The sequence below is a fragment of the Nocardia sp. NPDC051052 genome (assembly GCF_044456045.1).
GTDB lineage: Bacteria > Actinomycetota > Actinomycetes > Mycobacteriales > Mycobacteriaceae > Nocardia.
Window position 1 is genome coordinate 736506 of record NZ_JBITFL010000003.1, and the last position, 56046, is coordinate 792551.

Sequence of the window (56046 nt, forward strand, 5' to 3'; positions counted from 1 at the left end):
GCCTTCCGACCTGGACAAATGTCACAGCTGATCGGAAAGGTAGGTCGGCGACTCGCCGGACACGCCCAGCATGACGCACTACTGCCCGCCGCGCGCCGCAAGCAGTAGTCGGGCCGCATCCCAAGACCGGCAAAACGCGCGCGACGGCGGGCTGGCAAGGTGTGGGTATGACCAAGGTGAATCTCACGACGAATTACGGACCGATCGTCCTGGAACTTGACGACCAGAAGGCGCCGAACACGGTGCAGAACTTCGTGGATTACGTGAACGCGGGTCACTACAACGGCACCATCTTCCACCGCGTCATTCCCGGCTTCATGATTCAGGGCGGCGGCTTCGAGCGCGGCCTGCGCCAGAAGGGCGTGCAGGCGCCGATCCAGAACGAGGCCAATAACGGCCTGAAGAACGACAAGTACACGGTGGCGATGGCGCGCACCAACGACCCGCACTCGGCGACCGCGCAGTTCTTCGTCAACGTCTCCGACAACGCGTTCCTGAACCACTCCGCGCCGACCCCGTCCGGCTGGGGTTACACGGTGTTCGGCAAGGTGATCGAGGGCACCGAGGTGGTCGACAAGATCGCCGCCGTCGCCACCGGCACCACCGGCGGGCACCAGGACGTGCCGACCGACGACGTCATCATCGAATCCGCCAGCCTCGGCTGAGGTAGCCCGACTCGGGTGAATCGGGCCGCGCCCCAACGGGATGCGGCCCGATTCCGGTTTTACAGCGGCAGCAGGTGGTGCTTGCGCGGATTGCGCGCCAGCGACTTGTCCCGCAGCAGCTGCAAGGCTTTGCGCAATTCCAGCCGGGTGTTGGCGGGCTCGATGACCGCGTCGATGTAGCCGCGCTCGGCGGCCACCCACGGCGTCGCCATGGTGGCGTTGTAGAAGTCGATCATCTGCTGGCGCACCGCCGCCCGCTGCTCCTCCGGCGCGGCCTCGATCTGCTTGCCGCCGATCAGGCTCACCGCGCTCTCGGCACCCATCACCGCGATGCGCGCGGTCGGCCAGGCCAGGTTCACGTCTGCGCCGAGCTGCTTGGAGCCCATCACCGCGTAGCCGCCGCCGTACGACTTGCGAATCACGACAGTCACTTTCGGTACCGTCGCCTCCACATAGGAGAACAGGAACCGGCCCCCGCGCTTGATCACGCCGATCTTCTCCTGCTCCACTCCGGGCAGGAAGCCCGGGGTGTCGACAACGAAGACCAGCGGGATCTCGAACGCGTCGCTCAGGCGCACGAAATGCGCCGCCTTGTCCGAGGCCCGCGCGTCCAGCGCGCCCGCGTAGACCATCGGCTGATTGGCCACGACAGCGACGGGACGACCGTCGACGCGGGCGAAGCCGGTGATGATGTTGCGTCCCGCGGTAGCGCCGATCTCGTGGAAGCCGCCGTCGTCGAAGATGCGCAGCAGGATGTCGTGCATGTCGTAGGCGGCGTTATCCGAGTCCGGCACCAGGGAATTCAGTTCCCGGTCGCTGTCGGTGAGCTCCGGTTCCAGGCCGGGATTCACGATCGGCGGCAGCTCCTGGCAGCTGGTCGGCAGGAAGCTCAGATAGTCGCGCACCCACTCGAACGCCGACTTCTCGTCCGGCGCGACGTGATGGATGTTGCCGTACTCGGCCTGGCTCTGCGCGCCGCCGAGCTCCTCGAGGCTGACGTCCTCGCCGGTGACCTCGCGAATCACCTTAGGGCCGGTGACGAACATGTACGCCTCTTCGGTCGCCACCACCACGTCGGTGTTGATCGGGGCATACACCGCACCGCCCGCGCACTTGCCGAGGATCATCGAGATCTGCGGCACCAGACCGGACAGCGGCTCCTGCCGACGACCCAGCTCGGCGTACCAGGCCAGCGAGGTCACCGCCTCCTGCACGCGCGCGCCGCCGGAGTCGTTGATGCCGACCACCGGGCAGCCGACCTTCGCCGCGTATTCCATGATCCCGGCGACCTTGCGCCCGAACATCTCGCCGACCGAACCGCCGTAGACGGTCTGGTCGTGCGAGAACACCGCGACCGGTCGGCCTTCGACGAGGCCGTGCCCGGTGACCACGCCGTCGCCGTAGAGCGCGGTGGGGTCACCCGGCTTGCGCACCAGCGCACCGATTTCCACGAAGGTGCCTGGATCGAGCAGCATGTTGATCCGGTCGCGGGCACTGGGGATGCCCTTCTTCGCCCGCTTCGCCACTCCCGCTTCGCCCGCCGGTTCCTGCGCGAGATCCAGTCTTTTACGCAGGTCGGCAAGCTTCTCAGCAGTAGTGCTCACAGCTCCACCTCGCTAGCGCTCGGCTCCGCCGTGCCCACCGGCGCTGCGTAGTTGGTTCGCTCGCTGCGCTCACTCACAGCTCCACCTCGCTAGCGCTCGGCTCCGCCGTGCCCACCGGCGCTGCGTAGTTGGTTCGCGCGCTTCGCTTGCTCACGTAGCCCCTTTCGTCAGGTGCACCCCTAAGGGGCAATCACCGCAAGCTTCGCGGTGAGGTCGGCTCCGATCTTTCCGATCCGCGGTTCATCGACGATCTGCAGGTGGTCGCCCGGGATGTGGATGACCTCGAGGTTTGGAATGTATTCGTCCCAACCACCATTCGGGCGCCGATCGGCGTAACGGGGCTCCAATTCGATCATGCCGTCCTGGTAGCGATCGGCGAGATACAGCACAACATCACCGTCGTACCGGGTCGGCGTGGTCTTGGCCAGGTGCCGTCCCTCGATCCACGAGGTGCGCTGATGCTCGAGCACGCCACCGGGAATCTTGGTACCGCTGATCTTGACCAGATCGCTGATCATCTTGAACTGCTCTTCATCGGAAGCCGCGGCCAGCTCCTGCAGCTGCTCCGGCGGGAGTTCGCCCTCGACGCCATAGGTCTTCTTCGCGAACACCTGGTAGCGCTCGATCCGGCGCACCCGTTCTTCCGGGCTGTTGTCTTCGTTCTCGACCGGGATGGCCAGGTCGATCAGGCCGACGATGCGCACGTCGGCACCTTCGGCGCGCAGCAGCTGCGCGACCTGCAGTGCGAACACGGCGCCGAGTGACCAGCCGTACAGGACGTACGGGCCGTCACCCTGCATCTTGCGCAGCTCGGTCACGTACTGCTGCGAGCGCTCCAGGATGTCGCCTTCGACGCGCTCGAAGCCGTACATGGGCGTGCCCGCCGGCAGTCGCTTCAGCAGCGGCTCGTAGACCAGCGTGTTGCCGCCCGACGGGTGGAACACGAAGACGGGCACCGCATTCGAGCCCGCTTCGCGCGGCCGCAGCGGCCGGATGAAGCCGTCCACGTCGGCGCCGCTGTCCTGCAGGTTGCGCACCACATCGGCGAGCTGCTCGATGGTCTCGCAGTCGAGCACGTCGTCGACGGTGACCTCGGCCTTGACCCGCTCGGTGAGTCGGTCCGCCAGCTTCTCGGCGACCTCTTCCTCGAGGATCGGCAGGGTGTTGAAGATGCCACCCGCCGACTTGCCGGTGACGATCGCCCAGGTGGCGAAGGTCAGGCGCTCAGCGGCGTCGCGAGGCGGCACGTCGTCGTCCTCGTCGGCCGCGGACGGCGCGCCGAACACCGGCTTTGTCGTAGCCGCTTGCGTGGTGACCGCCTCGGCGGCACCCACCGCGGTGGTGTCCACGTTGTCGAGGGACTGGGTGGTCGCCGCTTCCTTCGCATCTGCCGCGTCGGCCTGCTCCTGCGAGACCGGAGCGGGTGTCGCCGTGCCGGGCGCGGCACCGGCGATGCCCGCGGCGGTCTCGGCCTCCGAGACGATCTCCGCGGCTTCGGCGGCCACGGACGTGCTCGCCACGTCCAGCGAAACACCTTCGGCGGCAGCCGCTTTCGCTACCACGGCAGCCGGGTCCGCGCCGGCTTCGACGGCGGCGCGCGCCGCGGCGACGAACCCGCCGTCGACCACGATCTCCTCGCCCGCCGCCTGCCGCTCGGCCACCGCACGCATCTCTTCGCGGTGTTCGACGGCGTAGCGCAGCACCTTGCCGACCTCGTTGAGGTTGGCGTCGCGCACGGCCTGGATCTGCAGCTGCGGGATGTCGAATTCGTATTCGACGCGGTTCTTGATGCGCATCGCCATCAGCGAGTCGAGGCCGAGCTCCATCAGCGGGATCTCCATCGGGAGGTCCTCGACCGCGTAGCCCATCGACTCGGCGACGATCAGCGCGAGCCGGTCGTCGAGCGACTGGTTGCCGGTGGGGTCCCACCGGTCACCGAAGGTCTCCACCACCTCGAGGTCGGTGCTACCGGCCGGGGCGACCGCCGTGCCGGTAGAAGAGGACTCGGCCGACGGCGTTGGATGGTCGCTCCGCAGGCTCCGCTCCGGAGATTCGGGCAGCGGCGCAGCGGAGGTGACCACCGCGTCGAACAGCAGCCGGAAGGTCGCGCCCTCCTTGGCGTGCACCTGCACCGACGCACCGCCCGGATGGGGGGTCAGCGTGGTGGTCAGCGTGCCCGCGGCGGGCACGGCGGCGTGTGCGATCGAGGCGCCGAGCGTCACGTCGCTGAGTACCTGTGCCGCAGCGGCATTCACCAGCGCGGCGAGATCGCCTGCCGATTCGGCCTGCACCTCCCACGCGTGCCTGCCGTCGGGCAGCGCCACGTGCGCGCCGGGCGCCCCGGTGTTCCCGGTCGCGGCCAGCGAGACCTTCGGCCAGAACTCCTTGCGCACGAACTTGGTTCGCGGAATGTCGGCGTAGTCGCCCGGCGTCAGCAGCGACGTGAGGTCGACCTTGTGCCCGTGCACGTACAGCTGGGCCAGCGCGCCGATCACGCCGGCGGCCTCGTCTTCCTTGCGCTTCAGCGTCGGGATGAGCTGCGCGTCGTGCAGGCCCGCCGCGAAGGTGGTGCCGAGCACCTGCATCAGCGCAACGGAATTCGGCGCGAGCTCGAGGAAGGTGGTGTGCCCGGCGTCCACCGCGAGCTTCACCGCGTTGGTGAAGTACACGCTGTGGCGCAGGTTCTTGACCCAGTAGTCCTCGGTGTGCACCGGATCGTTGCCGGGGCGGTAGAACTCGCCCTTGTGCACCGTCGAGTAGAGGCCGGTCTTCAGCTTGGTCGGCTCGATGCCTGCCAGTTCCGCGGCCAGCTCGCCGAGCAGCGGGTCCATCTGCGAGGTGTGGCCCGCGCCGCGGGTCTGCAGGATGCGGGCGAACTTGCCCGCCGCCTCGACCCGCGCGACGATCGCCTCGACCTGATCCTTCGGGCCGCCGATCACCGTGTTGGTCGGCGCCGCGTACACGCCGACCTCGACGTCGGGGTACTCGGTGAGCAGCTCTTCGATGTCCTCGGCGCTGTATTCGACGAGTGCCATATTGCGCACGTCGTCGTCGGTGATCATCTGCTCGCCCTCGTACATCAGCCGCGAGCGCGCGCAGATCACCCGCACCGCGTCCGCGAGCGGGAGGCCACCGGCGATATAGGCCTCGGCGACCTCACCCATCGAATGGCCGACCACCGCGTCAGGCTCCGCGCCGTGTGCGCGCAGCACCGCGGCAAGGCCGATCTGGATGGTGAAGATGCCGACCTGCGAGGTGCCGACGTTGTAGTCCTGGCTGTCGTCGAGGAACAGCTCGCGGATCGAGTACCCGGCCTCGTCCTCTACCAGCGCGTCGACCTCGTCGACGGCCTTGGCGAAGATCGTGTTCTCCAGGTAGAGCCGCTTGGCCATCTTGCGATGCTGCGCACCGAAACCGGAGAGCACCCAGACCGGACCCATGACCGCGGGCGCGTCGGCGGTGAACACCCCGGCGCCCGGCTTGCTCGCCGCGATAGCGCGCAGGCCGGAGACGGCCTCCTCGTGGGTGCTGGCGAGCACCACGCCGCGCGAACGCCAGTGGCTGCGCTTGGCCAGCGACCGCGCCACGTCCTCGAGCGAAACGTCGCGGCCCGCATCGGATTCCAGCCAGTCGGCCAGCTCCGCCGCGGCCCGGCGGCGGCGTGAGGGCAGGTAGCCGGAGACCGGCAGGATCACCGGCAGCGGCTCGGTGCGCTCGGCGGTCCATTCGGCAACGGGGGCAACGGTTTCCGTGACCGAAGCGGTGACTTCCGCGGCAGGCGCGACGATTTCGGCGTCTTCCTCGACAACCGCGTCCGCTTCCGCGATCACGTCGGTCGTCTCGTCGTCGAGTTCGGCATCGAGCGCGGCGGCGTCGACCGCCTCGGGTGCGGCCGGCTCGACGGCCGCGACCTCGGCCGAGGCCGGAACGTATTCCTGCACAACGACATGCGCGTTGGTGCCGCCGAAGCCGAAGCCGGAGATGCCGATGGTGGCGGTGCCGCTGTAGCGCGGGAATTCCGTCGGCTCGACGACCACCTTCAGGTGCGACTGATCCCACGGGATGTACGGGTTGGGGCCCGCGTAGTTGATGTTCGGCGGAATGACGTTGTGCTGCAGGCCCATCACCACCTTGGCCAGGCTTGCCGCACCCGCGCCGGACTCCAGGTGGCCGAAGTTGGTCTTGGCCGAACCGAGCAGCGCGGGCTTGTCCTCGTCGCGACCGCGGCCGACCACCTTGGCCAGTGCGTCGGCCTCGATCGGATCGCCGAGCGGGGTGCCGGTGCCGTGTGCCTCGATGTAGTCGACGGTGGACGGCACGATGCCCGCGTCCCGGTACGCCCGGCGCAGCACATCGGCCTGGGCGTCGGGGTTCGGCGCGTACAGGCCGTTGGAGCGGCCGTCGCTGTTGACCGCGGAACCCTTGATCACGGCCATGATTCGGTCGCCGTCACGTTCGGCGTCGGCGAGGCGCTTGAGCACGAACAGCCCCGCGCCCTCCGAGCGGACCATGCCGTCGGCGTCCGACGAGAAGGCCTTGACCCGGCCGTTCTTGGCGACGCCGCCGCCCATGTCGAAGCCGAGGGTGGCCATCGGCGCCAAGATCATGTTCACGCCACCGGCCAGCGCCACATCGGCGTCGCCCTCACGCAGCGCGCGCACCGCCTGATGCACCGCGACCAGGGTCGACGAGCAGGCGGTGTCGACGGTGACCGAGGGGCCACGGAAGTCGTAGAAGTAGGAGACGCGGTTGGCGATGATGCCGTTCGAGCTGCCGCTGATGCCGTACGCCTGCGCCGACGCAGGCACGTTCGGCCCCTGATCGGCGCCGAGTCCGAGCGCGGCGATCAGCATGAAGTCGCTGGTGGACGAGCCGATGAACATGCCGACCGGCTGGCCCTTGAGCTCGCTCGCCGGAATCCGGGCGTGCTCCAACGCTTCCCAGGTCAGCTCCATCATCAGGCGCTGCTGCGGATCGACCCGCTCGACCTCGATGGGCGACATCGCGAAGAACTCCGCGTCGAAGCCCTTGACCACGTCCTGGTCGAGATAGCCGCCGAGGGTGTTGCCGTCGGCGATGGCCTTGGCGGCCGCGGGGTTGCTGGTGAACTCCGCCCACCTACCCTCCGGCAGTTCCCGGATGGCGTCGCCGCGACCGATCAGGAAGTCCCAGGTGGACTCGGGGGTGTCGCCCGCGCCGGGCAGCCGGGTGGACAGGCCGATGATGGCGATGTCGTGCGCTTCGCCCGGGGTGAAGCCGTCGGTGTAGAAGGCATCGCCGGACGCCTCTTCGGCGGTCTCCGGCTCACCGTTGATGACCATCTCGGCCAGCGAGGCGATCGTCGGATGCTGGAAGTAGGCGGTCGCGGTGAGCACCACGCCGGTCAGATCCTCGATGTCACCGACGAGCGCGATGGCGTCGCGCGAGGCGAGCCCGAACTCCTCCATCGGCCGGTCGACGGTGATCTGCTCGACCGGCTGCCCGATCGCGTCGGCGACCCAGTTGCGCAGCCAGTCCCGCAGCTCGGCGACCGTCATGTCGGTCTGTGCGCCGCCGGCGGTGGAGGCGGCGGCCACCTGACCGGAAGCCTGGTCGGCCTCCGCGCCGGCGGGCAGGGATTCGGTCGTCGTGGTGGACGTGCCCTCGTTGTCAGCCATCAATTCCTCAAGCTACCTGTCTGCGAACCGGGCGTGCCGCGCTTGGGACATTGGACGACATGTCGGCTGTCCGAGGCCACCCCTGGGCAATTACTCTTCCGGTGCATCGGGGAACGCCTGCTGGGTGTAACCACCCCGTAGCGTTCCCTCGAGGTAGGCGGCCTTGCAGGCCCGCCGGGCGATCTTGCCGCTGGAGGTACGCGGGATGGAACCCGCGGGGACCAGCAGTACGTCTCGAACGGTGACACCGTGGCGCGACGCCACCGCGGCGCGCACCTCGTCGGCGATGGGCAGCGGATCGGCCTTGCCCGCGCCCGGGCCACGCTCGGCCACGATCACGAGCTGCTCGGAGGCGTCGTCGGCATCGAACTTCAGGCCCGAATGGCTGCCCTGGTCGAAGACGAGCGCGGGTAGCTGATTCGCGGGCACCGAGAACGCGGCGATGAATCCGGGCCGCAGCGCCTTCGAGGATTCCTGTGCGGAGAACTCGAGATCCTGCGGGTAGTGGTTGCGGCCGTCGACGATCACCAGGTCCTTCACCCGCCCGGTGATGTACAGCTCGCCGTCCAGGTACACGCCGTAGTCGCCGGTGCGCATCCAGTTGGCGTCGCGCTCGGTGCCTTCGGCGTGGCTGCCCTCGGCCAACCGGTGCGGCACCTTGTTCTGGAAGGTCGCCGACGTTTCGTCCGGCCGGCCCCAGTACCCGATGCCCATGTTGTTGCCGTGCAGCCAGATCTCGCCGACCCGGCCGTCGGGCTGCTCGGCCCCACCGTCGACCTCGACGGTCTCCGGGTCGACGATCACGGCCCACTGCGACAGCGCGACGTAACCGCAGGAGACCTGCGCGATGGCGTTCTCGGTGCCCGGCTCGACCTTGACCATGCGGCCCGCGTTGAGCTCGATGCGGTCCACGTAGGTGACCTTGGCTTCGTCCTCGGCCTTGGTCGCCGACACGAACAGCGTCGCCTCGGCCATGCCGTAGCACGGCTTGATCGCCGTCTTGGGCAGGCCGTAAGGCGCGAACGCCTCGTTGAACTTCTTCATCGAGGAGGTGGTGACCGGCTCGCTGCCGTTGATCAGGCCGATCACGTTCGATAGGTCCAGCGACTCGCCGTTCTTGGGCAGGCCACGCGCCGCGGCGTGCTCGAACGCGAAATTCGGTGCGGCGGCGAAGGTTCCGGCGCCGTCGGCCTGCGCGGCGAGTTCCTTGATCCAGCGGTACGGGCGGCGGACGAACGCGCTCGGCGACATGATGGTGATGTACTTGCCGCCGACCGCGGGCAGGATCACCGTCAGCAGACCCATGTCGTGGAACATCGGCAGCCAGGTGACCCCGCGCGAGTTCCAGTCCAGGTTGATCGCGTCGACCATCTGCAACAGGTTGGTGCCGACCGCCCGGTGCGTGATCTCCACGCCTGCCGGGGTACGGGTCGAGCCCGAGGTGTACTGCAGGTAGGCGATGTCGTCGACCGCGACGTCCGGACGCATCCAGCTTTCGCCGACCGTATCCGGGATCGCGTCCACCGCGATGATGCGCGGACGCTGCGCGAAGGGCATCGAGCGGAACAACTGCCGCACCCCGGCCGCCGACGAACTGGCCGTGAGTACGGCCGAGGGCTCGCAGTCGCCGAGCACGGCATGCAGGCGGTCGGTGTGACCCGGCTCGTCCGGATCGAACAGCGGCACCGAGATGGTGCCCGCGTAGATCGCGGCGAAGAAGGAGATCACATAATCCAGGCCCTGCGGCGCGAGGATCGCGACCCGGTCGCCCGGGTTGGTCACCTGCTGCAGTCGAGCGGCCACCGCGCGCAGCCGAATGCCGAACTCACGCCACGTCAGTTCCTGCGCCTCGCCGTCGCGCTCACGCGAGTAATCGATGTAGCGGTACGCCAGGGTGTTCGCGTCGTTCCGGGTGTGCTTCTCGACGTGGTCGACCAGGGTGTGATCCTCGGGAATTCGGATGTTCCCGGTCTCGTCCAGGTAGTCGTCGAAAGTCTCTTCCATTCCTTCTTCTCCTCCGAGGCACACGCAGCAATACGGCGACAACGCCGTTGTTACCTGTGAGGCCCCGACTCGCTTTCGCCCGCGGGTGGCTCCAAGTGCCCGAGTCAGCCTGCAGTTATTGGGCGGTCTGCGCGGTGACCGCTATCGGCTAGATGTACTCAAACCAGAGTCATGTTACAGAGAAGCCCGGCTCACTCGTCTCGCAGCAGGGGAATAACGGGGGCGAACGCGTCCATCTGGGTGGGAAACACCCCGACATACGACATCGAGGTGAGTTGGCGCACACGACGGATCTGCTCGGCGATTTCCTCGAAACTGCCGATCGCCACGTAGGGCGACTGCAGGATGTCCTCGACCGAAAGCTTCACGTCCACTTCGAGATCCGGGTGCAGACCGCGCTCGATCGCGGAAAGTGCCATCTCAGCGGTCTTCTCGCGATCGTCGGTGATGACGATGGCGGTGATGGCCCAGTTGAGCTCGATATCGGCGAACCGGTCACCCGCCGCCTCGCGGATCAGGTTCACCTTCTCGATCGTCTTCTCGAGCGTGATACCCGACAAGAGGCCTTTACCGTTCTTCGTGGTCACCGGCACGATCGAGATGATGTCGGCGTGCTTGGCGGCCAGCCGCAGCATCTTCGGACCACCGCCGCCGGTGCAGATCGGCGGGCGCGGGCCCTGCCGCGGCCGTGGCGTGCCCTTGATCCCGTGGACCTGGTAGTACTTGCCCTCGAAGGTGCACTCCTGGCCGCGCAGCAGCACGTCGAGGATGGTCAGCGTCTCGTCCAGCTTCTCGAGCCGAACACCGGGCGACTCGTAGGGCAGGCCGGCCGCGAGGAACTCGTCCTGCTTCCAGCCCGCGCCGACACCCACCTCGAGCCGGCCCTTGGACAGCACGTCGATGGTGGCCAGGTCCTTGGCCAGCACCACGGGGTGCCGGAAACCGTTGGCCAGCACCGAGGTTCCGAGGCGGATCTTCTCGGTGGCCTGCGTGAGCGCGCCGAGCGCGGCGATCGGGCCGATCTGATCACCGAGGTGATCCGGCACGAAGAAGGTGTCGAAGCCGTACTCCTCGGCCTGCTGCGCCGTCTGAACGAACTTGCGGGCGCCACCCTCTTGCTTGTTTCCCTCGCCCGCTGCCCCGAAGCGGAAGCTGCGCAGCGGCGTACCGAGCGCGGTCAACTCACCGGCTGGTGCGGCGGCTTCTGTCATGAACTCATGCTCCTGGCTGTAAGGAAGTTCGGGCGCGACGGTGCAGGACGATCCCACCCCGAACACGAAGTCGGTGTTGCCTGCGTCGCGATCACCAGCGGCACTTTACAGCGTCCTGCCCAACGGGAGTCGCGCTTGCCGGAGCAGTTCTAGGTGTACTGCGTGCCGAGCGGAACATTGACTGTGAGTTCTCACGACTCCACCGCGCCGACGCTCGGCTCCGCCGTGCGAACACACGCGGCTCACTCACGAATGCGCCGGATGCGGTGCCGCTTCGATGACCCCGTTCGCCCAGTTGACGGTCCACTGGGTGGAGGTCGCTCCGTTGTCCTCGACCACGAAACCGTTGTACAGCGCGTGCACCGGATTGCCCGCCGCACGCACCAGCGCGCCGACGCTGCCCATGATGTTGAACGGGCTCAACGCCTGTCGCGGCGCGTCGCATATCAGGTCGCCCTGCGCGCAGATGGTGAAGGTGCGCGGGGCCAGTTCGCCGAAGCCGCCGGGCCGCGGACCGGTCATCGTGATGCCGGGAACGTTGAGACCCTTCAACGCGACCTCCGCGCCGACGCCCGCGGGCACCGCGCCGACCTGAACCGCTTCGCCAGGACCGGTGTCGCCGGTGCGCCTGCCGTCCGAAATCAGCGTCACGCCGAGCACCTTGTTCGCGGGCACCGGCCCCTTACCCTGGCCGATGTCGGAGGCCACGTCGCCCGCGATCACCGCGCCCTGCGAGAACCCGGCGATCACGTAGCTGGTCAGCGGACAGTCGCGGTAGCGCGCGGCCATCGCGTCGACCATCCGCTGGGTGCCCTCGGACCGGCTGTCGTTGTACGACGCCTGACCGTCCGGCGGCAGCGCGATCGGATTGGAGAACTGCGCCACGTACGGGACGGTGTACACGTCCAGCCGTTCCTTCGGAAACTGCTGACCGACCGGGTTGGAGACGTTGAGCATCAACGAGTTCGGATTCGCCGTCGGGTTGTGCGGGTCATCGTTACTGTTGGACTCCCAGGTGCCCGGCACCGCGATCATCTGCACGTCCGGGCAATCCGCCGACTGCGAAGTCGGCTCCTTCGGCGGCTTGGGCCCCGGCTTCGGCTGCCGCAGCAAACCGGCGAGCAGATACCAGAGCAGCAACACCACGATGATGATCAGAATCGGAATTCCGATCAGCAGGAGACAACCCGCCGGCCTGGACCGGCGGGACATCGAACCGCGGCGGGGGTTCACTTGCAGTACGTCTGCTTAGCGGCGCTGATGTAAACCTGCCCGGCCTTCTCCACCGGCATCTTCGCCGGATCGAAGGACGGATCGGAACCGGCCATCGCGGTCACGAAGGTCATCAGATCCTGATCGGAAGCACCGGACGCGGTGCCCTGGCACACATAATTCGCCACGCTCAACGCGATATCAGGGGTAGACGGGGTAATACCCTGCTGCTTGAGCGCGTCGAGGTACTTCTTGTCCTTATCGGTGAGCTTCGAGGTATCCGCGGGCGGCGCGGACTCGATCGGCTGCGGACGCTCCGGCGCCACCGTCTCGGCCGGCGGCTGCTCGGGCGCAGGCGCCGGAGCGGGCGCAGGAGCCTGCTGACCGGGATCGACACTGGTGCTGGACGCGGCGGGCGGCTGCGTCGCCGCCGTGGTACGGGTCAGCGTCGGCGTGCTCGACGCGGTCGAGTCATTGCCGCCACAGGCGGCGAGCAGGCCGGTCGCGGCGATCGCCACCACAACGCCGAATACCTTGCCACGGGTCCTCTGCATGAATTCTGTCCTCGATCTGTTCGCAAACGGGGGAGGTCGCCCCCCAACATAGCTGGATTTATTTGCCGCGTGGCCGCGGCGTGTTCGTGGCCCCCGGTGTCTCACGTCCGAGCTGTCGAGACTCGCGCCTGCGGCGCATGCGCTTCGACAGCTCGGACGTGAGACGGGCCACGAACGGTCGCTCGTAAGACTCGCTCCGTTGGGGGCTGGGTTGGGCGGGTACGTCTTGGTCGGTGTCTGCCCCGGTGGTGGGACGGCCACATGGTGTTAGCCAGGGGTTGGGGCGGCCAAACTATTACAGGCCGTGTACTTCTGGTTTTCCGTCTTTGATGACGATGAAGCCGGTTTGGAAGTTCTGCTGGACGCCGCCGGGGACGGGGAACTCGTCGCTGATCGGGTAGCCGAGTTTGCCGTTCTCGTAGCCGAGTACCTGCCAGGCGTCCATGATGGGGCCGTTCTTCACGGCCCAGGTGCCGGACAGGGGGCTCCAGTAGATGTTGCCGCCCTCGAAATGGCTGTAGCGGCCGAGGTCTTTGAGTGGCTGCTCCTCGGAGAGGGGGAAGCCGAGCCAGCTGTTCTCGTAACCCATTTGGGCGTACTTGCCGAGGATCATGCCCTGGACGCGGTGCACGCCGGTTTTGGCGCTGTAGTAGAACGGGCCGTTCTCGAAGGACTGCACGGCGCCGTCGCGGTTCGGGGTCTTCACCTCGGGTGCGACCGGGTAGCCTGCCGGGCCGCCCTCGTAACCCTGCTTGCCCCATTCGTCGAGGATCGCGCCGCGCACCACCTGGGCACCGGTCTGCGGGGTCCAGTACAGCGCGCCGTTCTGGAAGGTCTGCGTGCGGCCCTTGCCGTCCGGCAGCCCGCGTTCGTCGCTGGTCGGCAGTCCGAGTGGTCCGGCGGCGCCCTGCGCGGCCTGGTACCCGCCGCCGATCATGCCGCCGACCGGATGCGCGCCGCCCGCCGGTGTGAAGTAGACCCGGCCGGACCGGAAGTCCTGCGCCACGCCACCCGCCACCGGGTACTCGGCGGACAGGCAGTCGCCGAGCCAATTGTTCGCCGCGGCCACGGTGGCGATCTGGCCACCCACGGTGCAGCCGGTCTTGCCGGGATCGACACCGAGCGCGGTGGCGGCCTGGGCCCAGGACTGCCGCATCTCGAAGTCCCAGTACGGCCACGAATGCGTGCCGGACGGGCGGTAATTCACCTGCGCGGGGATGGCCAGCCTGCCGAGCTTGGTGACGAAGTTCTGCGAGGTGAGCCGCGACAGGATCTCCAGTCCCATGCCCGCGTAGTTGGTGCTGACGCCGGGGATGCCGGACGCCTGATCGAACGGCCCGGTGGCGCCACTACCGCTGGAGACGTAGAGGGACACGCCCTTCAGCTTGTCCGCCTGCGTGTACGGGTCGTGCGCGGCCCATTCCGGACTGGTCGGCGGGCCCCACATGGCGCCGACGTCGTAGCCGCCCGCGTCGCGCATGGCGAACTGGATGGCCTGCGGCATGCCGATCGTGGTGGTGGTGAGGAAGCCCGAGTAGGACGCGGCGTACTTGGCGAAGCCGGGATTGCGCGCGGCGAGGAACATGGCCGCCGTGCCACCCATCGAAAGGCCTTCCATGCCACGGACATCCGTCGCCCGCCAGTCGCCCTCGAGCAGCGGCGGCAGCTCCTTGGTCAGGAAGGTCTCCCACTTGTAGGTTTTGCCGTTGTTCGGCTGGACCCAGTCGGAGTAGAAGCTGGCCTGGCCGCCGACGGGCAGCACCACGGTGACGTTCTTGTCGGCGAAGAAGTCGACGGCGCCCGCGTCCTTGGTCCAGCCGCTCTCGTCGTCCTCGGCGCGCAGGCCGTCGAGCAGGTACAGCACCGGGAAGCGGGCGTCGGGGCGGGTGTTCCAGTCCTTGGCGAGCAGTAGCTGCACCTGGATCGGTGTGGCCATCGACGGCGAGTTGATCCACAGCGCGACCCGGCGGTCGGTCAGCCAGACCACCTTCTGCACGGTCGCCGGAGCGACCGCCTCCGCGGCGGGGCCGGGAGCCGGGGCCAGCGCGGGCTGGGCGTAGGCGGGTGCGATGCCCGCGGCCAACGGGATCACCATGGCGGTGGCGAGCAGCACTAACCGCCCGCGAGCCGGACGAGCGCCACGACGCTCGCGTCTCCCCCATCTGCCGCGCCGAATCCCTGCCACAAGAGCTTTCTACTCCCGTGCGCGCCGTGTTCGGTGGAGGACACGCACGATAAGAAAACCCTCATGTTCGTTTTGCGGGCTCGCACAACGCATCCGGCGCCACCGCCTCCGTGCTGGAAGCCGCGGCGCCGAAGCGGTCTTACCGGGACAAATGATTTGTGAGTACATAGATACCTCACCCGGCATCGGTTGAAACCAGCTGTCCCGAAACGTAACTCAGGCCGTACCCGAGTGGGTACGGCCTGAGCGGTCGATCAGCGGGTTACCGGGAGCCGGTGGCGTCCAGGATGCCGTTGCGGGACTTGAAGAGCTCGCCCTCCCAGTACTTCCAGGAGTGCGTGCCCTGGGCCGGGAAATCGAACGAGGCCGGGATGTTGAGCGAGGCCAGGCGAGCCTGGAACGCTCGGGTGTTGACGAGCGAGAGTGCCTCGAGCGCCATCGCGTTGCCGGTGTTGAACACACCGACCGCCGAGTTCGGCGAGTCGTACTGGCCCGGCAGGCCGCTGGCCGCCGAGATGTACATCGGCAGGCCCTTGAGCTGCGGCGCGAACACGAACGGGTCCATCCGCAGCCACGCGGGGCTCCACGGTGCCGCCATCGAGTCGACGTTGTAGCGGCCCGCGTCCAGCATCGCGACGCGGATCGCCTCACGCATGCCCGGCGCGGAGATGTTCAGGTAGCCCGAGTAGGACGCGGCGTACTTGAACTGGTCGCGGTGGTAGGCGGCCAGCGCCAGTGCGGCGCTGCCACCCATGGAGAGGCCGGCGACCGCGTTGTTGGTGCGGGAGACGCCGTAGCCCTCGAGGAAGGCCGGCAGTTCCTTCGTCAGGAAGGTTTCCCACTTGTAGGTGGTCTTCTGGCCGTTCGTGTTGCTCGTGGTGTACCAGTCCGTGTAGAAGCTGGACTGACCACCGACCGGCATGACCAGGGTGATGTTGTCGTTCGCGAACTGCTGCAAGGCGTTCGTCTCGAAGCCCCAGGCGTTGCGGTCGTCGCGCGCCCGCAGTCCATCGAGCAGGTAGAGCGCCGCGTTGCCGCCGCGGGCTGCCCACTGCACCTGAACCTTGATCGGGCCCATGCTGGACGGGACCATCAGATCTTCGAATCCACCTGCGGGAGTCCGCAATACCGGTGCGTGCACCGGTGCCGCGGTGGCGATCGGGGCCGCCACACCCGCAGCGATCGGTAGCGCCAATGCAGCGGCACCGACAGCCAGAATTCGATTACGCCAACCACGAGGTGCGCCTCGCCGTCCCGATTTCGTTCTCATCGGCGCGGCCGCCCTGCCGAAACGCATGAATCCTGCTCTCTTTCTGCTTTTCTGCCTGTTGTGGTGCCGTAGGCGACCCGCGAGGGGCGCACCGCACCAGTGCTGCCAACGAGACGCACACCGCCACGCACCGGACCCCGACATTCCGGCGCAGGCGACTGCGAAACAACGATCTGGTCACACTTGCGCTCGCTGGACGATATTCGACACCCGTGGCCTTAGCAAGGCCGAGGCAACCAGGTGGCCGAAATCCGCCCGTACGCAATCTGTGATGGTGCGGTGACCCTATCGCGTTCCCCCGGTGATTGTCGTGCCGGAACACCAAATTTTCATCTGATGGCCGGAAGTGTCAGCTACCCGCGGCGGCAGCGCCGCGTATCCACGGACAACCAAGGGAGCGCCGCGATTTCAAGTCAGCCTAAATGCGCGCTGAGGTCGGGCAGCATCTGGAACACCTGATCCTGCCAGTAGTTCCAGCTGTGCACGCCCACCGGGGTGTAGACGAACACCGAGTTGCTCGGTCCGAGACTGTTAATCCGTGCTTCAAAGGCACGGGTGTTGGCGAGCGCGATCGTTTCCAGCGCCATCGCGTTGCCGAGGTGGTAGCCGTCGATCGGGCTGTTGATCACATCACGCGGTCCGTTCAGGCCATTGCCGCTGGCGATCCACAGCCGAGTTCCGTTGTCACGCAACAGCGGCGCGAACATGAACGGATCGTGGCGCAACCAGCGGGGATCCCAGGGCGGGCCCCACATGGCGTCGATGTTGAAGCCGCCCGCGTCGAGCATGGCCAGCCGCAGCCCCTCCTTCATCGCGGGGGCCGAGATGTTCAGGTAACCCGAATACGAACCGGCATAACGGAACTGGTCGGGATGGTAGGCGGCCAGCGCGAGCGCGGCGCTGCCACCCATGGACAGGCCGAACACGCCGTTGCTGCGCGGAGTGAAGCCGAGGCGGTCGCGCAACGCCCAGCGCAGATTCTCGGTGAGAAAGCTCTCCCAGGCATAGGGCTGCTGTTGGCCGTTGGTGTTACTCGGCGCAATCCAATCCGAATAGAAGCTGGACTGTCCGCCGACCGGCATCACCACATTGATGTTCCACTGCGGCAGCACGTGGGAGATGTCGGTGTCGATCTCCCAGCCGCTCAGGTCGTTGCGGGCGCGCAGGCCGTCCAGCGCGTACACCACCCGCCGGGTGTTGCCGTCGGCGGCACGGAAGATCCTGGACTTGATCGGACCCATGCTGGAGTCGACCCAGAAGTCGAAGCCGCGCGGGTCGTAGCCGGCCTGCGCGGTCGCGCCGAATCCGCCGAGCGCGGCGCCGAACGGCAGCGCGATGGCCACCACCAGACCCGCGACCGAACGCCGAAACCAGCGGTGGTGCGCCGATTCGCGTGCACTGGCAACCGTCCCGCGTACTCCGCCTGATCGCATCGATTCGACCTTTCGCCCGTGCGCTCGCCGTTGACCGCATGCAGATCGACACTCAGCATCGACGGCTTCCAGCGCGAATTCGCGCGGCGACCTTCGGAAAACGCGCTGTGATGCCGGATCGTGACGAAAACCAAAGATTTGCCGATCGTGCGCATTTCCGCGACAACCGACCACGAGAAGATCGCAATTCGTTCACCAGCGATCTACCAGCCAATCATGCTCGCGATTCCGTCGACCGGGCGAAAACAACAGACCGCCCGGCGCTCGATAGCGCCGGGCGGTCTGTTGACGACGAATTCGTCAGCCGATATTGGCGGACATGTCCGGGATCATCCGGTAGGCCTCGTCGGTCCAGTTGTTCCACGCGTGAATACCGTAGGCCGGGTAGGAGTAGACGGTGTTGCCGCCGCCCAGTGTCGCCATCCGCACGTTGAACGCGCGGGTGTTCGCCAGCGCCAGCGCCTCGAGACCCATCCCGTTGAGGGTGTTGAAGCTCGGCCCATCGTTCGCCGTCGGCAGACCACTGGCCGCGGCGATCCACAGGCGGGTGCCGTTGCGGACCAGGTTCGGCGCGAAGACGAACGGATCCATCCGCAGCCACTGCGGACCCCACGGCGGTGCCATCGAGTCGACGTTGTAGCCGCCCGCGTCCAGCATGGCGATGCGGATCGCCTCCCGCATGCCGGGCGCGGAGATGTTCAGGTAGCCGGAGTACGAACCGGCGAAGCTGAACTGGTCCGGGTGGTATGCGGCCAGGGTGAGCGCCGCGCTGCCACCCATGGACAGGCCGAACACGCCGTTGCGGGTGGTGTTGAAGCCGAGCCGGTCGTGCAGCGCGTTGCGCAGGTCCCTGGTCAGGAAGGTCTCCCACTGGTACCGGTAGCTCTTGCCGGGACCGGCGGCCAGGATGTTCAGCGCGCCGGAGCCGGAGGACGAGCCGGAGCCCGCCGGGATGCCCGCCAGCTCGCTCGGCGCGTTCCAGTCGGCGTAGAAGCTGGACATGCCGCCGACGGGCATGACCACGTTGATGTTCGCGTCGGCCAGGACCGCGGGAACGTTGGTCTCGATCTCCCAGCCGTTCAGCGTCTCGGGCGCACGCATGCCGTCGAGCACGTAGGCGACCCGGTTGGTGTTGCCGTCCCTGGCGCGCAGCACGCGGGTCTTGATCGGGCCCATGCCGGAATCGACCCAGAAGTCGAACGCGCCGGGGTCCATGCCCGCCGATGCGATGGCACCACTGCCTGCTGCCGCGACACCGAAGGGCAGCAACAGAGCGACGGCGACACCGAGTGCGGATCGCTTCACCCACGAACCAGTCGCTCCGGACGTACCGGATCTACCTTTCCAGCGGGTAATTCGCATCTAACTCGACCTTTCGTTCGGGCGGCCGGGGGGCAAACAGCTGGCGATCTCGACCGGCCCCCGCTGCGGACACCGAGTGCCGCCGTCCACCGAAACCGGACGAATCGACCTCTGTGCATGTTCTTCGTGTATCAATCGGCATCGGAAGCTTATATGTTGCTGGAAAGTGACTCATGCCACAACTCGCCTGCCGCCACCCTTCTCATTCGTTACCAAACACCGGTTGGACGCCTGGCAAACGAAAAGACCGCCCGGTGCACTCGGCACCGGGCGGTCTTTCGAACAGAATTACTCGTGAATCACCCGATATTGGCGGACATGTCCGGGATCATCCGGTAGACCTCATCGGACCAGTAGGTCCAGTTGTGCACACCGACGGCCGGGAAGTCGTAGGTGGCGTTGCCTGCGCCCAGCGTGGCCATCCGGACCTGGAACGCGCGGGTGTTGGCCAGCGCCAGCGCCTCGAGTCCCATCGCGTTGACGGTGTTGAAGCTCAGCCCGTCGGCACCGCTGGGCAGACCGCTGCCCGCCGAGACCCACAGCCTGGTGTTGTTGGCCTTTAGCCGCGGCGCGAAGACGAACGGATCCATCCGGAGCCACTGCGGACCCCACGGCGGCGCCATCGCGTCGATGTTGAAGCCGCCCGCGTCGAGCATGGCCACCCGCAGCGCCTCGCGCATACCCGGCGCCGAGATGTTCAGATAACCGGAATACGAACCGGCGTAACGGAACTGGTCCGGGTGGTAGGCGGCCAGGGTGAGCGCCGCGCTGCCGCCCATGGACAGGCCGAACACTGCGTTGCCGTTCGGATTGAAGCCAAGCCGATCGCGCAGCGCGTTGCGCAGGTTCTGCGTGAGGAAGGTTTCCCACTTGTAGGTATTCGTCTTACCCATGCCCGCGGAGCCCGAGAGCAGTCCGGAGCCGGAATTGGCCGAGCCCGTAGACGACGAACCCGCGCTGCCGAGACCGAAGAAGTTACTCGGCCCGGTCCAGTCGGCGTAGAAGCTCGACGGACCGCCGACCGGCATGACGACGTTCATGTTCCATTTGGTCAGCTCGCGCACGACCTCGGTGTCGACTTCCCAGCCGTTCAGATCCGGCCGGGCCCGCATACCGTCCAGCGCGTAGACCACGCGACCGGTGTTGCCGTCGGCGGCGCGGAAGACCCGGTTCTTGATCGGGCCCATCTCCGAATCGACCCAGAAATCGAAGCCATCCGGGTTGAACGCCGCGGACGCCGGTCCGGCCGGGCCTGCCACCGACACCCCGAGCGGCAGCAGAATCGCCATGGACACCAGCGCCGAACGCTTCAGCCACGATCCGGCTCTTCGAGTATTCAGACGCCCGAACACGCCTCGCATCAGTTTCGACCTCTCGTTCATGCAACAGCATCGGCTGTTGTCTCACGATGACCCGCCGATGCCCACAACTAGTTGACGTCATGACGGGCGTACTTTCGCAGCCTAGCGCGTCATCGTGACAGTGGCGTTATCGAACCGAGACAGCGGGGTGTATACGAATTTTGTGAAACTTGCCCAAAGCGAACACCGGGCACCCTGTGCAGGGAACCCGGTGTGCGTATTGATCATTGGCATTCGGCTCAGCCGATCCGCGTGACTCGACTCAGCGCGGCGCGGGTGCGGGCTTCGGGAACGGGTCCACCAAACCGCACCGTTCGATCTCGTACTTGGGCACCCTGTCGATCCGGTACTTGGCGAAGGTCAGTGCGTGCTTCAAGTTGTGCCGGAACCGCTCGAAGGTGAGCGGGTCGCGGTAGGAGATCTGCAGCGCCTCGGTGGTGGGGCAGGACATCGCGGTGCGCGCCTGGGTCACCCACTTCTCGTCCAGGTACCAGGGCATCCACGGCTTCCTGTCCACCATGCCGGTGTCCACGATGACCCAGTCCGGGTACAGCGCCTTGTCGTGTCCGATCCGGCCGTCGGTGAGCCGCTCGGTGTGCGCGGCGAGCGGATAGGCCAGGCCCATCTGATCGATGACGCGCACGTTCAGCGGGACGTTCATGCTGGTCATACCGAGGTTGAGGAAGTAGACGGTGTGCCCGGCGCCGCCCGCCGGAATCGGCTGCGGCGGTGGCGCGATGTACCAGAACATGAACGACGGCGAGTTCAGCAGCAGGCCGCCGTTCGGAGTCTCGGTGATGTTGTCGACCATCGGCCGGATGCGCGGGTAGTCCAGGTAGTCCTCGGCCAGGATCGGATGGTCGTGGCCGGTATTGAGGACGTAGTAGACCCGCTCGTCGACGATGCCGGTCGAGGTGATCTTGGTGCCGGACTTGATCGCGGTGGTGTTGGCGGCGAACAACGCCCAGCCCGCGGTGCCGAGCAACGCGAAGAGCACCACCGCGAAGGACCAGTCGGCGGCGGTCGCGGAACGCAGCCCGCCCGCCGGCAGCCGGATCGGCACCACGGCGACGGGCAGCAGCAGCAGGAACAGCTGCGCCAGCAGCATGCGGCCGTGCATGAAGTCACCGCCGACACGCAGCGCGTAGATGGTGAGGACGAATCCGCTGAGCAGCACCAGCGTGACCACCGCGGCGGGCGAGCGCAGCCATTCCCGAATCCGGCGCGCGTGCCACCGGGACTGCTCCTCGGCGGCGGCATGCCGTCCGGCCGGATCCACCGGCTCGGCGGTCTTATTCCGCCCCGCGACGACTCCCGCGACGAGCAGCACGAGCAACGGCACCCACAGGTAGTACGGGCCGACCAGATCCCACAGGTAGATGAAGCCCTGGTGCCACTTGGCGCCGCCCGCGTCCTTGGCGACCGCGGTGTTCGGGTAGGGCAGGCCGTAGTAGCCCATCCGCCAGATCTGGTAGCCCATCGGCACCAGGCCCGCGACCAGAATGATCAAGCCGCGCAACACGATCGGACGCAGCCGGGACTCCGGCATCGGCGCGATGACGATCATCAGCAGCGCGAGCCCGCCGACCAGCGTCATCTCCGGGCGGATCAGCGGGGCCAGGCCCGCGAGAAAAACCAGACCGAGCAGACCGGGCAATCGGACGCGCTCGGCCTGACTCCAGCGGATCAGCTGCCACCACAGCAGGCCGAGCCAGCAGATCACCAGGCAGCTCTCCAGCCCCGAGGTGACGTAGTCGCGGGCGGGCGGGATGGCGATGTAGACCAGCATCCCGGCGGGCAGCAGCAGCACCGACTTCGGGCCGCCCCACAGCCTGCTCGCGCCGAGCATGGCGAACACGACCGCGGCCAGCGACAGGGTGAACGCGATGCCGAGCACCACGTACTCGAGTCGCGCCTGGGTCAGCCAGCTGAAGAACCAGACGATGTAGGTCCACGCGGTGCTGGTGTTGGTCTCGACGCGCTCGCCCTCGTTGAAGACGGGTCCGTTGCCTGCCAGCAGGTTGCGCACCGTGCGCAGCACGATCAGGCCGTCGTCGGCGATCCAGCGGCGCTGCCAGCCGCCGACGGCGAAAAGGACCACGGTGAGTGCGATCCCACCGACGAACGTGGCACGGGATAGCAGGGCGTACCGCGACGCCGAGCGGGCCGGCTGCACAGCCGGCCCCTCGTTCGCGTATTCCTCTTGCTCCACTCCCGCTACCAACATCTCGTCAGGTGAGATAGACAGCGACACCTACCGCTCCGATCAAGGCGATTGCGAGTAACTGGAGGACACGATCCCCCAGAGCGATCTCTTCAGGTTCACCGGCCTCGCCGCCATCGACGTCGACCGCGTAGCGCAGGATTGCGATGGTAAACGGAATCATCGAGATTGCGTACCAATTGGTGTCTTTTAGGTTGTCCTGTTGGAACGCCCACAGACCGTAGAACACCACGACGGCTGTGGCCGACAGGGTCCAGACAAAGCGCAGATAGGTCGGCGTGTAGTACTCCAGCGACTTGCGGATCTTAGCGCCCGTGCTCACCGCGATCTGCAGTTCGGCGTAGCGCTTGCCTGCCGCCATGAACAGCGAACCGAACGCCATGATCAGCAGGAACCACTGCGACGGAGCGATATTCGCGGCCGCGCTACCGGCGACCGCGCGCAGCAGGAAGCCCGAGGACACGATGCAGATGTCCAGCACCGCCTGGTGCTTGAGGCCGAAGCAGTAGGCCAGCTGGATGCCGATGTAGATCGCCATCACCACGGCCAGGTTCCACGACGCGAGGAACGAGCCCGCGATCGAGGCGACGAGCAGCACGACCGACAACGTGTAGGCCAGGTTCACCGGGACGATGCCGGCGGCGATCGGCCGGAATCGCTTGGTCGGGTGCGCCCGGTCCGCCTCGACGTCGAGGGCGTCGTTGACCAGGTAGATGCCGGAGGCCGCCAGACAGAACACCACGAAGGCGATGCCGACATGCGCGAGCACGTCGATCTCGTTGACCGTGCCCGCGGCCAGCGGGGCCGCGAGCACCAGGACATTCTTGACCCACTGCCGCGGCCGGACAGCCTTGAACAACCCGCCCGCCAACGTCTTCGGCGGCCCCTTGACGACCGCTTCAGCTAGGTCGGCACCAGTCGGCTCTTCGCTCATGACTCGACCTCGCTGGCGCTCGGCTCCGTCATGTGCGAGGCACGCTGTGTCATGATTCGCTCGCTTCGCTCCCTCATGTCAACTACCAAGGCTCTTTCTGTGGCGGTCATCGAGTCTCTTTTCGGCGGCAAGCACAACGGCGGCGGACGCGGCACCGAGCGCCGAACCAGCGAGCACATCGGAGGGATAGTGCACCCCGAGGACGACCCGGGAAAGCAGCATCGGTGGGACGAGCACCGCAGGCAAGGGTAGCCCGGTCAATCTGCCGAGCAACACCGCCGCCGCGGTCGTCGAGGTGGCGTGCGAGGACGGGAAGCTCAGCTTGCTCGGCGTCGACACGTTGACCTGCACCGACGGATCGTTGGGGCGGGGCCGCCGGACGACCCGCTTGATCACGATCGAGGCGGCGTGCGCGCCGACCGCGCCGACCGCGACCCCGGCCCACTGCCTGCGCCGCGGCTTGTCGACGAGCCAGCCCGCCGCGGCGATGCCGACCCAGCCGAGCGCGTGCTCACCGAAATGCGACATGCCGCGGGCCGCCTTGATCACCTCGGGGGTGGCGATCCTGGCCTGCACCGCGTTGATGATCTTCACCTCGGGCGACGCCGGTTCGATCGACGGCACCGCGGACACCGGTCCGCCGTGGCCGTTCGTGCTCTGCAGCGGCTTGTTCACCGCGGTGTTGTCCGCGACACTCACTACTTGTCACCCTTCGTCTCGGCACCGATGCCGAAGGCATTTTCCCAGGCCGCGCTGCTGGTCAGCTGCGGGTGGGCGGCGCGGTAGCGCTGCTGCATCTCGGGGAAGCGGGCGGCCAGTTCCTTGCGCAGGCGCAGGGCCTCCTTGAAGAGGCCGAGGGCCTGGCGCGGGTCACGCTTGCGGTAGACGACGCCACGTCCGTCGGCGGTGGTGACGGTAACCCCGTCGACCTGTGACAGCAAGAACCACCGCGCGTCCAGCGTCGGGACGTTCAGCTGCGGGATCTCGTGGTGCTGAGTGTGCGCCGGGCGGAAGTTGTGCAGCACGCCCTTGGCCAGCCGGACCACCTTGGCGATCGGGTTCGCGGGCTCGGCGACAGCGCCGACCTCGAGGTGGCTGGCCAGCGGCAGCTCGGTGGACGACGGCAGGATGACCGCGTCCGGGTACTGCTTGCGCAGCGCGTGCACCGCGCCGAGCGCACTCGGCAACAGTTGGAACAGCCGCTCCGGACCCGCGAGGAAGTCCTGGATCGCCAAGTTCTGAATGGCGACCGTCGAATACTCCAGGCACAGCAGGTGTTTCAGCGTCGCCTTGACCGTGTTGACGACCATGCCGCGTCCGTTGCCCGGCATGTGCAGCGAGGCGACGACCAGTCGGTTGCGCAGGTGGAAGTACGCCTGCCAGTCGATGGCGTCGTCCTTGTCGCTCCACGCCATGTGCCACACCGCGGCACCGGGCAGGGTGACCGTGGGGTAGCCGTAATCCCTGGCGCGCAGCCCGTATTCGACGTCGTCCCACTTCAGGAACAGCGGCAGCGGCTGGCCGATCTCCTCGGCGACCCGGCGCGGGATCACGCAGGTCCACCAGCCGTTGAAGTCGACGTCGATGCGCCGGTGCAGCAGCTTGGAGTTGTCGCGGTCCTTGAGCGGATACTTCGAGAAGTCGTGGTCGTACTCGACATTCGGCGCGGAGGTCCACATGAAGATGCCGCGGTCGACGACCTCACCCATGCTGTGCAGGTGCGAGCGTTCCTGCAGGTTGAGCATCTGCCCGCCGACCAGCACCGGCGACTTGGCGAACCGGGCGAAGGCCAGCGCGCGCAGGATCGAGTCGGGCTCGATCTCGATGTCGTCGTCCATGTAGACGATGTACTCGGCGTCGGTGGTCTTCAGCGCCTCGTACATCACCCGGCTGTAGCCGCCGGAGCCGCCGAGGTTGGGCTGATTGTGGATGGCGAGCCGGTCGCCGAGCGGCGCGGCGGCCTCGGCGAAGCCGGGCTCGTCGACCACCTTGCGATTGCCCTGATCGGCGACGATCACCGCGGCGACCTTCTCCAGCACCAGCGGGTCCGAGCCAAGGGCGGCAAGGGTTTTCACCAGATCGGTGGGCCGGTTGAAGGTCGGCATGCCGACCGCGATGCTGCCCTGATCGGGCGCCTCGACCGGTGCGTACCAGCCGCCGGACAGCAGCGTGACCGCCGTGTCGGTGGTGATGTCGAACCAGATCCAGCCGCCGTCCTCGAACGGGCCGAGGTCGGCCTCGAATTCGACGTGCACCGATTCGGTACCGGGTGCTACGGCGAATTCCTTGCCCTGCACGTGAATTCGCGAACCGTCTGCCTTCGAGCGGTAAACATCCACTCGTCCGTGACCGGCCAGTTCCAGGCGGAGCACCACCGACTCGAGGATGCTCCAGCGCCGCCAGTAGCTGGCGGGCAGCGCGTTGAAATAGGTGCAGAACGACACCTCGGACTCCGCGCCGATGGACAGCGAGGTGCGGGTGGCGGCGTGCGCGCGCTTGGCGTTGGTCTTGGATTCCTCGACGTAGAGGGTGCGCACGTCGAGCGGCTCACCCGGCCGGGGCAGGATGATCCGCTGCAGCAGCGATTTCGCACGGGTCTCGGTGGTCATGTCTTCCACCACGGATTGGGCGGTCATTCTGCACTTTCGTCAGCGAGCGGCGCACCGGTCTCCAAGTGCGGACGCAGCACATTGTCGAACATGCTGAGCGCACTGCCGATGGCCATGTGCATATCCAGGTACTGGTAGGTGCCGAGTCGGCCGCCGAAAAGGACCTTGTCCGTTGCGGTTTCCTTCTTGGCGAGCGCGCGGTAGGCCGACACCTTGGCGCGATCCTCCGGCGTGTTGATCGGGTAGTACGGCTCGTCGCCGGTCTGCGCGGAGCGGGAGAACTCGCGCATGATGACCGTCTTGTCCTTCGGGTAGTCGCGCTCCGGGTGGAAATGGCGCGGCTCGATGATGCGGGTGAAGGGCACGTCCGCATCGTTGTAGTTCATCACCGAGGTGCCCTGGAAGTCACCGGTGTCGAGCACCTCGGTTTCGAAATCGATGGTGCGCCAGCCGAGTTCGCCCTCTTGGTAGTCGAAGTAGCGGTCCAGCGGGCCGGTGTAGACGACCGGAGCGTCCGGGTTCGCGGCGCGCAGTTCGTCGCGCACGTCGAACCAGTCGGTGTTCACCCTGACCTCGATGAGCTCCGAGGCGGCCATATTTTCCAGCCACTTCGTGTAGCCCTCTTTGGGCAGGCCCTCGTAGGTGTCGTTGAAGTAGCGGTTGTCGAAGGTGTAGCGCACCGGCAGGCGGGTGATGTTGCCCGCGGGCAGTTCCTTCGGGTCGGTCTGCCACTGCTTGGCGGTGTAGTCGCGCATGAACGCCTCGTAGAGCGGGCGCCCGATCAGCGAGATCGCCTTCTCCTCGAAGTTCTGCGCGTCCTTGGCCTCGAACTCCGCGGACTGCTCGGCGATCAGCTTGCGCGCCTCTTCCGGCGTGAAGTAGCGGCCGAAGAACTGGGAGATCAGGCCAAGGCCCATCGGGAACTGGTAGGCCTGCCCCTTGTGCAGCGCGAAGACCCGGTGCTGGTAGCCGGTGAACTCGGTGAACTTGGTGACGTAATCCCAGACCCGCTTGTTCGAGGTGTGGAACAGGTGCGCGCCGTACTTGTGGATCTCGATCCCGGTATCCGGGTCCGGCTCCGAGTAGGCGTTGCCGCCGAGGTGATAGCGACGATCGATCACCAGCACGCGTTTACCGAGCTCGGTAGCGGCGCGTTCGGCGACGGTCAGCCCGAAGAATCCGGAGCCGACGACGATCAGATCGAACTGTGAGGTGGAGTTGGCGGAGTTACCCGGGGACGATGCGACGGTCACGGGAGCCCAGAGTATCGGAAGTCCGCGCGGGGTCTGGGTGGAGTCGTGCGGGGCACATCACGAGACCGGGTCCACGCACGTTTTCGTGCCAGAGCCATCCCGATTTCGCCGGAAGTTTGCCGATAGTGGACTTGACGGCCATGAGGGCTTTATAGCCTCAGCGGTTCGGCGCGAGACGCGACGCGATCGAGCATGTCGGGTCGGCCGGGGCCCCGAGGGAGAACCTGGCCATGCACTCGCCCCCGCGCCCGTAAGGCGAAGGACGCGATCTCCGGCGAGCGGCCGAGTACATCGGCGCGGATCTTTGTCGCCCACAAAGGGGTTATGTGTCGATGGCGGCGAAAGTCGTTTCGCTATCGGCGGTTTCGAGATACGGGCGGGGTGGCTGGTAGGCGACCCAGCGAGTGGTGAGGCCGGAGGAGGCCAGCAGGAAGACGGCCAAGGGCAGGACCGCGGCGGTCAGCGAGGCGATCCACTCGCGATGCAGCAGGGCGGTCAAGGTACCGACCAGGCCGTCGAAATTGCCGTTGAGGATTTCGAGTGACCGCCGCTGCTCGGGGAGCCAGTCGATGCCGTAGTCGGGCTGGTAACCGAAGAGCGCGCAGACGAGGGCGACGAGGGCGACGGCGGTCAGCAGGCCCGAGGTGAGGATGAGGATATAGCGGGCGGTCTCGTCGCGGCGGAGCAATTGGACGGCGCCGTAGATCAGGGCGATCGCGGCGAGTAACGCGCCGAGCGTCGAGAAGGCGGCGAAGGATTTGTCGATGTGCGGGCCGTCGCGCAGGGCGTTCAGTACGGTTCGTTCGCCCCACATGTTGCACAGCCCGACGAACAAGGCCAGCACTGCCGCGGTGGTCGCGACCACCCCGCTCGGCGCCGCAGGCGCCTGCCGACTCTCACTGGCGTATGTCATTGCTCGGATGCCCTCTCTCCGCCGACGGCCGGCACGCATTCAGTATGCGTACCGGCCGGGTGTTGGGCGCGATCTACAGCTGTGTTTCGGCGTAGACCTTCATGGCGTCGCGGACGAACTCCACGGTGCCCGCGCCGTGCACGTCGTAGTTGGCCCCGAACCGCGGGTCCGCGACGTACATCTCGCCGAGGCCGATGAAGGCCTCCTTCAGCACGGCCTTGCCCTGCCAGCCGTCACCGATCCAGGCACGGTGCCTGGCGACGATGGCCTGCACCTCGGCGCTGTCGGGGGTCAGCCCGGCGGCGTGTGCCCTGCCGTAGTCGGCGGCGATGTCCAGATGGGTCTGGAAGTGCGCCTTCTTCTGCGCCTCGCTCATCGAGCGCCACCACTTGTCGCCGCTTTCGTAGGCGTCCTTGCCCCAGCGTTCGATCACCTCATCCTTGTACTGAGTGTGGTCGAAGCCGTCGAAAACTTCTGCGGCCATGAGTTGTTCACCTCTTTCCGTCTTCTGCAGTGTGGTTTGCACCGAAGAGATCTGGCGCCGGATCCGATCCTGTTCCTGCCGAAGCAGTTCCAGGTGCGTGCGCAGTGCGGTACCGGTGTCCCGTTCTCCGGCAAGGACTTCGGCGATGACCGGGAGGCCGAGGCCGAGTTCTCGCAGCAGCAGGATGCGTTGCAACCGCAGCAGGGAGTCCTGGTCGTAGTAGCGATATCCGTTGGTGCCGATCCGGCTCGGCGGCAGTAGTCCGAGCTGGCCGTAGTGGCGCAGCGTGCGGCTGGTGGTACCGGCCGCCTTGGCCAGATCCTGGATTGACCATTCGGTGCTCACGACCTGTTCTCCCTTCTCATCTCGTCGGTGTAACCAGCATGCAACTTGACGTTACGTCAAGGTCAACCCCCTTTTTCGACAGCTCAGCGCGCGGCCGCCGGGACGGGCGCGGCCGCTTCCGCGACAGTGGCCGCCTTCGGTTTACCCGCCATTTGACCGAACACCGTGCCGGCCAGCGCGATGACCAGGCCGATCAGCTGTAGCGGGCTGAGCGCCTGACCGAACGCGATCCAGCCGATCACGGCCGCCGACACCGGGCTCAGCAGCCCGAGGAAGGCCACCGAGGTGGCGGGCACCTTGGAGATCCCGCGGAACCAGAGCCAGTAGGCCGCCGCGGTGCCGACGATGCCGATGTACAGGTAGCCACCGATCGCGTCGGCGTCCAGCGCGGGCGGCGCACCCTCGATCAGCAGGGCGAGCGGCAGGATGAACAGACCACCGGCGGTGAGCTGCCAGCCGGTCAGCGCGAGCGGGCCGACGCCCGCAGGCCGACCCCACCGCTGGGTGAGCACGGTGCCCGCCGCCATGGACGCGGCGCCGCCGAGTCCGGCGATGACGCCGACGGTGTCGAGTTGCGCATTGGCCCGCAGCACTACGAGCGCGACGCCGAAGACGCCGATCAGGCCGGCAAACACCTTGCGCCCGTTGGGTTTCTCGGCGAGCACGACGGTGGCCAGGCCGAGCGCGAACATCGGCGCGACCGCGCCGAGCACGCCGGCCACACCGCCGGGCAGCCGGTACGCGGCGAGGAACAGCAACGGGAAGAAGGCACCGATGTTCAGCATGCCGAGCGCGGCGGCCCGGCCGATCCAGCGGCCGCGCGGCAGCACCCTGGTGATGGCGAGCAGCGCCAGGCCGGCGGGCAGTGCGCGCATGAGCGCGGTGAACAGCGGGCGGTCCGGCGGCAGGAACTCGGTGGTGATGGCGTAGGTGGAGCCCCAGACGATCGGAGTGAGGGCGGTGAGCGCCAGGGTGCCCGCGTACGAGTTTCCGGTGCGCGGGGTGGTGCTTGTGGTCATGTCGTTCGCTCCTCATTGATAATCTCAACGTTGAAATATCTACCCGTCCGGGTACCTCAACGTCAAGTAGATCAATGTTAAGATTCTCAATGTAGAGAGGAGCGGCCATGGCGGACGCGGTGGACCTGTTCATCCAGCACTGGAATCGGGAGCGGCCGGAGGTCGACGTCTCGCCGATGGCCGTGATCGGCCGCATCCAACGGTTGTCGCGCCTCTTCGAGCAGGAGCTCAAGCACTTCTTCAACGAGTTCGGGATCGAATTCTGGGAGTTCGACGTGCTCGCCACGCTGCGCCGTTCCGGCGGCGACGCGGGCCTCACCGCGGGCGCGCTGATCAAGGTGGCGATGGTGACCTCCGGCGCGATCACCAACCGGATCGACCGGCTGGTGGCCAAGGGGTTGGTCGAGCGCATGCCGTGCCCGGAAGACCGCAGAGTAATCCGGGTCCGGCTCACCCCTGCCGGTCGTCAGATGATCGACGACCTGCTGCCGAAGCATATGGAGAACGAGCAGCGGATACTCGCGGCGTTGAACATGGAATCGCGTGCGCAGCTCGCGGGGTTGTTGCGGACGCTGGCGCAATCGCTGGGGGATGAAGTAGTGGGCTGAGCCGGGGTATGCGGTAAGCCCGGTCTAGCCGGACGCTTTCGACGCCAAGCGTGCTTATATCGTTGCAGCGCAACGAGAATTGTCCGCCTAGACCGCCCTCACCGCCGTGTCGCAGCGTTTCCCGACGGGATCGGAATCCCCGGCGTCGGACGCGGTGTCGGCGTAGCCGCGGTCGTCGGCGCGACCGTGCTCCCGGGCGACGCCGAATTGACGGGCGGCACGAAGCCGACCGGCGGCGCGGACTCGAACACAGGCGGCACACCCACCCCGGACGGCACCGCCTCGGGCACCGGCAACGTGCTGACACCGGTCTGCGCAGTCTCCGGCACCGAGGGCTCGTCGGCACCCGACGGCTCGGACTCGTCTCCCGACGGCACATCCACATCGGCAGGAATCAGCTCGCCACCACGCACTGCGCTGACATCAGCCGAGGCGGGCGGCACCCCCGCGACGGACGAAACCGGCGCGGCCACCGAGCTCCCACCAGACGGAACCGACTCGGAGACAAGCACTCCGATACCGGCCAACCGCGCGGACCCAATCACCGACGAAACGCTCGCACGAGACGGAATCCACTCGGACACAGGCGCTCCGCTGACCTCAGGCGACACACTCAAAGGAGATACGGCCTCAGGCATCACATTGGCATCCGATGACACTGGTCCAGACGCCATCGGAACACTCCCGACCGACGGCATCGGCGCCCCGATGCCACCAGATGACGCAGCGTCGGGCGCTGGCGGAACACTCGCAGCTGACGGCACCGGTGGTGCGATGGCACCGGGCGGCGCGGCCTCGACCATTGGCGGAACCTGCGCTGGCACAGCCACACCCGACCGCGCGGACGGCACAATCGCAGGCGGCGCGGACTCAGGCGTTGCGTTGGCATCCGATGGCGCCGGTTCAGACGCCGTCGGAACACTCCCGACCGACGGCATCGGCGACGCGATGGCACCTGATGCCGCAGCCTCGGACACCGGCGGAACACTCCCGACCGACGGGAGCGGCAGCGCGATGCCACCAGATGCCGCAGCCTCGGACACCGGCGCAACACTCCCGACCGACGGCACCGGCAGCGCGATGGCGCCGGGCGACCTCGCCTCAGGCGCTGGCGGAACCTGCTCTGGCACAACAGCACCCGACGGCGCGGACGACACGCTTGCAGGCGGGGACTCAGGCGTTGCGTTGGCATCCGAAGGCACCGGTTCAGGCGTCGGCGGAACGCTTCCAGTTGGTGGGACCGGCGGTATCACGACACCAGTTGATGCGGCCCCAGGCGCTGGCGGAACACTCGCAGTTGACGGCACCGGCGCCGCGATGCCGGACGGCGCAGGCCCGGGCACCGGCGGAACACTGCCGGCCGACGGCACCGGCGGTGCGATGGCACCGGGCGACCCGGCCCCCGGCGCTGGCGGAACCTGCTCTGGCACAACCGCACCCGAAGGGGCGGGCGGCACGCTCGCGTTCGATGGGCCGTTCTTCGGTGTCGGCGGATCGGGTACCAGCTGCAGCAAGGTCGTGAAGTCGACAACCTGTGTGCCGAGGGTGGCTGTCGAGATGATGACCCCGTTGGTGAACATCCGATACCTGCCCGCGTTCTGCGGCAACGCCATCTCCGGGCCAAGGGGCTGGCCGACTTTGCTTGCCGCGCCGCCGATCCGGCGGTATTCGACATCGATCGGTGATTCGCCGACCGCGACCTTCGTGCGCGTATCCACCGGTGCGGTCGGCACAGTGGGCGCGAGATCGCTCAGCGCGGGCCCCACCTCGAAGGTGTAGATGTCGGCAGGTTCGCCACCGCCGGGCGCGGAGGAGTACTCCGACCGCAGGATTCGCCCGTCGCGCAGCAGCACGGTCCCCGCGGTGGACGCGACGGCGGCGGCCGCGCGCGGATCCTCCTTCGCCGTACCGGGATACGCCTGGCAGTCGGTGGTGTCACAACTTTGCGCGAACGGAAAACGGTGCTCGGCAAGGACATACGAGCGGGCGGCGATCGCTTGCGCGCGCAAGGCTTCGACCCCACCCTTGTCCGCCCAGTTGGCCTGCACCTCGGCCGGGATCACACCCAGCAGGTAGTCCTCCACGTCGACGCGGTTGACGGTGCGTGCCGCGCCGTTCTCCGTCGCCACCCCGAGCGCACCGCGATACGCCGAACCACCGCAGAGGGTCAGGTTTTCGGCGGCGGGACGGTTCGGTCCCGGGTCGATCGGATAGACCCACGGGTCGTCGGTGGCCGCCTGCCACAGCACGTCGCCGTCGCAGCCGACCGTCACCACCACGTTCGCGCCGCCGGTGGGCAGCGGGGTGAGATGCGCGGCCTGCCCGGCCTCGACCAGTTGACCGGCGACGCGAAGACCGGCGCCCGCGAAGGTGTCCAGGGTGGCGTCGTCCTGGGCGGTGAGCCGGATCGCCACGGTGTTTGCCGGAACGGTGCCGAGGGTGGCGCCGGGGTAATAGTGCGCGAGGATGTTTTCCGCGGTCTGCCCCTCCTGCGCGTTCGCCAACGCCCCCAACTGACTCATCCCGCGCCCGTGGCCCGGTCCCGCCACCGTCCGATACGGCGTGTCCCCCGGCCACGCCCACAGCACCAGCACGGCACCGACCGTCAGCGTCGCACCACCGGTGACCAGCACCGAACGCACGGATAGCGCAGGTTGTCCCGGCCCGCGCCGGCGCTGCCCCCGGCGTGCCGCTCGTTTTGCTCTGCGCGCGAATTTCACCCGCATTTGTGCTCCCCCCGTGCTCTTTCGTTCCGGTGCTTTGTGACGTCGCATCCGTTCACTCCCACGGTATTCCGGGGCCGGGCGGATTGGATACCTGTCGGCATGTCGTTCCATCCGGCCGCATTCCGAGAGCTACATTCGAGCAATCACATAATCCTCAACCAGAGGTTTAGATATGTGACAGTTGTGACTATTGTGATCGTTGATACATCAGGAAGCAACCCTGGTTTTGGCACACGATCACTGGTTCGACCTGAATGGAGACGCTCGTGCCCTACCGCAAACCGAAACGTTCCTACGTCCTCCCGGTTGTCACCACCCTTGCGGTAGCGGCCCCGCTCGCGGCGCTCACGATGAGCGACTCGCCCGACTATCGCGCGACCACCGGCTCCGAGCTCGCCGCCGTACCGGCGCAGCTGGCCGAGGTCGTGCTGAACTCGGCGCCCGACATCGTGCTTCCGCTGCGCGAACTCACCGGATTGGATCTACCGGATCTGCACCTGTCGGATCTGCGCATGCTGCCGCTACCAGCGTCCATTCCCATTCCGGATGGACTACCGCTGCCGCCGGGTGTGCAGCTACCCAAAGAAATTCCGCTACCGAAGTTGAATGGTCCCCATCCGGCCACTCCCGGCCAGCAGAGCGCGCCAGGTCAGAGCACCACACCTGGATCGAACGCCACTCCCGGGCAAGGCCTCGCGCCAGGGCAAACACCATTTCCCGGGCAAGCCGCCGCGCCAAGTCAGCACAGTTTTCCCGGGCAGGCGACTGCGCCCAATCAAAACAGCATTCCGGGTCAGGCGACCATTCCGGGGCAGGCTATAACGCCAGGCCAGAACGTAATTCCTGGCCAGGCCGCCGCGCCGACGCAGAATTCCCTCCCCGGGCCGGTCACCGCGCCGACGCAGCACTCTCTCCCGGGGTCGGTCACCGCGCCGAGTCAAAACACCATTCCGGGCCAGGTCCCTAATGCCGGACAGACCGCACCGGCACCCGCTCCATCCGCTCAAAGCGGCACCCGTTTCATCGCCGATCCCGGCCGACTCGAACCGGGCACCACCCCCGACACGCCCGCGCTGGCTCCGGGCGCGGTCCCGCCCGAACTGGCCGACCAGGTCGGCGCGCAGGTCAAGGAGCTTTCCCGGGACACCCCCTTCAGCGTCGTCGCCCTCACGGCCGCCGATCTGACGAACACCAAGGCAACGCTGCGCGCCCGCCAACCCGACGGCAGCTGGGGACCCTGGTTCAACACCGAACCGGTGGACACCCGCCGCACCGACCGCGCCGCGGCAGGCGGCAAGACCGGCACCGAGCCGCTCTACGTCGGCACAACCAACGCCGTGCAGATGCTGGTCACCCGCAAGAACGCCGCCACGACGGCACCGGACACCGGCGCACCGGCCCAGCCCGCACCGCGCTCGGACGATCCCGCGCAGATGTCGGGCATCGACCTGACCGCCGTGCTCATCGATCCGGGTCGCGGCGCCATCGACGGGGCGCTGCACAAGGTCGCCGCGCCCGCGCCCGGCGGCGGGCCCAAGGTGATCTCCCGCGAGGGCTGGGGCGCCGACGAGAGCATCCGCTGCGAAGAACCCACCTACGACGACGGTCCCGGCAAGGACGGCCTCGGCGGCATCACCGTGCATCACACCGCGGGCCGCAACGACTACACCCCGGAAGAGTCCGCGGGCATCGTCCGCGCGATCTACACCTATCACGCGCAAACGCTGGGCTGGTGCGACATCGGCTACAACGCGCTGGTCGACAAGTACGGCCAGATCTTCGAGGGCCGCGCGGGCGGACTCGACCGCGCGGTGCAGGGCGCGCACGCGGGCGGTTTCAACGAGAACACCGCGGGTGTCGCGCTGATGGGCAACTACACCGTCGACCCGCCCACCGAGGAGTCGATCGAGGCGATCGGCAACTTCATCGGCTGGCGCGCCAAGATCGCCCATCTCAACCCGATCGGCAAAACCGTCATGTACTCCGAGGGCACGGAGTACACCTCGTACGCCATGGGCCAGGCGGTGAACCTGCCGATCGTGTTCGCCCACCGCGACGTCGGCAACACCACCTGCCCCGGCGACGCCGCCTATGAGCAAATGGATCGAATTCGCGAAATCGCCGCGAGTGTCGCGGGCGGCGCCGTCCTCGCGAACAACGGAAACGGCGACGGCACCGACAGCAACACGAACAACGGGACCGGCACCGACGGCGCCGCGAACAGCCCAACCCCGCAGGCCGCACCGCGCAACAAGCCCGACCTCTCCACGCTTGCCGCACTCACCAAGAAACTGCTCGGCATGGTGAACGAGAACCCCATCGCCAAGCACTGGGCGGACAACGGCGGTCCCCATGGACCGCTCGGCGCCGTCCAGACCGAGCCGATGCCCGCCGCGCAGGGCCAGCAGTACGCGAAGTTCGCCAATGGCTACGTCTACACCGCGCCGGACGGCAAGGTCATCGAGGTGCTCGGCAAGATCCTCGACCGCTTCCTGCAGCTCGGCGGCGACGCAGGCGTGCTCGGCCTCCCGACCAGCGACGCCTACAACGTCCCGAACGGCCAGCGCTCGGACTTCCAATACGGCTCACTGATTCTCAACCAGGTGACCGGCATCGTCACCACCGTGTGGAAGACCTACAACGACACCCACCAGCAGGACGCGACCCGGCCCGCGCCCGCACCGGCCGCCGCGCCGGCACCGGCTCCCGCCGAATCCTCCAGTCCCGCTGCGGTTCCGGCCCCCGCTCCAGTAGAACCACCGGCCCCCGCCGACCTCCCATCCCCGTCACCCGACGCTCTCCACTTCCCGGCCCCCGAAGATTTCCTCCCAACCCCCGCCCCCGAACCAGCAGGCTGACCCGATACCAACCCACTCGGGGCTCGCCGCCGTGATCCATCAACGGCTGCGGGCTCCGATCACGTTCACGGCACGGCACCTTCTCGCCTACCGCACACACTGGCTGGCAAGCTGTTGCACACCAATCGAATTCGCGCGCGACGGCAACCCGTACCGACACGGTGCCTCGGGTTTGCGCACGCCCCAACCCGAGGCGGCACGGTCGCTCGCAAAATCGCGCCGCGCACCTTCTGACGTGCTGCGCGTGAACCAGCTGGCAATTCCTTGCGCGGCAGGTGAATTCGCGCGCGGGGCCTCGATCAGATCCACCAGCGTTCGAGGATGCGGGCGACGCCGTCGTCGGAGTTGGATTCGGCGACCTCGTTGGCGGCGGCTTTGGCTTCGGGGTGGGCGTTGGCCATCGCGACGCCGTGGCCAGCCATGGTGAGCATCGGGACGTCGTTGGGCATGTCGCCGAACGCGACGATGTTCGCGGACTCGACGCCGAGGCGCTGGGCGACGATCGCCAGGCCGGACGCCTTGGTGACGCCGGGTGCGGAGAGCTCGATCAGTCCGTGCTCGGTGGAGTAGGTGATGTCGGCGCGCTCGCCGAGCACCGGGGCAAGCACCGCGCGCATGTCGGAACTGCGCGCGCCGGGTAGTCGGATCAGCATCTTGATCGCCGGCGCGTCGATGACCTCGTGGCGGGCCACCGTGGTGTCGTCCGGGTTCAGCCAGGCGTGCTCGTACAGCGGGGAGCTCACGAACTGCGGGGTGACCGCGTCGTGTGCGCTTTCGCCGACCCGTTCGGCGGCGAGCCCGCACCCGGGCAGCGCCTCCTCGGCCACATCCGCGATCCAGGACAGGGTCGGCACGTCCAACGTCATGCTGGCCAGCACCCGATCTGTGGCGCTGTCATAGATGACCGCCCCGTTGCCGCACACGCACAGCGGCGCGTAGCCGAGCCCGTCGACGACCGGATCGATCCAGCGTGGCGGGCGTCCGGTGGCGAGCACGAACGGCACACCGTCGCCGATCAGCGCGTCCACCGCGGCCTTGGTGCGCGCGGTGACCCGCTCATCGTGATCGATGAGGGTGCCGTCGACGTCGGTCGCCACCATCTTCGGCTTGGGCAGGTGCAAGAAGGTCACCTATTCCATCCTGCCGGACAACCGTCTAGCTGTGGCGGGGGTATCGCCAGGAAGGTCGCCTTGACGACCAAGCGATGCCCTCGCGGCGGACGCCGAGCGGAGTCACCCGCAGGCTGCGACGAGACTGCGGAGCAGACGGCGAGGCCGCATTCGGCGGCCGAACAAACCGTCTCGCAGTGGCGGGAATATCACCCAAGAAGTGGTCCCCGAAGACCACGCGATGCCTCGCGGCTACCCCTGCGGCGGACGCCAAGGAGTGTCATCCGAGGGTAGTGGTGGGACGGCGGGAGTGGACGATGGTGGCCGCAGCACCGTCTCATCGTCGCGTCCGACGGCAGCGGGTGCGCCCCAGGCCGCGGGGCGTTCGGACGGCGGCCATGCGGCTTGATCGTTCGGCATTGCGGCACCCGGGTGCGCACCTGAGGATTGTGGCGCCGGTGGCGGCCCGCCCAGCTGATCCGGTGCCGAGAGGCCTGGCTGTGCGGACGCGCCCCACATGGGTTGCGGTGCGGCCGACTGCTTGTCGGCCTCGTCAGTGGCTCCCGCGGCAGCGGGTTGCGGCCAGGTCTGACCAGGTTGCGCGGGCGGGCTGCTGGCTGGCGTCTGCTGCCATGAGGCCTGACCAGCGAGCGCAACACCACCGGCTGGTCCCGGCTGCTGCCAGCCCGGTCCGGGCTGGCTCTGCGGAACCGGCGTCTGCTGCCGTTCGACCTGGCCAGGGCCTGCCGCGGTGCCCGGCTGCACAGGCGGCCAGGCCGGAGTGGGCTGCCCCCAGGCGGCTTGCGGCTGCTGCCCATCGATCTGAGCGGCGGCTCCCGGCTGCATGGGCGGCCAAGCCTGAGCGGGCTGCGGCGCGCCGGGATAGGGGTAGCCGTACGGCTGCGGGGCTGCGGCGACCGGGGTGTGCGCCAACCAGCGGCTGGTCGCGGGAAGTAGGGCGAGGATCACCGTTGCGATCGGGAAGATCAGACCCAGCAGGCCGCCGATCCCCCCACTGATGGAGCTCAAACTGTTCGAGGTGGTGCCGAGGGAGTGGAAGAGCACCGACCCGACGATTCCGGTGACGATCACCGCGACACAGCCGACGACAATGAGCATCCGGCCGAATGATTTCCTGCTGAACAGGGCGACCGCGCCAACCCCGAGCACGACCGCGATCACCAGCCCGAGCGCACCGGACACGATGGCCCAGGTCTGATACCAATCTTGGGAGAACAGCCCAGTCGTGTCGTATTCAGCGAGTCGTGAACCGATGAACCCGAACGCCAAACTCATTCCGCCGCCGAACAATTCGCCGACCGCACCGACCGCCGCCAGCACCCCCGCGGTGATCGCGGTGGCCCCGCTCGGCGCCGACATTCCGGCCGAATACGCCGGATACGGGTTGTACCCACCCGGATATTGCGGATTACTCACAAGTCCCCCTTGCCGACATTCGGCTCCATCGTTCGCAAAAGCGTGTTGTGCCTTAGTTTCATTCGCTGACACGTCCTCATGACTCCCCCTTCGTCGCGTCGCACCGACCGCGCACACATGTGCCGCAAGAATAAAGGACATGCCCGAGCCCCGCGTGACACGCGCGCTCGGGTCTTCGTCCTTATGATCAGGGGCTAATACTCGACGCTGGTCCGTCCAGCCGAAAGACCATGAGGACTGATGACCGGCTTCCTGCTACGACGCGCGCTTCACTATGTCGTGCTGTTGCTGCTGGCGTCGTTCCTGACCTTCAGCTTGGCGTCGCTGACGTTTCGCCCGCTGGACAGTCTGGAACAACGCAATCCGCGCCCGCCCCAGGCGGTGATCGATGCCAAAGCTGAGGAATTACACCTCAACGACCCGATCCCGCAGCGCTATATCACCTGGTTGAAAGGGATACCGCAAGGAGATTTCGGGAAGACCCTCGCCGGGCAGCCGGTGAGTGCGGAACTGCCGCGCCGGGTCTCGGTGAGCCTGCGGCTGCTGATCATCGGTTCGCTTGTCGGCACCGTGCTCGGCGTCTTGATCGGTGCCGCCGGTGCGATCAGGCAGTACAAATTCAGTGATTACTTCACCACGATCATCTCGCTGCTGGTACTCAGTACGCCAGTGTTCCTGTTGGCGACACTCTTGAAATATGGTGCGCTGGAAATCAATTCGCTCACCGGATCGCAGATATTCCTCTACACCGGGGAGACCTCGGCGAACCGGATCGGTGGTTTCTGGCCGCAACTACTCGACCGGCTGCAGCACCTGGTGCTGCCGACGGCCGGTCTCGCCCTCGTCGGCATGGCGAGTTTCAGCCGCTACCAGCGCAACGCGATGCTCGACGTGCTGCAGAGCGATTTCATTCGCACCGCCCGCGCTAAGGGCCTGACCCGCAGCAAGGCGTTGTACAAGCACGGCCTGCGCACCGCGCTGATCCCGATGGCGACGCTGTTCGCCTACAGCCTGCTCGGTCTCATCACCGGCGCGACGTTCACCGAGAAGATCTTCGGCTGGCACGGGGTCGGTGAGTGGCTGATCGATTCGATCAGTGCCCAGGATCTGTACCCGGTGGTCACGGTGACCGCGTTCTCCGGGCTGGTGGTGCTGGTGTCCGGCCTGCTCGCCGACATCACGCTGGCTATTCTCGATCCCCGGGTGCGTGTGCGATGACCGAAGCCGAAATCATCGTCCAAGGCGCACCCGAGCCCGCCGCGGCGGGCCGGAGCAAGCTGGTCCTGCGCCGGTTCCTGCGCAACAAACCCGCGGTGATCAGCGCGGCGATCCTGATCCTGCTCTTCATCGCCTGCTACGCGTTGCCGCCCCTGCTGAAGTACGACTACCAGCAGCTGGATTACACCGCCCTGCTGAAGCCGCCGAGCGGCAGACATCCGTTCGGTACCACCCAGATCGGGCAGGACGTGCTCGCCCAAACCCTGCACGGCATGCAGAAGTCGATGCTGATCGGCCTGTGCGTCGCGCTCATCTCCACCACCATCGCCGCGACGGCGGGCGCGACGGCCGGGATGCTCGGTGGCTGGACCGACCGGGCGATCATGTGGCTGGTCGACCTGCTGCTGGTGGTGCCGACCTTCATCATCGTCGCGCTGTTCGCGCCGCGGACCAAGGGCAACGGTTCGATCCTGCTCCTGATCCTGCTGCTGAGTCTCTTCGGCTGGATGATCAGCGCGCGCATGGTGCGCGGTATGACGCTCAGTCTGCGGGACCGCGAATTCGTCCGGGCCGCACGCTACATGGGCGCGTCGACACGCACGGTCATCGTCCGTCACATCCTGCCGAACATCGCCTCGATCCTGATCATCGACACCACGCTGACGGTCGGCGGGGCCATCACGGCCGAAACCGGGCTCAGCTTCTTCGGTTTCGGTGTGCAGCCGCCGGACGTCTCGCTCGGCTCGCTGATCGCGTCGGGCACCAAGTCGGCGCTGACCTTTCCGTGGCTGTTCCTGTTCGCGGGTGGCCTGCTGATCACCATCGTGTTGTGCGCCAACCTGGTCGGTGACGGTCTGCGCGACGCGTTCGATCCCAGCGCCAAGCGGGCGCGCTCGAAGAAGAAGGCGAAGGTATGACGGGCGCAGACCCCATCGAGAAGGTCGCGGTCGAAAAGAGCTTCACCGCACCGTTGCTGGAGGTCACCGACCTGCGCGTCTCCTTCCCCAGCGAGGAGGGCCGCATCGACGCCGTGCGCGGGGTCAACTACACCGTGTCCGACGGCGAGGTGCTGGCCATCGTCGGCGAATCCGGTTCCGGCAAGTCGGTGTCCTCGCTCGCGGTGATCGGGCTGCTGCCCGAGCAAGCCAGGATCGGCGGCTCCATCCGGTTGCGCGGCCGCGAACTGCTCGGCCTCGGCGATCGCGAATTGTCCAGGCTGCGTGGCAGTTCCATCAGCATGGTGTTCCAGGACCCGCTCTCGGCGCTGACCCCGGTGTATCGGGTCGGCGAGCAGATCGCCGAGGCCCTGCTGGCACACGGCAAGATGAACCGGTCGGAGGCGGCAGCGCGCGCGATCGAGCTGCTAGACCTGGTCGGCATCGAGGAACCCGAGGTGCGCGCCAAGGCTTTTCCGCACGAATTCTCCGGCGGTATGCGTCAGCGCGTGGTCATCGCCATGGCGATCGCCAACGATCCCGCGCTGATCATCTGCGACGAGCCGACCACCGCGCTCGACGTCACGGTGCAGGCGCAGATCCTGAACCTGCTGCGTAAAGCGCGCGATATCACCGGCGCGGGCGTCATCATGATCACCCACGACATGGGTATCGCCGCCACCCTGGCCGACCGGGTAGCAGTGATGTACGCCGGGAAAATCGTCGAAACGGCCACCACCACGGAACTTTTCAGCGCGCCTCGGATGCCGTACACGGTGGGTCTGCTCGGCTCCATCCCGCGGATGGACCGGCCGGCGCGCCAGCCGCTGATCCCGATCGTCGGCGCGCCGCCCGCCATGCACGCGCTGCCGCCGGGCTGCTCGTTCGTGCCGCGCTGCCCGATCGCGATCGATGAATGCCGGGTCGCCGAGCCGCCGTTGGAGAAGACCAACCCCGGGCACGCCGCCGCCTGCATCCGCACCGCGGAGGTCGGCAGCGACGAGCTGTTCGAGGCCTATCGGCAGGAGGTCACCGAGCCGAGGGCCGAGGCCGAGGTCAGTGACCGAGTGGTGCTTCGAGTTTCGGAGTTGGTGAAGACCTTCCCGATCACCTCGGGCATCCTGTTCAAGCGCCGCAAGGGCGAGGTCCGCGCGGTCGACGGCATCAGCTTCGAGGTGCGCGCAGGCCGCACGCTGGCCTTGGTCGGCGAGTCCGGTTCCGGCAAATCCACCACGTTGAGTCAGATACTCGACCTGGTCCAGCCGGAATCGGGCACGGTCGAGATCATGGGCCGCGATGTCGCGACCTTGACCAAGGCACAGCGGCGGGAGATCCGCCGGAAGATGCAGATCGTCTTCCAGGATCCGACCGCGTCGCTCGATCCACGCCTGCCCATCTTCGACGTGCTGGCCGAGCCGCTGCGCATCGACGGCCGCTCGCGCGACGAGATCGGCCGCCGGGTACCGGAACTGCTCGAACAGGTCGGTCTGCGCCGCGATCACGCCGAGCGTTATCCCGCCGACTTCTCCGGCGGCCAGAAGCAGCGCGTCAGCATCGCCCGCGCGCTCGCGCTGGACCCGGAGATCCTCGTCCTCGACGAGCCGGTGTCCTCGCTGGACGTCTCCATCCAGGCGGGCGTGCTGAACCTGTTGCGCGACTTGCAGATCGAACGCGGTCTGTCCTTCCTGTTCGTCTCGCACGACCTGTCCGTGGTGCGCAACCTGGCCCACGACATCGCGGTGATGTACCACGGCAAGATCGTCGAATCCGGTCCGGCGGAACAAATCTTCGCCAACCCAGAACACTGGTACACCCGCGCGCTGATCGACGCGGTGCCGGTTCCGGCCGTGGGCCGATAGCAGGAGATCGCGATGCCGCGACAACCGAGCCGAAGGTCGGCATCACGCTGGGCAAAACCCGGGCGCAGGTCCTTCGGCTACACCACAATCGGCTTTCTGAAGTAACTACGCAGCCCCCTGCGAGAAGGAGCGGACCATGCGGATTCGTTCATTGACAACGCGACTGGCGATTCCCCTACTCGCCATCGGCCTGATCGCGGGCGGATGTAGCTCCGACGACACCAGCGCACCGGCGGGTTCCACCGACGCGGTCGGCACCACCAACGACATCAACCCGAAGGATGTCAGCGAGTTGCGTGACGGCGGCAATCTGCGGCTCTCGCTCAGCGCGCTGCCGCAGAACTGGAACGGCCTGCACAACGACGGCAACGACGGCGATACCGCAGCCCTGCTTCGGCCGATCATGCCGCGCGCCTTCAGAACCAATGCGGCAGCCGGGCTTTCGGTGAACACCGACTTCTTTACCGACGTCCAGCTCACCAAGGCCGACCCTCAGCAGGTCACCTACACGATCAACCCCAAAGCGGTCTGGTCCGACGGCACCCCGATCAGCTGGGAAGACATCCAAGCCCAGGCGAACGCGCTCAGTGGCGCGGACAAGTCCTTCTTGATCGCGATCAACAACGGGTTCGACCGGGTGGAGAAGGTCGAACGCGGTGTCGATGATCGGCAGGCGATCATCACCTTCAAGAAGCACTATGCCGATTGGCGGGGACAGTTCGCGGGCAACGCTTTCCTGTACCCCAAATCGGTCACCGGGACGGCTGAGGCATTCAACAAGAGCCAGCTGCAGGGCATTACGACGACAGCGGGACCGTTCCTGGTCCAGTCCGTCGACCGGGCCCAGGGCCGTGTCGTCCTCGGCCACAACCCGAAGTGGTGGGGTGACAAGCCGAAGCTCGACACGCTTACTTTCAGCGTCCTCGCCAACGAGGCATTGCTGCCCGCGCTGCAGAACAACGAGATCGACGCGGTCGGCCTGGCCAGCAGGGACGAGCTGAAGACCGCCAAGAACACGCCGGGCGTCGCGATCCGGCGCGCACCGGGCAACAGTTGGTCGCACTTCACCTTCAACGGTGCGCCGGGCTCGCTGCTGGCCGATGCCGGTGTGCGGGTGGCTATCTCGAAGGCGATCGACCGCCAGGCCATCGCCACCGCGACGCAGAACGGCCTGGTGGAGAACCCGAAACCGCTGAACAATCACATCTACCTGAACGGCCAGGAGGGCTACCAGGACAACAGCCTCCCGTTCGATCCGGCCGCAGCCGCCAAGGAACTCGACGCGCTCGGCTGGAAGCTCAATGGCGACGTCCGGGAGAAGGACGGCCGCAAGCTGGAGATCCGCGACGTCATGTACAACCAGGACGTCTGGGTACAGATCGCGCAGATCATCCAGCAGAACCTGGCCCAGATCGGCGTCAAGCTGAATATCGAAACCAAGCCTGGCGCAGGCCTTTTCACCGATGTGATGCAGCCGGGTAATTTCGATGTCGGCCAATGGACGTGGCTGGGCGACCCATTCCCGCTCAGCAGTCTGTTCCAGATCTACGGCTACAACCCGAACGATCTGCAGGGCAATTACGGTCGCGTCGGCTCGCCCGAACTCAACGACCTGATCGAACAGACGGTGTCCGAACTCGACCCGAAGAAGGCCATCGAACTGGCCAATCAGGTCGACCGTAAGGTCTTCGAGGAAGGGCACTCACTGCCGCTCACGCAATCGCCGGGGAATGTCGCTGTTCGCGACAATCTGGCGAACTTCGGCGCGGTCGGCCTGGCGTCCTACGACTACACCAAGATCGGGTTCCTGAAGTAACTACGCAGCATGTCTGCTGAAAGGAGCGAACTGTGCGGCTTCGTTCACCGGTAACCCTCTTCGCGGTTCCCCTGCTCGCCGTCGGCCTGGTGACCACCGCGTGTGGCTCGGACGAGGACAGTGCGCCAAAGGGGGCCGTCGCCGCGGTCGGCACGACCAACGACATCAACCCCCACGATGTCGCTGATCTGCGCGACGGCGGCAATCTGCGGCTGTCCATCTCCGCGTATCCCGCGAACTGGAACACCCTGTCCAACGACGGGAACGACTACGAGATCGCCGGCGTGGAACGCCCGCTGATGCCGCGGGCGTTCCGAACCGATGCCGCGGGCCAGCTTTCGGTCAATACCGATTACTTCACCGATATCCAGCTCACCAAGACCGATCCCCAACAGGTCACCTACACCATCAACCCCAAAGCCGTGTGGTCCGACGGCACCCCGATCACCTGGGCAGACATCCAATCCCAGGCGAACGCGCTCAGCGGCGCCGACAAATCCTTCCTGATCGCGAACAACAACGGGTTCGACCGGGTGGAAAAGGTCGAGCGCGGCGTCGACGACCGGCAAGCCGTCATCACCTTCAAGCAGCATTTCGCCGAATGGCGCGGCCAGTTCGCGGGCAACTCGTTCCTGTTCCCCAAATCGGTCACCGCGACACCGGAGGCGTTCAACAAGAGTGAGGGCGATGCCATCGGCCTGACCTCAGGGCCGTTCGTCGTGCAGTCCACCGACCGTGGCCAAGGCCGGATCGTGCTCGGCCGCAATCCGAAGTGGTGGGGTGACACACCGAAGCTCGACACCATGACCTTCAGCGTTCTCGACGCGTCCGCCGATCTGCCCGCGCTGCAGAACAACGAGATCGACGTGGCAGGCCTCGGCACCCGGGACGAACTGAAGACCGCGAAGAACACCGTAGGTGTCGCCATCCGGCGGGCGCCGGGCAACGGCTGGAACCACCTGACGTTCAATGGCGCGCCCGGCTCGGTGCTGTCGGATCCCGCACTGCGGGTGGCGATCTCGAAGGCCATCGACCGGCAGGGCATCGTCACCGCGATCCAGAACGGCCTGGTCGAAGACCCGAAGCCGCTCAACAACCACATCTACATCCAGGGCCAGACCGGCTACCAGGACAACAGTCTCGGCTTCGACCCGGCCGCCGCCGCCAAGGAACTCGACGCACTCGGCTGGAAACTCAACGGCGACGTCCGCGAGAAGGACGGCCGCAAGCTCGAGATCCGCGACATCATGTACAACCAGGACACCTGGGTACAGATGGCGCAGATCATCCAGCAGAACCTGGCCCAGGTCGGCGTGAAGCTGACCATCGTGACCAAGTCCGGCAAGGGCTTTTTCACCGACGTGATCCAGCCCGGTGATTTCGATGTGGCGCAGTGGTCGTGGGTGGGTGACCCGTTCCCGCTCGGCAGCCTCAACCAGATCTACGGCTACAACCCGAACGATCTGCAGGGCAACTACGGCCGTATCGGCTCGCCCGAGCTCAATACCCTGATCGAGCAGACGATTTCCGAACTCGACCCGAAGAAGGCCATCGAACTGGCTAATCAGGCCGACCGCAAGGTCTTCGAGGAGGGCCACTCGCTGCCGCTGATGCAGTCGACCGGCAACGTGGCGGTGCGTGACAATCTCGCCAATTACGGCGCGGCGGGCCTCGCGTCGCTGGACTACACGAAAGTTGGCTTCCTGAAGTGAGTTTCGGATCGGGCCGGCCCCTGGCCTATCCGATCAGCGTGACGATCGGCGCCCTGGCGGTATGCCTCGCCTGGGCGCCGTTCGGCACTCTGGACCAGGTGGCGGCGCTGGTCACGGTGGGGCTGGGGATCGTGGGATTCTCGGGCTATCGGATCGCCGTCGCGCTAGGGTTGTTCGCGTTCTGGCCATCGGGAACCGCTCGCGCCGTGGGCGTTACCCGGATTCGCCAGCAGCATCGGCTGGTCAGTCGGTCATGGCTGGAGGTCAGCGAGACCGGCCGACCTCGTTGGCTCCCGGTATATTTCGACTCGGCGCTGATGAGTATGACCGAGTCGCGGGCCGATCTCACCGATCGAACGATTTACGTCGCTGGGCATCGCCTCTACCCTTCCGGCCGCATCCGCACGACTGAACCTCCCGGGCGGCTCATCGATAACCCGTCCCTGCCGGATCCGGACGCCACCACCCGCACCACTACCGCGACCCACCTGCGTCGACGCCTGCTCCTCGACGCTCAATCCACCGTTGCCGCGCCCTTCGCGGCCCTACTGTGGATCTATGTCGACAGCGGCGGTTTCACGACCTTCCTCGCCGCCACCTCCGTCGCCGCGGCCACCGCCCTGTGGCTTTCCGCTATTCGTGGCTCCGACCCGAGCTGAGTCGTGATCGCCCGGTCCACCCTGACGGCGGCACCGAAGCTCTCCAACGACTTTCACCGATTGTGGGCCGCGTTCACGGTAAGTCAGCTCGGGAGTTCGCTCAGCGCAGGCGCATTGCCGTTGATCGCGATCATGGTGCTCGGCGCGTCCGACTTTCGGGTGTCGCTGCTCGCGGCGCTGTCGGCCGTGGTCAGCGCGGCTATCGCGTTGCCGCTCGGGCCCTTTGTCGAGTTTCGCCGCAAACGTCCGGTAATGATCGGCATGGACATTCTGTGCTTCGCGGCGCTGGCGACCGTTCCGGCGGCGATGGCGTTCGGGGTGCTCGGTTACGGGCAGCTGTGCGTCGTGGCCACCGTTCAGGTACTCGGCACAATGGTTTTCAGCGCGGCCAGCGGGGCGCATCTCAAGCGCTGGTGCCAGGGGCGATGCTGACCACCGCGAACAGCCGTTTCGAGACTACGGCCTGGACCGTCTCCGGTCTCGGTGCCCCGATCGGTGGCGTACTGATCGGGGTGTTCGGCGCGGGAGCCACCGTGCTGCTCGATGCCGTCAGTTTCTTGCTGTCCGCGTGGGGGATTCGCTCGCTGGAACGACCCGAGCCAACCCCGCCGGTCGCGCAGGCCGAGCGCCACTGGGTCGCCGACATCCGCGCCGGATGGGCCTACATTTTTCGGCATCGCGCCCTGCACGCGCTGTTCTGGAACGCGATGGTCTTCGGTGGCGCGATCCGGCTCACCAGCCCGCTGCTGGCGATACTGATGCTGCGCGATCTGCACCTCGCGCCATGGCAGTACGGAGTGGCGCTCGGAATTCCCAGCTTCGGCGGAATCATCGGATCGCTGCTGACGAGCCGGCTGGTCGTCCGCCTCGGCGAACGCCCCGTGCTACTCGGCTTCGGCGTGCTGCGCACGTGCTGGATGGGCTTCCTCGTGCTGGCCGGGCCGGGGATCGCCGGATTGGTTGTCGTCGTCGCGGCGGAGACCGCGCTGCTGTTCTGCGCGGGGGTGTTCAATCCGGTGTTCACCACGTTTCGCATGCGCGCGACGGACGACGAGTTCATGTCGCGGGTGGGTATCGCGTGGTCCATCAGCTCCCGCAGCTGCCAGCCCGCCTTCATCGCCCTCGGCGGTGCGTTGGCCACCGTCACGAGTGTCCGTTTCGCGATCGGCTGCGCGGCTGTCGCCCTCCTGGCCAGCTCGCTCCTGCTCCCGTGGCGTACCTGGCCTACCAGGTCACTGGACGCTAGATGAAATTGGTCTGACCACTTGACCTCCTGACCTATGGGGCGCAGGGTGGGGGTATGGCGTTGCAACCTGTGGTCAAGCGGTCGGTGTCGGGGGATGTTTTCGAGCAGATCGCGGCGGATGTGCTGAGTGGGGAGTTGGCGCCGGGGGCGACGCTGCCCAGTGAGCGGCAGTTGGCCGAGGCGCTGGGAGTGTCGCGGCCCGCGGTGCGGGAGGCGTTGCAGCGGCTCGCGGCGGCGGGGTTGGTCGCGGTGCGGCAGGGGGACGCGACGACGGTGCTGGATTATCGACGGGGGGCGGGGCTGGAGGTTTTGCCGCGCTTGCTGGTGCAGGGCGGGGAGTTGGATCCCGCGGTGGCACGCAGCATTCTGGAGGCGCGGCTGCACAACGGGCCGAAGGTGGCCGAACTCGCGGCGACCCGGCTGGCCGACGAGTCGCAATCCGGCGACGACGTGGCGACGGCAGCGAGTGCCCCACCGACGCCGCCCGACAATGCGCACGGACACCCTGCCGCGCATCGCGAGGCGGTTCGGGTGACGTTGGCGCAGTGCCTCGAAGCGCTTGCCGCCGAGGAAGATCCCGTCGCCGAGCAGCGGCACGCGATGGAGTTCTGGGATCACGTGGTCGACGCGGCCGACTCGATCGTGTTCCGGCTGATGTTCAACATGTTGCGCGCCGCGTATGAACCAGCGCTCGCGGCGCTGGCCCCGATCATGTCCGCCGAGGTGGGCAATGTCGAGGCCTACCGCGAACTGGCCGCCGCCATTGTGGCGGGCCGGCCGCAAGAGGCCGCCGATATCGCCCGGGCGTTGCTCGAGCCGGCGACCACCGCACTGATCGAGGTCCTCGGCGGCCACTGATCACGCTCCACCTAGGAAATACGATGACGAAACCCCATTCCTCCGAGCAGGATTCGGTCGAGGCGAACGCCCGCGCGCGGGTGCGCAACGACGAACGGGCACTGCGCCGCGGGCTCACGCTCGGCGCGGCCTTCCACGAGTTCCTGCGTCACCCGTCGCCGTGGCTGATCGGGCTCACGCTGATCGCGGCGCTGGCCGGCCGAATCCTGGTCGGCGACTGGCAATTGACCGACGCGCTGGTGCCCGCGGCCATGCTCGCGGTGTTCCCGGTCTTCGAATGGATCGTGCACGTCACCGTATTGCACTGGCGGCCAAGGCAACTCGGTCCGATTCCGATCGACAGTGAGCTGGCCCGTAAACATCGCGAGCACCACGTCGATCCGCGCGATATCCCGCTGATCTTCATCCCGACCAAGACGCTGTCGGTGCTGGTGGTGGTGCTGATCGCGCTGGCCGCCTTCGCTTTTCCCCGCCTCGGCCTCGGCCTGACCTTCCTGCTCACCATCACACTCCTCGGCCTCGGCTACGAGTGGACCCACTACCTGATCCACACCGACTACAAGCCGAAGGGCTCGCGCTACCGTGCGGTGTGGCGCAATCACCGCCACCACCACTACAAGAACGAGCACTACTGGTTCACCGTCACCACCTCCGGCACCGCCGACCGCCTCTTCGGCACCCATCCCGACCCCGCCGACACCGAAGCCTCGCCTACCGCGCGCAAACTGCACGCCGACTGACCGACCGCCCGCACGAGCCGTCGCCCTGATCCCCAGGGCGGCGGCTTTCTCATGTCGCCGGGTAGGCCCCACCAGCCTGTTCGTCCGACAGTGACCAGGCGCATTCCCACCGACGCGAAACTCCGACTTGACTCAGTACCCTAGGGGGGTATGGTAACTATCAGGAGCGCGGCAGAGGCCGTCGCCGCAGAAGGAGAGACACCATGAGCACCGCGATCACCGTGACCGTTACCGGAATGACCTGCGGCGGCTGCGCCAACCGAGTTCGCGACGGGATCGGCCTGCTCTCCGGCGTCGACGGCGTCACGGTCGACCTGCCCAGCGGCCAGGTCACGGTCGAGAGCGCCGCCGCGATCGAGCGCGACGCCATCGCCGCCGCCGTCGACCGGGCCGGCTACGCCGTCGCCGACTGACGCCGACACCACCCGGAAACGGAGCATCCGATGAACGCATCCACCAAGTTCGCCGGCTTCGCCCTCGGCCTCGCCGCCGTCTTCGGAATCGCCATCGCGACCGGCGCCGCGATCGGCCCCGATCCCGCCGCCCCTGAATCACCCGCTCATGAGGACGAGGCCACCGCCGCCCGTCCGGACCACGCACCTGGAGGAATGATGGCCACCGACAACGGTTACACCCTGCGGCTCGACACCGCGCTCACCACCGCGGCACCGAACGTCGCGCTGCGCTTCCGGATCCTGAACCAGGACGGCACACCGGTCACCCGCTACCAGCCCAACCACGACAAGGACCTGCACCTGATCGTGGTCCGGCGCGACATGGCCGCCTTCCAGCACGTGCACCCCACCCTCGGCGGCGACGGAACCTGGAGCGTCCCACTGAATCTCACCCGCGCGGGCGACTATCGCGTGTTCGCCGACTTCATCCCCGAGGGCGGCCAGAACCTGACCCTCGGCGCCGATCTGCGGGTCGCGGGCAACTATGACCCGCAGCCGCTGCCGGCCGCGGCGACCAGCACTACCGTCGGCGGCTACACCGTCACCCTCGACGGCACCGTCGCCGCGGGCCAGGCCTCGAAGGTCACGCTGTCGGTGCGCCGAGACGGCAAGCCGGTCACCGACCTGCAGCCCTACCTGGCGGCGTACGGTCACCTCGTCGCGCTGCGCACCGCCGACCTCGCCTACCTGCACGTCCACCCGGACGGCCACCCCGGCGACGGCGTCACCCCGGCCGGGCCGGGTATCACCTTCTACGTCACCGCACCGAGCGCGGGCGACTACCGCCTGTTTCTCGACTTCCAGCACGAAGGAGTGGTCCGCACCGCCGAATTCACGCTGACCGTCGACCAGGGCACCGCGGCCGAACCCGTGACACACGACGGGCACGGCGCAACCACCCCCGAACCGGCGCACAGCCACTGACGGTCGCGCGGCACGGAGTCGTCGTGCGGCCCGCGACGACTGAATCTCCACTACCGTGCCGCACAGAACGGAGTACACGATGACCACCACGACACAACCACCCGCCAGCGGGCAGGTCGAACTGGTGATCGGCGGCATGACGTGCGCGTCCTGCGCCAATCGCATCGAGAAGAAGCTGAACAAGCTCGACGGAGTCACCGCGACGGTGAACTACGCGACCGAGAAGGCGCGGGTCGATGTCACCGGCGACGTCTCGCCGGAGCAACTGATCGCCACGGTCGAGCAGGCCGGCTACAGCGCCACGTTGCCCGCGCCGAAGGCCACGGAAACCGTTGCGGCCGAGAGTGATCCGACCGCCGCGTTGCGCACCCGACTGCTGGTCTCGCTGGTGCTGACGGTGCCGGTCATCGCGATGGCGATGATCCCCGCGCTGCAGTTCACCAACTGGCAGTGGCTGTCGCTGACGCTGGCCGCGCCCGTCGTGGTGTGGGGCGCGTTGCCGTTCCACCGTGCGGCGCTGACCAACCTGCGCCACGGCACCGCCACCATGGACACATTGGTGTCGATGGGCACCCTCGCGGCGCTCGGCTGGTCGCTGTACGCGCTGTTCTGGGGTACCGCGGGCATGCCGGGCATGAAGCACCCGTTCGAATTCACCATCTCCCGGATGGACGGCACCGGCAGCATTTACCTGGAGGCCGCGGCGGGCGTCACCACGTTCATCCTGGCCGGACGCTTCTTCGAGGCGCGGTCCAAGCGCCGGGCCGGTGCGGCGCTGCGGGCGCTGCTCGAGCTCGGCGCCAAAGAGGTTTCGGTGCTGCGCGACGGCACCGAGCAGCGGATACCGGTGGAGCAGTTGACCGTTGGCGATCAGTTCGTGGTTCGTCCCGGTGAGAAGATCGCCACCGACGGGGTGGTGGTCGAGGGCTCCTCGGCGGTCGACGCCTCGATGCTGACCGGTGAGTCGGTGCCGGTGGAGGTCGGCGCCGATGACGCCGTGGTCGGCGCCACGGTGAACGTTGGTGGGCGGATCGTGGTGCGCGCCAGCCGGATCGGCTCGGACACTCAGTTGGCGCAGATGGCGAAGCTGGTCGAGGACGCGCAGACTGGCAAGGCGCAGGCCCAGCGGCTGGCCGATCAGATCTCCGGGTTCTTCGTGCCGATCGTGATCGCGCTGTCGGTGGCCACGCTCGGCTTCTGGCTCGGCACCGGCGGTTCCGTCGCGGCGGCCTTCACCGCCGCGGTCGCGGTGCTGATCATCGCCTGCCCGTGCGCCCTCGGGCTGGCCACGCCGACCGCGCTGATGGTCGGCACCGGTCGCGGCGCGCAACTCGGCATCCTGATCAAGGGCCCAGAGGTGCTGGAATCGACCAGGCGGGTGGATACCGTGGTGCTGGACAAGACCGGCACCGTCACCACCGGCCGGATGACATTGCTTGATGTCGTCGCGGCAGCGGGTGAAGACAGCGATGAGGTGCTCGCACTCGCTGGGGCACTGGAGGATTCGTCCGAACACCCGATCGCGCAGGCCATCGCCAAGGGTGCCAGGGAGCAGGCCGGCGCGCTGCACTCGGTCGAGGGCTTCGCGAATATCGAGGGCCTCGGGGTGCAGGGCGTGGTGGACGGGCACGCGGTGCTCGTCGGGCGGGCCCGGCTGCTTGCCGATTGGGCACAGCAGCTGGATGCCGAGTTGGCACGGGCCATGCAGGCCGCCGAAGCCGAAGGTAAGACGGCGGTGGCGGTGGGCTGGGACGGAAAGGCGCGCGGGGTGCTCGTGGTCGCCGATGCGGTGAAACCGACTTCGGCTCAGGCGATTTCGCAGCTGCGAGCGCTCGGTCTCACGCCGATCATGCTGACCGGAGACAACGCGGCGGCCGCCGTGGCGATCGCCGCGCAGGTCGGCATCGACGAGGTGATCGCGGAGGTGCTGCCGCAGGACAAGGTCGACACCATCAAGCGGTTGCAGGCCGAGGGCAGGGTCGTCGCGATGGTCGGCGACGGCGTCAACGATGCTGCGGCGCTGGCGCAGGCCGATCTGGGCTTGGCCATGGGCACCGGCACCGATGTGGCCATCGAGGCCAGCGACCTCACGCTGGTGCGCGGCGATCTGCGCGCCGCGGTCGACGCGATCCGGCTGGCCCGCCGGACCCTCGGCACCATCAAGGGCAATCTGTTCTGGGCCTTCGCCTACAACGTCGCCGCCATCCCGCTGGCCATGGCCGGCCTGCTGAACCCGATGCTCGCGGGCGCCGCGATGGCGTTCTCCTCGGTCTTCGTGGTCAGCAACAGTCTGCGCCTGCGCACCTTCCGCTCCACCGCGCAATAATCGCGGAAAACCCGACGGGACGGCACCCAACGGTGCCGTCCCATTCGGCGGTTCGGGCTACTGCAAGACTCCGCTATTTCCCAATGCCATCGCGGCACTTCCCGTTGCCCATGCCGCGGCGGCGCTACCGGTCGCGGCCAATAGGGAAAGCAGAATCATGAGTTCGACCTTTCGCAGAGCATGGATCAACAGGCGAAAGTTACTGCCGCCCAACAGCACTCCACAATGACCTGGCCCGAACTCTCGGCAACCTCCCGCACAACTGCCAGCCGATTCACAGCCGGTGATTCGGCGTCGTTACGCGATAGTTCCGCGGCCGCGAGCGGATGCGGTCGGTGCCGCACGGAACACCGCGGCATGGTCGGCGGCCCACTCGGCGTAGGTGCGGGGTGCGCGACCGAGGGCTTGGCGGAGATCGTCGGTGACCACGGCGTTGCCGCCGCCGCGCACATAAGCCTGACCGGCGAGGGCAGCGTCGATGAACGCCTCGGACAGACCTGCGGAGCGCATGTGTTCGCGGGCAGCCTCGTTCTGCACGTCGACGACCTCCAGCGGCTGGCCGAGCACCTCGGCGAGCACGGCAACCTGGTCCGCGCTGGTCAGCAATTCCGGGCCGGTGAGGGTGTAGACGCGACCCGCGTGGTCGGACGAGAGCAGGGCTTGCACAGCGACCGCGGAGACGTCGCGTGGGTCGACGACGCCCTGCCGGCCGCTGCCGGTCATGCTGGGCACCGGCTGATCGTTGCGGATCGCGTCGGCCCAGCTCAGCGTGTTCGAGGCGAAGGAACTCGGGCGCAGGATGGTCCAGTCGACGCCGCTCTCGCGGGCCGCCTGTTCGCCGGGTAGGTGCCAGCTGCCGATACCGCCGACCGCCTTCTCGCCGGTGCCGATGGCGGAGAGCTTCACGATGCGGCGAACTCCGGCGTCGCGCGCGGTGGTGATCAGGGTCCGGTCGGCGTCGACATATTCCGGGCCGAGTATGCCGACGATGAACGCCGCGTCGGCGCCGGCCGCGGCCGCCGCGATCGAGGCCGGTTCGTGGTAGTCGCCGCGGACCACCTCGACGCCGGCGGGCAGGGATGCTTGGGCCGGGTCGCGAGTGACGGCGCGTACCTGCTCGCCGCGCGCCACCAACTGCCGGACGATTTCGCTGCCGATGGTGCCCGTGGCACCGGTGATCAGAATCATGAGCTCAACGCTGCCGCCCGGACCACCGGGTTCTCTAGGAAATTTCGGCACAGCCGCCCAGCCGCGCAATGCTTACAGTGGATCCGGTGACCACCATGCTGCGTACGGCACCCGTCGTCGTCACCGCCGACCTCGTCGAGGCGACGGTGCCCGCGCCCGAGTCGTTGCGGCCGTGGTTCACCGAACTCGGGCGCATTCCGACGATGCGCGATCTGGCCGATTCGTTCGCGCATATCCCGCAGGCCGCGACCACGATCGTGCTGCGCACCCAGGAGTCCGGCCCGCGCGAGGCGCTCGTTATCGGACCGCAGACCAGAGCGCTCTACTCCCATCCGAACAAGCCCGCGTCGTGCCTGCGGCTGCGCTTGGCGCCCGGCGCGGCCCGGCCGCTGCTCGGCGTGCCTGCGGCACTGCTCACCGATCGGGTCATCCGCCTCGCCGACCTGCCAGGCGTCGCCGCCGGTCTCGCCGACGAACTGATCGAGCTGAGTGCCGACGAAATCTTCCAGTTTCTGGAAAGCGCACTACCGCAACGCATTTCCGAGGACGCGACCCGCCGCGCGCAACGCGAGGTGCTCCGCTCAGCCATCACGGCGCTATCGGCGGAGCCGAACGTCCGCTCTATGCGCGCCTTGGCGGCCGACCTCGCCGTGAGCGAACGCCAACTCCGCAACCTGTTCACCGCCGGAATCGGCGTCTCCCCCAAGCATTTCGCCCGCATCGATCGCCTACGCCGCACCCTCGCGCAGGTCCGAACCACCCTCTCGACCCAATTACCTACCAGCACAGGCGATTACGAGCCGACAACCACCCTCGCCCGCCTCGCCGCCGACAACGGCTACTTCGACCAATCCCACATGACCGCAGACTTCCGCACCCTAATGGGCGTCCCCCCGAGCTCATTCCTACGCGGCGCCGTCCCCGCCCCCTCCCCCTGCCGCCCCCTCAACCGCCTCTGACCGCATCTGAGCGCGCTCAGGGACTGTGGATTTAACGGTGGTTCCGGCCCAACACGCTGATTGATGTTCAGCGGGAAGGTGCCGTGATGACGACACTTGATGCCGTGACGAGGA

40 protein-coding genes are annotated in these 56046 nt (G+C 67.2%); 17 read left to right on the forward strand and 23 right to left on the reverse strand.

Features of this window, described 5'->3' with window-relative positions; genetic code table 11:
- Positions 1–167 precede the first annotated feature (167 nt).
- Entirely contained in the window at positions 168–665 is a 498-nt protein-coding gene (locus ACIBCN_RS13730; protein ID WP_396991817.1) for a peptidylprolyl isomerase, read from the forward strand.
- Between the two features lie 59 nt (positions 666–724).
- Here ACIBCN_RS13730 and ACIBCN_RS13735 read toward each other — a convergent pair whose 3' ends face one another.
- The 19 genes from ACIBCN_RS13735 to ACIBCN_RS13825 form a co-directional block, all read right to left on the reverse strand.
- Positions 725–2269 (reverse strand): acyl-CoA carboxylase subunit beta, encoded by a 1545-nt coding sequence (locus ACIBCN_RS13735; RefSeq protein ID WP_396991818.1) that lies wholly within the window; start codon positions 2267–2269, stop codon positions 725–727.
- A gap of 179 nt (positions 2270–2448) precedes the next feature.
- Entirely contained in the window at positions 2449–7926 is a 5478-nt protein-coding gene (gene pks13, locus ACIBCN_RS13740) for a polyketide synthase Pks13 (RefSeq protein ID WP_396991819.1), read from the reverse strand.
- 90 nt (positions 7927–8016) lie between these two features.
- Positions 8017–9930: a long-chain-fatty-acid--AMP ligase FadD32 gene (gene fadD32, locus ACIBCN_RS13745; protein ID WP_396991820.1), complete on the reverse strand. Its 1914-nt coding sequence runs from the start codon at positions 9928–9930 to the stop codon at positions 8017–8019.
- A gap of 191 nt (positions 9931–10121) precedes the next feature.
- Positions 10122–11141, reverse strand: coding sequence for an LLM class F420-dependent oxidoreductase (locus ACIBCN_RS13750; protein ID WP_396991821.1), 1020 nt, complete (start codon positions 11139–11141; stop codon positions 10122–10124).
- A gap of 246 nt (positions 11142–11387) precedes the next feature.
- Positions 11388–12353, reverse strand: coding sequence for a cutinase family protein (locus ACIBCN_RS13755; protein ID WP_396991822.1), 966 nt, complete (start codon positions 12351–12353; stop codon positions 11388–11390).
- Between the two features lie 17 nt (positions 12354–12370).
- Complete coding sequence (locus ACIBCN_RS13760; RefSeq protein WP_396991823.1) at positions 12371–12907, reverse strand: DUF732 domain-containing protein; 537 nt, start codon at positions 12905–12907, stop codon at positions 12371–12373.
- 295 nt (positions 12908–13202) lie between these two features.
- Entirely contained in the window at positions 13203–15002 is a 1800-nt protein-coding gene (locus ACIBCN_RS13765; RefSeq protein ID WP_396991907.1) for an alpha/beta hydrolase-fold protein, read from the reverse strand.
- A gap of 352 nt (positions 15003–15354) precedes the next feature.
- Positions 15355–16389, reverse strand: coding sequence for an alpha/beta hydrolase (locus tag ACIBCN_RS13770; RefSeq protein WP_396991824.1), 1035 nt, complete (start codon positions 16387–16389; stop codon positions 15355–15357).
- Between the two features lie 386 nt (positions 16390–16775).
- The gene (locus tag ACIBCN_RS13775) at positions 16776–17795 is read right to left on the reverse strand and encodes an alpha/beta hydrolase (RefSeq protein ID WP_396991825.1); all 1020 of its coding nucleotides are present in this window, start codon (positions 17793–17795) and stop codon (positions 16776–16778) included.
- 300 nt (positions 17796–18095) lie between these two features.
- Entirely contained in the window at positions 18096–19157 is a 1062-nt protein-coding gene (locus ACIBCN_RS13780) for an alpha/beta hydrolase (protein ID WP_396991826.1), read from the reverse strand.
- A gap of 299 nt (positions 19158–19456) precedes the next feature.
- Positions 19457–20539: an alpha/beta hydrolase gene (locus ACIBCN_RS13785; RefSeq protein ID WP_396991827.1), complete on the reverse strand. Its 1083-nt coding sequence runs from the start codon at positions 20537–20539 to the stop codon at positions 19457–19459.
- A 241-nt stretch (positions 20540–20780) separates the two neighbouring features.
- Positions 20781–22745 (reverse strand): flagellar motor control protein ZomB, encoded by a 1965-nt coding sequence (gene zomB / locus ACIBCN_RS13790; RefSeq protein WP_396991828.1) that lies wholly within the window; start codon positions 22743–22745, stop codon positions 20781–20783.
- Positions 22746–22749: 4 nt separating this feature from the next.
- A complete protein-coding gene (locus ACIBCN_RS13795) occupies positions 22750–23676 on the reverse strand; it encodes a decaprenyl-phosphate phosphoribosyltransferase (RefSeq protein WP_396991829.1) in 927 nt (308 codons plus the stop codon).
- Between the two features lie 78 nt (positions 23677–23754).
- Positions 23755–24291, reverse strand: a complete 537-nt coding sequence (locus ACIBCN_RS13800) for a phosphatase PAP2 family protein (protein ID WP_396991908.1) — start codon at positions 24289–24291, stop codon at positions 23755–23757.
- A gap of 83 nt (positions 24292–24374) precedes the next feature.
- Positions 24375–26312 carry a glycosyltransferase gene (locus ACIBCN_RS13805; protein ID WP_396991830.1) on the reverse strand — a complete coding sequence of 646 codons (1938 nt, stop codon included), beginning with the start codon at positions 26310–26312 and terminating at the stop codon, positions 24375–24377.
- Positions 26309–27538 (reverse strand): UDP-galactopyranose mutase, encoded by a 1230-nt coding sequence (glf, locus tag ACIBCN_RS13810; protein WP_396991831.1) that lies wholly within the window; start codon positions 27536–27538, stop codon positions 26309–26311. The genes ACIBCN_RS13805 and glf overlap by 4 nt, the downstream gene beginning before the upstream one ends.
- Before the next feature lie 322 nt (positions 27539–27860).
- Positions 27861–28451: a hypothetical protein gene (locus tag ACIBCN_RS13815; protein WP_396991832.1), complete on the reverse strand. Its 591-nt coding sequence runs from the start codon at positions 28449–28451 to the stop codon at positions 27861–27863.
- 73 nt (positions 28452–28524) lie between these two features.
- A complete protein-coding gene (locus ACIBCN_RS13820) occupies positions 28525–29280 on the reverse strand; it encodes a TipAS antibiotic-recognition domain-containing protein (RefSeq protein WP_396991833.1) in 756 nt (251 codons plus the stop codon).
- Between the two features lie 83 nt (positions 29281–29363).
- Positions 29364–30299, reverse strand: coding sequence for an EamA family transporter (locus ACIBCN_RS13825; RefSeq protein ID WP_396991834.1), 936 nt, complete (start codon positions 30297–30299; stop codon positions 29364–29366).
- A gap of 107 nt (positions 30300–30406) precedes the next feature.
- Here ACIBCN_RS13825 and ACIBCN_RS13830 point away from each other — a divergent pair, with 107 nt between their 5' ends.
- Positions 30407–30907, forward strand: a complete 501-nt coding sequence (locus tag ACIBCN_RS13830; RefSeq protein WP_396991835.1) for a MarR family winged helix-turn-helix transcriptional regulator — start codon at positions 30407–30409, stop codon at positions 30905–30907.
- A gap of 98 nt (positions 30908–31005) precedes the next feature.
- On the opposite strand, the gene ACIBCN_RS13835 is transcribed toward ACIBCN_RS13830, so the two are convergent.
- A complete protein-coding gene (locus tag ACIBCN_RS13835) occupies positions 31006–33549 on the reverse strand; it encodes a SpoIID/LytB domain-containing protein (RefSeq protein WP_396991836.1) in 2544 nt (847 codons plus the stop codon).
- A gap of 338 nt (positions 33550–33887) precedes the next feature.
- On the opposite strand from ACIBCN_RS13835, the gene ACIBCN_RS13840 reads away from it, so the two are divergent.
- Positions 33888–36491: an N-acetylmuramoyl-L-alanine amidase gene (locus tag ACIBCN_RS13840; protein WP_396991837.1), complete on the forward strand. Its 2604-nt coding sequence runs from the start codon at positions 33888–33890 to the stop codon at positions 36489–36491.
- 299 nt (positions 36492–36790) lie between these two features.
- Here the strand turns inward: ACIBCN_RS13840 and ACIBCN_RS13845 are convergent, their stop codons facing one another.
- On the reverse strand, positions 36791–37591 hold the full coding sequence (locus ACIBCN_RS13845) for an HAD family hydrolase (RefSeq protein ID WP_396991909.1): 801 nt from the start codon (positions 37589–37591) through the stop codon (positions 36791–36793).
- A 261-nt stretch (positions 37592–37852) separates the two neighbouring features.
- Positions 37853–39037, reverse strand: a complete 1185-nt coding sequence (locus ACIBCN_RS13850) for a hypothetical protein (RefSeq protein ID WP_396991838.1) — start codon at positions 39035–39037, stop codon at positions 37853–37855.
- A gap of 240 nt (positions 39038–39277) precedes the next feature.
- Between ACIBCN_RS13850 and ACIBCN_RS13855 the strand changes: the two genes are divergently transcribed.
- The 13 genes from ACIBCN_RS13855 (at position 39278) to ACIBCN_RS13915 (ending at position 53785) form a co-directional block, all read left to right on the forward strand.
- Entirely contained in the window at positions 39278–40255 is a 978-nt protein-coding gene (locus ACIBCN_RS13855; protein WP_396991839.1) for an ABC transporter permease, read from the forward strand.
- Positions 40252–41172 (forward strand): ABC transporter permease, encoded by a 921-nt coding sequence (locus ACIBCN_RS13860; RefSeq protein WP_396991840.1) that lies wholly within the window; start codon positions 40252–40254, stop codon positions 41170–41172. Before ACIBCN_RS13855 ends, ACIBCN_RS13860 begins: the two co-directional genes overlap by 4 nt.
- Positions 41169–43049, forward strand: coding sequence for an ABC transporter ATP-binding protein (locus ACIBCN_RS13865; protein ID WP_396991841.1), 1881 nt, complete (start codon positions 41169–41171; stop codon positions 43047–43049). Before ACIBCN_RS13860 ends, ACIBCN_RS13865 begins: the two co-directional genes overlap by 4 nt.
- Positions 43050–43185: 136 nt before the next feature.
- Entirely contained in the window at positions 43186–44865 is a 1680-nt protein-coding gene (locus tag ACIBCN_RS13870) for an ABC transporter family substrate-binding protein (protein WP_396991842.1), read from the forward strand.
- Between the two features lie 32 nt (positions 44866–44897).
- Positions 44898–46577: an ABC transporter family substrate-binding protein gene (locus ACIBCN_RS13875; protein WP_396991843.1), complete on the forward strand. Its 1680-nt coding sequence runs from the start codon at positions 44898–44900 to the stop codon at positions 46575–46577.
- Positions 46574–47236: a hypothetical protein gene (locus ACIBCN_RS13880; protein WP_396991844.1), complete on the forward strand. Its 663-nt coding sequence runs from the start codon at positions 46574–46576 to the stop codon at positions 47234–47236. The genes ACIBCN_RS13875 and ACIBCN_RS13880 overlap by 4 nt, the downstream gene beginning before the upstream one ends.
- A gap of 3 nt (positions 47237–47239) precedes the next feature.
- Positions 47240–47668, forward strand: a complete 429-nt coding sequence (locus ACIBCN_RS13885; protein ID WP_396991845.1) for a hypothetical protein — start codon at positions 47240–47242, stop codon at positions 47666–47668.
- On the forward strand, positions 47662–48486 hold the full coding sequence (locus tag ACIBCN_RS13890; RefSeq protein WP_396991846.1) for an MFS transporter: 825 nt from the start codon (positions 47662–47664) through the stop codon (positions 48484–48486). The genes ACIBCN_RS13885 and ACIBCN_RS13890 overlap by 7 nt, the downstream gene beginning before the upstream one ends.
- 50 nt (positions 48487–48536) lie before the next feature.
- Positions 48537–49340, forward strand: a complete 804-nt coding sequence (locus tag ACIBCN_RS13895; protein ID WP_396991847.1) for a FadR/GntR family transcriptional regulator — start codon at positions 48537–48539, stop codon at positions 49338–49340.
- Positions 49341–49363: 23 nt separating this feature from the next.
- The gene (locus ACIBCN_RS13900) at positions 49364–50080 is read left to right on the forward strand and encodes a sterol desaturase family protein (protein ID WP_396991848.1); all 717 of its coding nucleotides are present in this window, start codon (positions 49364–49366) and stop codon (positions 50078–50080) included.
- Positions 50081–50283: 203 nt separating this feature from the next.
- Complete coding sequence (locus tag ACIBCN_RS13905; protein WP_396991849.1) at positions 50284–50493, forward strand: heavy-metal-associated domain-containing protein; 210 nt, start codon at positions 50284–50286, stop codon at positions 50491–50493.
- Positions 50494–50523: 30 nt separating this feature from the next.
- Positions 50524–51459, forward strand: coding sequence for a hypothetical protein (locus tag ACIBCN_RS13910; RefSeq protein WP_396991850.1), 936 nt, complete (start codon positions 50524–50526; stop codon positions 51457–51459).
- Positions 51460–51538: 79 nt separating this feature from the next.
- The gene (locus ACIBCN_RS13915) at positions 51539–53785 is read left to right on the forward strand and encodes a heavy metal translocating P-type ATPase (protein ID WP_396991851.1); all 2247 of its coding nucleotides are present in this window, start codon (positions 51539–51541) and stop codon (positions 53783–53785) included.
- Positions 53786–54082: 297 nt separating this feature from the next.
- Here ACIBCN_RS13915 and ACIBCN_RS13920 read toward each other — a convergent pair whose 3' ends face one another.
- A complete protein-coding gene (locus ACIBCN_RS13920; RefSeq protein WP_396991852.1) occupies positions 54083–54973 on the reverse strand; it encodes an NAD(P)H-binding protein in 891 nt (296 codons plus the stop codon).
- An 86-nt stretch (positions 54974–55059) separates the two neighbouring features.
- Between ACIBCN_RS13920 and ACIBCN_RS13925 the strand changes: the two genes are divergently transcribed.
- Complete coding sequence (locus ACIBCN_RS13925) at positions 55060–55932, forward strand: hypothetical protein (protein WP_396991853.1); 873 nt, start codon at positions 55060–55062, stop codon at positions 55930–55932.
- The last annotated feature ends 114 nt before the right edge of the window (positions 55933–56046 follow it).

Bases quoted from the DNA above. Each gene is read 5' to 3' on its own strand.
- ACIBCN_RS13730 (WP_396991817.1), top strand. From the start codon at position 168: ATGACCAAGGTGAATCTCACGACGAATTACGGACCGATCGTCCTGGAA.
- pks13 (WP_396991819.1), bottom strand. From the start codon at position 7,926: ATGGCTGACAACGAGGGCACGTCCACCACGACGACCGAATCCCTGCCC.
- fadD32 (WP_396991820.1), bottom strand. From the start codon at position 9,930: ATGGAAGAGACTTTCGACGACTACCTGGACGAGACCGGGAACATCCGA.
- ACIBCN_RS13750 (WP_396991821.1), bottom strand. From the start codon at position 11,141: ATGACAGAAGCCGCCGCACCAGCCGGTGAGTTGACCGCGCTCGGTACG.
- ACIBCN_RS13755 (WP_396991822.1), bottom strand. From the start codon at position 12,353: ATGTCCCGCCGGTCCAGGCCGGCGGGTTGTCTCCTGCTGATCGGAATT.
- ACIBCN_RS13760 (WP_396991823.1), bottom strand. From the start codon at position 12,907: ATGCAGAGGACCCGTGGCAAGGTATTCGGCGTTGTGGTGGCGATCGCC.
- ACIBCN_RS13765 (WP_396991907.1), bottom strand. From the start codon at position 15,002: ATGGTGATCCCGTTGGCCGCGGGCATCGCACCCGCCTACGCCCAGCCC.
- ACIBCN_RS13770 (WP_396991824.1), bottom strand. From the start codon at position 16,389: ATGCGTTTCGGCAGGGCGGCCGCGCCGATGAGAACGAAATCGGGACGG.
- ACIBCN_RS13775 (WP_396991825.1), bottom strand. From the start codon at position 17,795: ATGCGATCAGGCGGAGTACGCGGGACGGTTGCCAGTGCACGCGAATCG.
- ACIBCN_RS13780 (WP_396991826.1), bottom strand. From the start codon at position 19,157: ATGCGAATTACCCGCTGGAAAGGTAGATCCGGTACGTCCGGAGCGACT.
- ACIBCN_RS13785 (WP_396991827.1), bottom strand. From the start codon at position 20,539: ATGAACGAGAGGTCGAAACTGATGCGAGGCGTGTTCGGGCGTCTGAAT.
- zomB (WP_396991828.1), bottom strand. From the start codon at position 22,745: ATGTTGGTAGCGGGAGTGGAGCAAGAGGAATACGCGAACGAGGGGCCG.
- ACIBCN_RS13795 (WP_396991829.1), bottom strand. From the start codon at position 23,676: ATGAGCGAAGAGCCGACTGGTGCCGACCTAGCTGAAGCGGTCGTCAAG.
- ACIBCN_RS13805 (WP_396991830.1), bottom strand. From the start codon at position 26,312: ATGACCGCCCAATCCGTGGTGGAAGACATGACCACCGAGACCCGTGCG.
- ACIBCN_RS13815 (WP_396991832.1), bottom strand. From the start codon at position 28,451: ATGACATACGCCAGTGAGAGTCGGCAGGCGCCTGCGGCGCCGAGCGGG.
- ACIBCN_RS13825 (WP_396991834.1), bottom strand. From the start codon at position 30,299: ATGACCACAAGCACCACCCCGCGCACCGGAAACTCGTACGCGGGCACC.
- ACIBCN_RS13830 (WP_396991835.1), top strand. From the start codon at position 30,407: ATGGCGGACGCGGTGGACCTGTTCATCCAGCACTGGAATCGGGAGCGG.
- ACIBCN_RS13840 (WP_396991837.1), top strand. From the start codon at position 33,888: ATGGAGACGCTCGTGCCCTACCGCAAACCGAAACGTTCCTACGTCCTC.
- ACIBCN_RS13845 (WP_396991909.1), bottom strand. From the start codon at position 37,591: ATGGTGGCGACCGACGTCGACGGCACCCTCATCGATCACGATGAGCGG.
- ACIBCN_RS13855 (WP_396991839.1), top strand. From the start codon at position 39,278: ATGACCGGCTTCCTGCTACGACGCGCGCTTCACTATGTCGTGCTGTTG.
- ACIBCN_RS13860 (WP_396991840.1), top strand. From the start codon at position 40,252: ATGACCGAAGCCGAAATCATCGTCCAAGGCGCACCCGAGCCCGCCGCG.
- ACIBCN_RS13865 (WP_396991841.1), top strand. From the start codon at position 41,169: ATGACGGGCGCAGACCCCATCGAGAAGGTCGCGGTCGAAAAGAGCTTC.
- ACIBCN_RS13870 (WP_396991842.1), top strand. From the start codon at position 43,186: ATGCGGATTCGTTCATTGACAACGCGACTGGCGATTCCCCTACTCGCC.
- ACIBCN_RS13890 (WP_396991846.1), top strand. From the start codon at position 47,662: ATGCTGACCACCGCGAACAGCCGTTTCGAGACTACGGCCTGGACCGTC.
- ACIBCN_RS13895 (WP_396991847.1), top strand. From the start codon at position 48,537: ATGGCGTTGCAACCTGTGGTCAAGCGGTCGGTGTCGGGGGATGTTTTC.
- ACIBCN_RS13900 (WP_396991848.1), top strand. From the start codon at position 49,364: ATGACGAAACCCCATTCCTCCGAGCAGGATTCGGTCGAGGCGAACGCC.
- ACIBCN_RS13905 (WP_396991849.1), top strand. From the start codon at position 50,284: ATGAGCACCGCGATCACCGTGACCGTTACCGGAATGACCTGCGGCGGC.
- ACIBCN_RS13910 (WP_396991850.1), top strand. From the start codon at position 50,524: ATGAACGCATCCACCAAGTTCGCCGGCTTCGCCCTCGGCCTCGCCGCC.
- ACIBCN_RS13915 (WP_396991851.1), top strand. From the start codon at position 51,539: ATGACCACCACGACACAACCACCCGCCAGCGGGCAGGTCGAACTGGTG.
- ACIBCN_RS13920 (WP_396991852.1), bottom strand. From the start codon at position 54,973: ATGATTCTGATCACCGGTGCCACGGGCACCATCGGCAGCGAAATCGTC.